Annotated in this window: 39 protein-coding genes and 1 pseudogene; 20 read left to right on the top strand and 20 right to left on the bottom strand. The window is 40.5% G+C overall.

Features of this window, described 5'->3' with window-relative positions:
* Nucleotides 1-94, top strand: a 94-nt coding sequence (locus tag FTU83_RS10440; protein ID WP_151778716.1) for a transposase domain-containing protein, incomplete at its 5' end; no start/stop codon positions are given.
* A 27-nt stretch (nucleotides 95-121) separates the two neighbouring features.
* On the opposite strand, the gene FTU83_RS10435 is transcribed toward FTU83_RS10440, so the two are convergent.
* The 7 genes from FTU83_RS10435 to ahcY all read right to left on the bottom strand — a co-directional run bounded on the left by FTU83_RS10435 (nucleotide 122) and on the right by ahcY (nucleotide 10,471).
* A complete protein-coding gene (locus FTU83_RS10435; protein WP_180106410.1) occupies nucleotides 122-325 on the bottom strand; it encodes a hypothetical protein in 204 nt (67 codons plus the stop codon).
* A 160-nt stretch (nucleotides 326-485) separates the two neighbouring features.
* Nucleotides 486-1,727 carry a multifunctional CCA addition/repair protein gene (locus FTU83_RS10430; RefSeq protein WP_180106415.1) on the bottom strand — a complete coding sequence of 414 codons (1,242 nt, stop codon included), beginning with the start codon at nucleotides 1,725-1,727 and terminating at the stop codon, nucleotides 486-488.
* Between the two features lie 81 nt (nucleotides 1,728-1,808).
* On the bottom strand, nucleotides 1,809-4,088 hold the full coding sequence (locus tag FTU83_RS10425; RefSeq protein ID WP_180106417.1) for an NADP-dependent malic enzyme: 2,280 nt from the start codon (nucleotides 4,086-4,088) through the stop codon (nucleotides 1,809-1,811).
* A gap of 140 nt (nucleotides 4,089-4,228) precedes the next feature.
* Nucleotides 4,229-7,105 (bottom strand): EAL domain-containing protein, encoded by a 2,877-nt coding sequence (locus tag FTU83_RS10420; protein WP_180008366.1) that lies wholly within the window; start codon nucleotides 7,103-7,105, stop codon nucleotides 4,229-4,231.
* 183 nt (nucleotides 7,106-7,288) lie between these two features.
* Nucleotides 7,289-8,002, bottom strand: coding sequence for a 16S rRNA (uracil(1498)-N(3))-methyltransferase (locus FTU83_RS10415; protein ID WP_180106419.1), 714 nt, complete (start codon nucleotides 8,000-8,002; stop codon nucleotides 7,289-7,291).
* A 32-nt stretch (nucleotides 8,003-8,034) separates the two neighbouring features.
* Nucleotides 8,035-8,871 (bottom strand): methylenetetrahydrofolate reductase [NAD(P)H], encoded by an 837-nt coding sequence (gene metF / locus FTU83_RS10410; RefSeq protein WP_168378282.1) that lies wholly within the window; start codon nucleotides 8,869-8,871, stop codon nucleotides 8,035-8,037.
* Between the two features lie 217 nt (nucleotides 8,872-9,088).
* Complete coding sequence (ahcY, locus tag FTU83_RS10405; protein ID WP_078192086.1) at nucleotides 9,089-10,471, bottom strand: adenosylhomocysteinase; 1,383 nt, start codon at nucleotides 10,469-10,471, stop codon at nucleotides 9,089-9,091.
* Nucleotides 10,472-10,742: 271 nt separating this feature from the next.
* Between ahcY and FTU83_RS10400 the strand changes: the two genes are divergently transcribed.
* On the top strand, nucleotides 10,743-11,690 hold the full coding sequence (locus FTU83_RS10400; protein WP_180106420.1) for a DUF4424 family protein: 948 nt from the start codon (nucleotides 10,743-10,745) through the stop codon (nucleotides 11,688-11,690).
* 65 nt (nucleotides 11,691-11,755) lie between these two features.
* On the top strand, nucleotides 11,756-12,280 hold the full coding sequence (locus tag FTU83_RS10395) for a peptidase C39 (protein WP_180008354.1): 525 nt from the start codon (nucleotides 11,756-11,758) through the stop codon (nucleotides 12,278-12,280).
* Between the two features lie 64 nt (nucleotides 12,281-12,344).
* Here FTU83_RS10395 and FTU83_RS10390 read toward each other — a convergent pair whose 3' ends face one another.
* The 6 genes from FTU83_RS10390 to radA all read right to left on the bottom strand — a co-directional run bounded on the left by FTU83_RS10390 (nucleotide 12,345) and on the right by radA (nucleotide 18,110).
* Nucleotides 12,345-12,857, bottom strand: a complete 513-nt coding sequence (locus FTU83_RS10390; RefSeq protein WP_180008352.1) for a tetratricopeptide repeat protein — start codon at nucleotides 12,855-12,857, stop codon at nucleotides 12,345-12,347.
* Between the two features lie 102 nt (nucleotides 12,858-12,959).
* Nucleotides 12,960-13,298 (bottom strand): DUF3325 domain-containing protein, encoded by a 339-nt coding sequence (locus tag FTU83_RS10385; RefSeq protein ID WP_180008350.1) that lies wholly within the window; start codon nucleotides 13,296-13,298, stop codon nucleotides 12,960-12,962.
* Nucleotides 13,295-15,046: a PepSY domain-containing protein gene (locus tag FTU83_RS10380; protein ID WP_180106422.1), complete on the bottom strand. Its 1,752-nt coding sequence runs from the start codon at nucleotides 15,044-15,046 to the stop codon at nucleotides 13,295-13,297. The genes FTU83_RS10385 and FTU83_RS10380 overlap by 4 nt, the downstream gene beginning before the upstream one ends.
* 1 nt (nucleotide 15,047) lies before the next feature.
* Entirely contained in the window at nucleotides 15,048-15,395 is a 348-nt protein-coding gene (locus FTU83_RS10375) for a hypothetical protein (protein WP_180003354.1), read from the bottom strand.
* A 201-nt stretch (nucleotides 15,396-15,596) separates the two neighbouring features.
* Complete coding sequence (locus FTU83_RS10370; protein ID WP_180106424.1) at nucleotides 15,597-16,598, bottom strand: Tim44 domain-containing protein; 1,002 nt, start codon at nucleotides 16,596-16,598, stop codon at nucleotides 15,597-15,599.
* Nucleotides 16,599-16,721: 123 nt separating this feature from the next.
* The gene (gene radA / locus FTU83_RS10365) at nucleotides 16,722-18,110 is read right to left on the bottom strand and encodes a DNA repair protein RadA (RefSeq protein ID WP_180003350.1); all 1,389 of its coding nucleotides are present in this window, start codon (nucleotides 18,108-18,110) and stop codon (nucleotides 16,722-16,724) included.
* A 185-nt stretch (nucleotides 18,111-18,295) separates the two neighbouring features.
* Here radA and FTU83_RS10360 point away from each other — a divergent pair.
* Nucleotides 18,296-18,652 (top strand): annotated as a pseudogene (locus tag FTU83_RS10360) (hypothetical protein); the annotation flags it as partial.
* Nucleotides 18,653-18,895: 243 nt separating this feature from the next.
* Here FTU83_RS10360 and FTU83_RS10355 read toward each other — a convergent pair.
* Nucleotides 18,896-20,251, bottom strand: coding sequence for a sodium:alanine symporter family protein (locus tag FTU83_RS10355; RefSeq protein ID WP_180065027.1), 1,356 nt, complete (start codon nucleotides 20,249-20,251; stop codon nucleotides 18,896-18,898).
* A 330-nt stretch (nucleotides 20,252-20,581) separates the two neighbouring features.
* On the opposite strand from FTU83_RS10355, the gene FTU83_RS10350 reads away from it, so the two are divergent.
* The 7 genes from FTU83_RS10350 to FTU83_RS10320 all read left to right on the top strand — a co-directional run bounded on the left by FTU83_RS10350 (nucleotide 20,582) and on the right by FTU83_RS10320 (nucleotide 27,233).
* Nucleotides 20,582-21,985, top strand: coding sequence for an amino acid permease (locus tag FTU83_RS10350; RefSeq protein ID WP_180009988.1), 1,404 nt, complete (start codon nucleotides 20,582-20,584; stop codon nucleotides 21,983-21,985).
* Between the two features lie 344 nt (nucleotides 21,986-22,329).
* On the top strand, nucleotides 22,330-22,539 hold the full coding sequence (locus FTU83_RS10345) for a lipoprotein (RefSeq protein WP_372491094.1): 210 nt from the start codon (nucleotides 22,330-22,332) through the stop codon (nucleotides 22,537-22,539).
* Between the two features lie 24 nt (nucleotides 22,540-22,563).
* Entirely contained in the window at nucleotides 22,564-23,808 is a 1,245-nt protein-coding gene (gene lysA, locus FTU83_RS10340) for a diaminopimelate decarboxylase (protein WP_180003346.1), read from the top strand.
* Nucleotides 23,809-23,821: 13 nt separating this feature from the next.
* The gene (gene dapF / locus FTU83_RS10335; RefSeq protein ID WP_111883917.1) at nucleotides 23,822-24,667 is read left to right on the top strand and encodes a diaminopimelate epimerase; all 846 of its coding nucleotides are present in this window, start codon (nucleotides 23,822-23,824) and stop codon (nucleotides 24,665-24,667) included.
* Nucleotides 24,668-24,751: 84 nt separating this feature from the next.
* On the top strand, nucleotides 24,752-25,585 hold the full coding sequence (locus tag FTU83_RS10330) for an enhanced serine sensitivity protein SseB C-terminal domain-containing protein (RefSeq protein ID WP_168378269.1): 834 nt from the start codon (nucleotides 24,752-24,754) through the stop codon (nucleotides 25,583-25,585).
* Nucleotides 25,586-25,656: 71 nt separating this feature from the next.
* Nucleotides 25,657-26,580: a tyrosine recombinase XerC gene (locus FTU83_RS10325; protein ID WP_180008330.1), complete on the top strand. Its 924-nt coding sequence runs from the start codon at nucleotides 25,657-25,659 to the stop codon at nucleotides 26,578-26,580.
* Nucleotides 26,581-26,861: 281 nt separating this feature from the next.
* Nucleotides 26,862-27,233: a hypothetical protein gene (locus FTU83_RS10320; RefSeq protein ID WP_218945805.1), complete on the top strand. Its 372-nt coding sequence runs from the start codon at nucleotides 26,862-26,864 to the stop codon at nucleotides 27,231-27,233.
* A gap of 512 nt (nucleotides 27,234-27,745) precedes the next feature.
* On the opposite strand, the gene FTU83_RS10315 is transcribed toward FTU83_RS10320, so the two are convergent.
* Nucleotides 27,746-28,240, bottom strand: a complete 495-nt coding sequence (locus FTU83_RS10315; protein ID WP_180106426.1) for an Lrp/AsnC family transcriptional regulator — start codon at nucleotides 28,238-28,240, stop codon at nucleotides 27,746-27,748.
* Between the two features lie 113 nt (nucleotides 28,241-28,353).
* Here FTU83_RS10315 and FTU83_RS10310 point away from each other — a divergent pair, with 113 nt between their 5' ends.
* The 7 genes from FTU83_RS10310 to FTU83_RS10280 all read left to right on the top strand — a co-directional run bounded on the left by FTU83_RS10310 (nucleotide 28,354) and on the right by FTU83_RS10280 (nucleotide 36,755).
* Complete coding sequence (locus FTU83_RS10310; protein ID WP_180023307.1) at nucleotides 28,354-28,959, top strand: LysE family translocator; 606 nt, start codon at nucleotides 28,354-28,356, stop codon at nucleotides 28,957-28,959.
* 527 nt (nucleotides 28,960-29,486) lie between these two features.
* Nucleotides 29,487-30,239, top strand: a complete 753-nt coding sequence (locus FTU83_RS10305) for an electron transfer flavoprotein subunit beta/FixA family protein (protein ID WP_180106428.1) — start codon at nucleotides 29,487-29,489, stop codon at nucleotides 30,237-30,239.
* A gap of 18 nt (nucleotides 30,240-30,257) precedes the next feature.
* Nucleotides 30,258-31,190: an FAD-binding protein gene (locus tag FTU83_RS10300; protein ID WP_111883923.1), complete on the top strand. Its 933-nt coding sequence runs from the start codon at nucleotides 30,258-30,260 to the stop codon at nucleotides 31,188-31,190.
* 455 nt (nucleotides 31,191-31,645) lie between these two features.
* Nucleotides 31,646-32,278 carry a hypothetical protein gene (locus FTU83_RS10295; protein ID WP_180106430.1) on the top strand — a complete coding sequence of 211 codons (633 nt, stop codon included), beginning with the start codon at nucleotides 31,646-31,648 and terminating at the stop codon, nucleotides 32,276-32,278.
* A 290-nt stretch (nucleotides 32,279-32,568) separates the two neighbouring features.
* A complete protein-coding gene (gene gyrA, locus FTU83_RS10290) occupies nucleotides 32,569-35,553 on the top strand; it encodes a DNA gyrase subunit A (RefSeq protein ID WP_180106431.1) in 2,985 nt (994 codons plus the stop codon).
* Between the two features lie 225 nt (nucleotides 35,554-35,778).
* Entirely contained in the window at nucleotides 35,779-36,114 is a 336-nt protein-coding gene (locus tag FTU83_RS10285; RefSeq protein WP_180106433.1) for a hypothetical protein, read from the top strand.
* A gap of 197 nt (nucleotides 36,115-36,311) precedes the next feature.
* Nucleotides 36,312-36,755, top strand: a complete 444-nt coding sequence (locus FTU83_RS10280; protein ID WP_180106435.1) for a DUF3887 domain-containing protein — start codon at nucleotides 36,312-36,314, stop codon at nucleotides 36,753-36,755.
* Nucleotides 36,756-36,821: 66 nt separating this feature from the next.
* Here the strand turns inward: FTU83_RS10280 and gltP are convergent, their stop codons facing one another.
* Nucleotides 36,822-38,117, bottom strand: coding sequence for a glutamate/aspartate:proton symporter GltP (gene gltP, locus FTU83_RS10275; protein WP_078190399.1), 1,296 nt, complete (start codon nucleotides 38,115-38,117; stop codon nucleotides 36,822-36,824).
* Between the two features lie 460 nt (nucleotides 38,118-38,577).
* Here gltP and FTU83_RS10270 point away from each other — a divergent pair, with 460 nt between their 5' ends.
* Nucleotides 38,578-39,126: a hypothetical protein gene (locus FTU83_RS10270; protein ID WP_180049046.1), complete on the top strand. Its 549-nt coding sequence runs from the start codon at nucleotides 38,578-38,580 to the stop codon at nucleotides 39,124-39,126.
* Between the two features lie 119 nt (nucleotides 39,127-39,245).
* Here the strand turns inward: FTU83_RS10270 and FTU83_RS10265 are convergent, their stop codons facing one another.
* The 4 genes from FTU83_RS10265 to FTU83_RS10250 are packed head-to-tail and all read right to left on the bottom strand — an operon-like array spanning nucleotide 39,246 to nucleotide 44,163.
* Nucleotides 39,246-40,364: an ABC transporter permease gene (locus FTU83_RS10265; RefSeq protein WP_180106437.1), complete on the bottom strand. Its 1,119-nt coding sequence runs from the start codon at nucleotides 40,362-40,364 to the stop codon at nucleotides 39,246-39,248.
* On the bottom strand, nucleotides 40,361-41,491 hold the full coding sequence (locus tag FTU83_RS10260; RefSeq protein WP_180003320.1) for an ABC transporter permease: 1,131 nt from the start codon (nucleotides 41,489-41,491) through the stop codon (nucleotides 40,361-40,363). The genes FTU83_RS10265 and FTU83_RS10260 overlap by 4 nt, the downstream gene beginning before the upstream one ends.
* Nucleotides 41,491-42,654, bottom strand: a complete 1,164-nt coding sequence (locus FTU83_RS10255; protein ID WP_111883932.1) for an HlyD family secretion protein — start codon at nucleotides 42,652-42,654, stop codon at nucleotides 41,491-41,493. The genes FTU83_RS10260 and FTU83_RS10255 overlap by 1 nt, the downstream gene beginning before the upstream one ends.
* A 21-nt stretch (nucleotides 42,655-42,675) precedes the next feature.
* Nucleotides 42,676-44,163 (bottom strand): TolC family protein, encoded by a 1,488-nt coding sequence (locus FTU83_RS10250; protein ID WP_180106439.1) that lies wholly within the window; start codon nucleotides 44,161-44,163, stop codon nucleotides 42,676-42,678.
* Between the two features lie 348 nt (nucleotides 44,164-44,511).
* Between FTU83_RS10250 and serC the strand changes: the two genes are divergently transcribed.
* Complete coding sequence (gene serC / locus FTU83_RS10245; protein WP_078192058.1) at nucleotides 44,512-45,591, top strand: 3-phosphoserine/phosphohydroxythreonine transaminase; 1,080 nt, start codon at nucleotides 44,512-44,514, stop codon at nucleotides 45,589-45,591.
* Nucleotides 45,592-46,026: the final 435 nt, after the last annotated feature.

Here is a 46,026-nt window from a genome sequence, read left to right as displayed (position 1 = left end):
CTATTTAAGTGATGTGCTGAAAAGGTTGCCGACACACAAAGTGACCCAAATTGAAGAATTGCTGCCGCACTGCTGGAAACCTAAATTGAATTAAAAAATAGGTATGGGATTCAGCGGACGCTTACAACATAACTCCCAAAACTATATAAAAAGGAATAGAGCTTATAAATGAACGCTTAATTATTAAGGAGCCTAGGGCTAACATTCCAAAAAATATCATGATGAGCTGTGGCAAACTTTTTAAAAGGGTTTGGGTAAAGCCCATCCCTACTAGGAGTCCGCAAAAGACAATAGCAATCAATATATTGGAAAGTTGTTTCTTCATTATTTTATTCTTTTTACCAGTCTTAAATTGGGTTGAGTATCAGTATTTAATTTTCAGAGATGACACTAGATTATTTCAATTTTTCATTTATTTCAAAATACTTCGGCAGGCTTAACAGCAATGATGAAAGTCAATCCTCTCATTTCTGAGAGGATTTATTTTAAGCTGTAGGCGTGTTATGGCCGAGTTCATGCTTGAATTGTCCGATAGCTTCAATTCGTTTCTGAATCAACATTTCACCAATATCAGGGCCTTTCACATCTGAAGGTAAGTCAGAAGCCTTAATATTACGAACCACCTGCATGGCATCTAAAACGTATTGAGCTTGCGGATAGGCACGATCCTCTAAACCTAAGCGACCACGTGAATCACATTCACAGGCTTGTACAAAGGCCTCTACGCGTTCAGGACGGCGTAGCACATCCATACGTTGTAACAGGCGCCACAAGGTACCCGGTTTTAAACTCAAGGCTTGATGGCATTTTAAATGCTCTTTACACACTGAGATGGCCAATTGTTTGGTATTGGTGGGAACTCGCATACGGTCACAGATTTCGGTAACAGGTTTTACCCCACGCTCTTCATGCATGATATGGCGCGGTAACTCATCTACTGGAGTGAGTGCTTTACCCAAGTCGTGTACCAGTACAGCAAAACGAACATCCAAAGAATAATTTGCACGACACGCTTGTTGTAGCGACATCATGGTATGAATACCACAATCAATTTCAGGATGATATTCAGGACGTTGTGGAATACCGTATAACGCATCAATTTCAGGGAACAAGACTTTTAAAGCGCCACAGGCTCTTAATACCTCAAAATATTCATCTGCGTGGTCTTCCATTAAGGCACGAGACGTTTCCTTCCATACACGTTCAGGTGTGAGAGCTTCAAGCTCACCCGATTGAGTAAGCTCTTGCATCAGTTCCAGTGTTTCATCAGCCACTTTAAAACCTAAAGCTTTATAACGTGCCGCAAAACGTGCAATACGCAAAACCCTTAATGGATCTTCGACGAAGGCATTAGACACATGACGAAGGACACGCTGTTCTAGATCACGTTGACCGCCATAGGGGTCATAGACATTACCTGCATCATCCATCGCTATCGCATTGATCGTGAGGTCGCGTCGAATGAGATCTTGCTCGAGTGTGACATTGACGTCGGTATAAAATTCAAAGCCATGATACCCATGTCCAGACTTACGTTCTGTACGGGCTAAGGCATATTCGTCTTTGGTCTCTGGATGAAGAAAAACAGGGAAATCTTTACCCACAGGTTGATAACCTTGAGCAAGTAATTGTTCCGGCGTTGCACCGACAACGACATAATCTTTTTCGTGATAGGGGTGCCCGAGCAAGTGATCTCGAACTGCACCGCCTACTAAATAAACTTGCATGAAAAAACCTCTATTCTTAGAGCAATCATGCTACAGAACAGAGGTTTTCTCAAGTCACAAAGTGTGTTCAAGTCAACTAAATTAGAGTGCTAATTTTTCGTTTTCTTGAATCTCTGCAACTGTTAATGCAGTCATATTCACTAAACGGCGAGTTGTCGCTGTTGGTGTTAAAATATGAACAGGTTTTGCAGCACCCAAAAGGATTGGGCCAATCGTCACGTTACTACCTGATGTTGATTTCAACAAGTTGAACGAAATGTTCGCTGCATCCAGATTAGGCATAATCAGCAAGTTCGCAGAACCTTTAAAACGTGAGTTCGGGTATGCGAAATGACGAATATTTTCATCTAATGCGGCATCACCATGCATTTCACCTTCAACTTCAAGTTCTGGTGCAATTTCTGACAAAATATCATAAACCTTCCGCATTTTTTGTGCGCTAGGATCATTTTGGTCAGAACCGAAACTTGAGTGAGAAAGCAATGCTACACGCGGCGTAATACCAAAACGGCGTACTTCTTCAGCCGCTAAAATAGTCATTTCAGCAAGTTGTTCAGCTGTTGGATTACGGTTAATGTAAGTATCAGCAATAAACAAGTTACGGTCTTCAAGCATCAATGCATTCAGCGTAAAGAAGTTATTGCGGCCTTCTTTTAGTCCAATCACATTGCTGACAAAGTCTAAGTGAATGTCATAGCTAGAATAAGTACCACATAACATACCATCAGCTACACCATGACGAACCAACATTGCCGCGATAAGTGTTGAACGACGACGTGCTTCACGCTGAGCATATTCAGGCGTTACACCTTTACGCTGCATGATGCTGTAGTAATCATCTGCAAACTTATCGTAATCAGGGTTTTTCTCTTGATCGACGATAGTGATGTTCACGCCGTCTTCAAGGCGAAGGCCTAATTTCTTGATGTTTGCTTCAATGACTGCTGGGCGACCGACAAGAATTGGTTTTGCTAAACTTTCATCAACTGCAATTTGTACTGCGCGAAGTACACGTAAATCTTCACCTTCAGCATATGCAATACGTTTTGGATCAGTTTTCGCTTGCGCAAAAATTGGTTTCATCATGAATGCAGAGTTATAAACAAACTCAGACAAACGTTGACGATACGCAGAGAAGTCTTGAATTGGACGAGTTGCAACACCTGAATCCATCGCTGCTTGCGCAATTGCAGGTGCAATCTCAAGAATCAAACGTTGATCTAATGGGCGGGGAATGAGGTAATCACGACCAAATGAAGCAGATTTTTCACCATACGATGCAGCATCAGCTTCGACATGTGCCATGCGAGCAATCGCATGTACACAAGCAATCTTCATCTCTTCATTAATTGTTGTAGCACCAACATCGAGTGCACCACGGAAGATATAAGGGAAGCAAAGCGCATTGTTCACTTGGTTTGGATAGTCTGAACGACCAGTTGCCATAATCACGTCTGGACGTGCTTCATGTGCATGTTCAGGAAGAATTTCAGGGTCTGGGTTAGCAAGGGCAAAGATGATCGGATCTTTCGCCATGACTTTAACCATTTCTTTGGTCAAAATACCTGCTGCAGAAAGACCAAGGAACATGTCCGCACCTTCCATTACATCAGCAAGCTGAGAGCCTTCGATGTCTTGAACGTATGCTTTTTTAGACTCATCCAAGCCTTCACGTTTAGTGGTCAATAAACCGCGTGAATCTGCCACAACGATGTTTTCTTTTTTCACGCCAAGTGCGCAAAGTAAGTTCAAACATGAAAGGGCAGCAGCACCTGCGCCAGAAGCGACAATTTTGATTTCTTCAATTTTTTTGCCATTGAGTTGAAGTGCATTCAGTAATGCAGAACCCACAATGATCGATGTACCGTGTTGGTCATCATGGAACACAGGAATATTCATGCGTTCACGAAGTTTTTGCTCGATGTAGAAACACTCTGGGGCCTTGATGTCTTCAAGGTTGATACCACCGAAAGTTGGTTCTAATGCTGCAACGATATCTACGATTTTGTCTGGATCGTTTTCAGCAATTTCAATGTCAAAAACATCAACACCAGCGAATTTTTTGAATAGAACGCCTTTACCTTCCATAACAGGTTTTGACGCTAAAGGACCAATGTTACCTAAGCCCAGTACGGCTGTACCGTTACTGACTACAGCAACAAGATTACCGCGCGCTGTGTAAAGTGCAGCAGTAGATGGGTCGCGTTCAATTTCTAAACAAGGTGCAGCGACACCTGGCGAGTATGCGAGGGCTAAATCGTGTTGGTTGACCAATTGTTTGCTTGGTGTAACGCTGATTTTCCCCGGAGTTGGAAATTCGTGATAATACAAAGCCTGCTGTTTTAAAGATTGATCGTCCATCTGTATCTCGATTGTGTTTTGTTTATCCAATATAAAGCTGCAATGCTTGCTTTATCCGCTTGAATATAACATTAGTTGCACAGTTGGGACAGTCGAAGTCGCGTCTTTTTCAGACAATCTTATAGCTCAGGCATAGTGACTTATATTAAGTAAGTATAAGCAGGCGAAGAGATATTATTTTCAAGGAACACGGTTGCCTCTTCTTGTGGCAGTGGCTTAGAGAAAAAATAGCCTTGAGCAATGTCACATTCTAAGTCTTGTAGATACTGTAACTGCTGTTCAGTTTCAATCCCTTCAGCGACTACCGTCATGCCCATCGCTTTACCCATGGCAATCATGGCACTAACGATGGCCAATTGTTTATTTTCACCAATTTTAGAGATAAAACTGCGATCTATTTTTAAAATATCAATTGGAAAATCAGCCAGATAGGATAGAGATGAGTAGCCCGTACCAAAGTCATCAAGTGAAATATTGATTTTACGTTTTTTTATTTCGTTTAATAGTTCACGTACTGAATCTAGATTTTCGACCAAAGAGGATTCAGTAATTTCCAGTTCCAGACTGGCACCATCAATTTGATTGGCATCTATCGCTTCATCTAAATCATTTAATAATTGTCCACGGCGCAGTTGCTGTGCAACAATATTGACGGATACACAAATATTTTGATAACCCAAATTATTCCAAAAGCGAATTTGCTGCGCGGTTTTTTGCAGGACAAAACGCCCGATATCGGAAATTAAACTGGTTTGTTCTGCTAAAGGAATAAATAAGCCCGGTGGTATTAAGCCTTTTTCAGGATGATTCCAGCGCACCAAGGCTTCAAAACCGTAAATATTTTTATCACGGAAATTGATCTTCGGTTGGTAATACACCACCAGCTCATTATTTTGAATGGCTTTACGCAAGTCGCGTTCCAAGAAGATCCCTTGCTCTAATAATGCGGTATTTTCATTGGAATAATAACGTGTAGTATTGCCTCCCAAATTTTTAGCTTCGCTCAGCGCTTGTTCTGCACAGTTATTTAGATAATCTAGCTGACGGCCATGCTCAGGATAGAACGCTACACCCATCGATAAGGTGATGACATGTTCTTGGCCAAAAATATTAAATGGAATGCTAAAGGCTTTATTGATGCGTTCACAATGCTCTTGCACAGAAGGGCGGATATGTGAAATTTCATACACAATCGCAAAATCATCGCCATTTAAATGCGCAACAAATAATGCTTCGGCATTGGTCAGACGCAAACGCTGTGCGACTTGGCGTAACAGTTCGTCACCACCATTGTTGCTGAGATATTCATTTAATGGACGGAAACGGTCGATGTTTAAACGTATGACGGCCAACTGTTTAATCGAATCTTGTTGCGAAACTAAATACTGATGCAGTTGATAGTTGTAATAAAAACGGTTCGGCAAATCCGTTAAGGTGTCATAATTTTCTAAATAAGATAAACGTTGTTCTTGCAATTTACGTTCGGTCAGGTCTGAGACAATTCCAATGTAATGGGTGACGCGATTTTGATCATCCGTAATCGCATTAATATGCATCCATAGTGTCAGTTCTTTACCTGAAAGAAATTTTTCGTGCAATTCACCATCATACTCACCAATTTTCAGCACTTGTTTAATTATCGAATAGTGCATACTACGTTGAATTGATTTGTAATTTGCAGTGATATCAAAAAGATGTTTACCAATAATTTGGTCGTAGTTAAAGCCGGTTAATTGTTCGTAAAACGGATTGACTTCGATATAGCACAGCTCTTCATTTAAAATGAAAATCCCTTCAGCAGCTTGTTCGAGTACACTGGCTGCAAGTTTTAAACGTTCTTGAGACGTCCGTTCTTGATGGATATCACGACGAATACCGACCATGCGCAAGGGCTTGCGGTTATCTGGATCGCGTTGAATGACTCGCCCTATATCATGTACCCAACTCCATTTTCCTTGACTGTTTTGAATCCGATAGGTGGCCTCATAACGGTCTTTAAATCCACGAAGATGTTGAATCATTGCTGATTTAAAATGAGGAATATCATCAGGATGAATCACATGCTGTAATTGTTGCTGATGCTCTTTCGAATGTCTAAGGGTTTTTTCTTGCTTATAGTTGGTGACCACGATTTTACGATCTTTGATATTCCAATCCCAAGGGCGTAAACCGGCGATTTCATGTGCAAGGACTAAATTGGCTTGTTGGTTTTCTAAATCCTTGTTCATTTGCTCAATGTCGAAGGTCCGCTCTTTGACTTTCTGTTCAAGTATTTGGTTACCTAGCTGTAGTTGTAATTCGATGTCACGTGATTTGTTGACTTCGTCTTGGAGCTGCTGACACAGTTCATCAGTCCATTTGACTTGTTGCTTGGCACTATCGACCAGTAGGTTATTTTTAGCATGTAAAGTCGATACACGACGATGAATTCGATATGACGTCATGGCGCACATTAGAATCACAATGAGCCCAAAATTAATACTCAGGCTAAATAAGTGATTTGAACCATCTAAGAAAAAGAACTGTGCAATCAGATAAGGCACGATAGACGGGATAAATGCCAAACAAAAATAATTGAGTTTTTGCGTTAAATAGGTCAAACCAAAGGTTTGTGTCACGATCAAGAGTAGGGCGGAGAGCGTTAAGGCCTGAATCGGTTCAAAGCTTTGATTGGTCGCAGGTAAATAGTAAAAAATTAAAAAGATACCGCTCGCAATCAGCGTGCCGACTGAAAAACACTGAAACTGTAGCCAACGATGCGCAATCATCAGTGAATATTGTTCAGGTTTAAAATAAACGGTGCTAATCAGCCAACATAAACTGACAAAAACTTCGGTAAAAATAAACCAAATATTGAAATATAAAGATGGCGATTTATAAAAAATTTGATATATCGAAAAAATATATAAGCAAATAATCAGAATACTGACTAAAAAATAGCGGCTATGGCGAATCGTGTTCGCAATTTGAGCAGTATGATTGTACTGCTTGATATATTCATCTTGTTTATACGTCATGAATATAAAAACCCTGCCTTAACCAAATTTAGATCGTTGTATTTGTATTGTTCCTGAGAGTATTTGTTTATTCTTAGTAACAAATCATTTGTTTTTATTGACTCTAGGGTAATTGCGTTACAAATAAAAAGCAATATCGAGGATGTCATCATTGATGCTTTCAGATGAACTATCGAGTAAAAATTAAATAAATTTATAATTTAAAATTGAAAGTGCAACTACAGGTGCAGTTTCTGTGCGAAGGACACGTTCACCGATACACCAGTTCACAAAACCTTTCTCATTTGCTGCGCTGATCTCGGCTTCGCTCAAGCCACCTTCAGGGCCTATCAGTAAGGCAAATTGTGGGTCAGCATCAGCTAATACATCAACTTCATCTTTATTGGGTGCGAGTACCAACTTGGTAGTCGGAAGATTACTCTCCAGCCATTTTTCAAGGGAAAGGGGCGCAAGTACTTTAGGGACAATGTTGAGACCACATTGTTCACATGCAGCAATGGCAATACCTTGCCAATGGTCGAGTTTCTTTTGATCACGATCGTACTTCAAACGCATTTCACAACGTTCGGATGTGAGTAGTTGAATTTCAGAAACACCGAGTTCAACCGCTTTTTGAATCGCATAATCCATGCGGTCGCCTTTGCTCATCACTTGACCCAAGAGTGCCGTAAAATGTGGTGTGCGATTGCTTGGATTGAATTGCAAAACTTGGACGGCAGCCGACTTTTTAGCGACTTCAACCAATTCAACATGGTATTCGCCACCTTGCCCATTGAACAAAGTGGCAGTTTCGCCCACGTGAGCACGTAAAACTTTTACCCAGTGATGAAACACTGTTTCCGTTAATTCAACAGTCGTATCAACAGTTAAATCAGCTTCAATATAAAAACGTGGCATTAAAGTTTTACTCTCAAATAGGTCGAAATGTCTTATGCAAGACCGAGGTCTTTCACAAGTTGGCGTGTAGGGTCAGTGGTGTTCATGGTATAGAAGTGCAAGCTTGGCGCACCACCAGCAATCAGGCGTTCGCAAAGTTTTACAATCACTTCATGACCAAAGGCTTTGATCGATGCTGTGTCGTCGCCATAAGTCGCAAGCTGTTTACGAATCCAGCGAGGAATTTCTGCACCTGTACCATCTGCAAAGCGGATTAAGTTGCTTGCATTGGTAATCGGCATAATGCCTGGAGCGACAGGAATGTTCACGCCTTCTTTTTGAATGCGCTCTACAAAGTAGAAATAGGCATCTGGATTAAAGAAGAACTGGGTGAGTGCTGCATTAGCGCCAGCATTGGCTTTGTCGCAGAAACGTTTGATGTCGAGATCAAAGCTGTCCGCTTGTGGGTGCATTTCTGGGTAAGCAGCCACTTCGATTTTGAAGTGATCACCAGTATGTTCACGGATGAAACGCACAAGATCTGTTGCATAAGGCAATTCGCCCAAGCCCACTTGACCAGACGGCAAGTCACCGCGCAGCGCAACAATACGGTCAATGCCTTGTGACTTATACAAATCCAGCAATTCGGCAATACGTTCTTTGCTGTCACCAATACAAGAAAGGTGAGGGGCAACAGGTGTGCCTTTACCGTTGAAGTCGTTCAATGTAGACAAAGTACGTTCACGGGTAGAACCGCCTGCACCGTATGTTACAGAGAAAAATTCAGGATTTAATAATTGTAGTTCTTGGTGTACAACTTTAAGTTTTTCCGCGCCCGCATCAGTTTTGGTCGGGAAGAACTCAAAGGAAATAGGAATCTGTTTTGACATGTTCAAATCCTTTTTTTATAAATACTTTTATTTAAAAAAATCCCCTCATCCTAACCTTCTCCCAGAGGGAGAAGGGACTTCCATTATGAAAGTAATAGTTATTTGGAGTTAACAACAAATTTGCTTTCACAATGAAGAGTTCCCTCTCTTGCGCTGAGCTTCAAAGCAGTGCTTGAAGCACGCTCAGGAGAGGGTTAGGGAGAGGTATTTATAAAACTTAGTATTTATAAGCCTCAGCTTTGAACGGGCCTTCAACTTGAACACCGAGGTAATCCGCTTGTTCTTGAGTCAAAGTCGTCAATACGCCACCGAAACCTGCAACCATTGCAGCAGCAACTTCTTCGTCTAATTTCTTAGGAATAAGTTCTACGCGGATCGCAGCTTGTTTTTGATCTTCAGGAAGATCAGCAAATTTTTCAGCGAATAGGTGCATTTGACCCAATACTTGGTTGGCAAAAGAACCGTCCATAATACGTGAAGGGTGACCGGTTGCATTACCAAGGTTCACCAAACGGCCTTCTGAAAGAAGAATAAGGTAATCATTTTCATTTTCTGAACGATACACTTGGTGAACTTGTGGCTTAACTTCAACCCACTTATAACCACGTAAGTAGTTTGTGTCGATTTCAGTATCGAAATGACCGATGTTACAAACTACAGCGCCAGCTTTTAATGAATCAAGCATTGCAGCGTCACATACGTGGTAGTTACCAGTTGTTGTTACGATCAAGTCAGTATTTTGAAGAAGATCAAGGTTGATGTCTTCTTTCTTACCCGTTTGAATGCCATTTTTATACGGAGCAACAACTTCGAAACCGTCCATGCATGCTTGCATTGCACAGATAGGGTCAACTTCAGTGACACGTACAATCATGCCTTCTTGACGAAGTGATTGAGCAGAACCTTTACCTACGTCACCATAACCGATTACAAGCGCACGACGACCAGATAAAAGCATATCTGTACCACGTTTGATTGCATCGTTAAGTGAGTGACGGCAGCCGTATTTGTTGTCGTTTTTAGACTTAGTGACAGAGTCATTTACGTTAATCGCTGGAACTTTTAAAGTACCGTCGCGGTGCATTTCGTAAAGACGTTGAACACCTGTAGTGGTTTCTTCAGTAATACCGTGGATTTTTGCAATCACTTCTGGGTATTTTTCGTGAACAAGTGCAGTTAAGTCACCGCCATCGTCCAGAATCATGTTGGCATCCCAAGGTGTACCGTTCACATTGATTTGCTGTTCAAGACACCACATGTATTCTTCTTCAGTTTCGCCTTTCCAAGCAAATACAGGAATACCTGCAGCAGCGATTGCAGCAGCAGCGTGGTCTTGAGTAGAGAAGATGTTGCATGAAGTCCAGCGAACTTCTGCACCTAATTCAACTAGAGTTTCAATTAAAACTGCAGTTTGAATGGTCATGTGGATACAGCCAAGGATTTTCGCGCCAGCAAGCGGTTTAGCCGCTGCATAGCGTTTGCGAAGACCCATTAGGGCTGGCATTTCTGCTTCTGCGAGTTTGATTTCTTTACGGCCGTAGTCAGCTAGTGAAATATCGGCAACTTTGTAATCTGTAAATGAAGCATTAACCGCGTTCATCACGATCTCCTTAATAAAAACAATTGATCATTCAGTTCGCGGATGCCGTTGTTGATTGGAACGAGTGTCCAACCGAATCGTCGAGCCTAGCGATCTTATATTTAGTGCCTATAAGAAAGTCGCAGCATCCCTCGACTAGGGCAGTATTGTACTTGGAATTACGTTTTGTTCCAATCTGAAATTGGTTAATATCTGACTTATAGATTTCTTGATCTATAAAATTACGCTGTGAGTATTTAAATTTAATAAATCGCTTGGGAGTATAAGAAGAATGATTAAACCCTTAATGGCTTTATTGATGTTTTGGCCAGTGCTTGCCGTATCCAATGATTCAACAGGCTATGTGGCAACAGGCGGTGTGCAATACCTGAAAAATAAAGATATTCAAATGTTCAGTGAAGACCTGTTTATTAGTAAAAAAATCATCAAGGTCGATTACCAGTTCAAAAATTTAAGCAATAAAGATGTGACTGAAACGGTCTTATTTCCGTTGCCAAAAGTTGAAAACTTCTTTGAATCTGATTTTGCCAATACTGAAAAATTGCTAAAAAGTTTTAAAGTTCAGGTGAATGGAAAAACGATTCAGCCTGAAATGCACGTACGCACTTTTATTCAAAAAGATGAGAAAACAGCGCCGATTGATATGACTGAGAGTTTTAAGCAATGCGGATTTACGGAAAAAGACATGCTGAATCCGTGGAGCAGGCAAGATGTTGAATATAAAACTTTTGAGGCAAAGCTTAGAAACTGTAAAAATGCAGCGCTGCAAAAAGTATTACCCAAAGATTTGAGTGAAGAAATTTCATGGTCATCTCAGGTGATTTATAGCTGGAAGCAAACGTTTAAAGCCAATGCGCTCACACGTGTACAGCATCAATATGCACCGCTAGTGGGTGGGTCTGTGGCTTTATATCCTGATGAATATAATAAAAGTTATTGTATGGATCAAAACTTTAAGGCAGGACTCAGAAAGGCTAAATCACAGCATGCACCATTTCAAGCGCTGGGCTATATCTTAAAAACTGGTGCCAATTGGGCAAAGCCTATTCAAGATTTTAAACTGACTATCGAGCGTGATGCAGGAGAGTTGGTTTCTTTTTGCTGGGCAGGTAAAGTGAAGAAAATCAGCGCTACGCAGTTTCAAATGGTTGAAAAGAATTTTGTGCCCAAACAAGATTTGGACATTATTTTTGTGCATGTGAAATCAGGTCTGGATTAAAACTTGCAGGCAAAACTGCTGCGATTTGTTTATCATCGTCCATAAGCAATTTTGAGTTTTGATATATGTCGATGGAAATACCTGATGAGTTGGCAAATTTAGAAGCCAATGGCGGCATTTATGCAGTGTGGATGTTGCTGCAGCACTTAGGTATAGATGCAGACATTCAGCAGCTCATCGAAGTTTGCGCTTATGAAGCTGGCCATGGCACAACAACCATTGGTTTGGCTGTAGGACTGAAAAAGTTTGGCTTTCTAGTAAAGTTTTACACAGAGCATGATCCTGAGCTGCAAGACAGTGAAAAACGCAGCTATGCAGAAGCGGATCAATTGGAACTGCCTATATTACCTGCAATTGGCTATGCACAAATCCAGCAGGCTTTTGAACAAAATCAGTTTGTGATTGTCTATTACGACACCCTAGAAGGCGTGGGGAATCATTCCTTGGTGTATGACATTGATGAGACAGAGATCAGTTTCTTTGACAGCTTTGATGCCATGCCAGCAGACGTATTTGAACAGCAGCGTGGTGCGGAAGGCATTTGCCGACAAGTCATTATTGTGGATGTAAATGATTATGTGGCGAGCTGAGCCATATTGTTGAATGAAAAAAGCCCATCATGAGATGGGCTTTATTTTTTAGACAATAATTGGATTATTGCTCAGCCATATTGGCTTTTTCATTCCAAAAATCTGCTTTTTCTTCATCGGCGTCGATGCCTAATCCATTGGCATAAATAAAAGCCAAATCACGCATGGCCTGAACTTCACCTAATTTTGCAGATTGTTCAACCAGTTCAATGGATTTAGCGACATCTTTTTCCACCACATCGCCGCGACGGTAAAAATTGGCCAATTCTAAAATAGCAGCAGGATGGTCATGCTTCGCCGCTTGTTCTAACCAGCGGTGCGCATGTTCAAAATAGGTTTTAGATTCTTCCGGATCTTCTTCGAGCATATCTTTGGCATAGACTGCATAGCCTTCACCCAGCCAATACATTGCTTCTACATGACCTAACTGAGCTGCTTTGAGTGCCCATTCTTCTGCAAGTTCAACATGCTCATCATTTTCACTTTGCATATAAATTTCAGCCAGTTCAAATTGAGCATCTTTATTGCCTGCCATGGCACGGTTATATAAAGCAGGAGAGATCGAAAGTTCAGACATGTGTAATCCAAAAGAGCAGAATAGGCATAGCCTAATCGGTTGGCATGAAAAAAGCCAATCCGAAGATTGGCTTTCAATGTTTAGAGAAGCTTGTCTAATGAATTAAAATTTCAATAACACAGCTGACAATACAAATACGACAACCAATGCACCAATAATTTTCCAAAAATATTCAGCGATATAACTAATACATAGCCCGACAAATAAAGCCGCAATAGTCAGCGCGCCAAACCAATAACTGATGTTATTGCTCGGCGTGCCAAGAGAGAGGCAAATTATCAAGGCGATGATCAATAGCGCCCAGCCGACTAGCGTGGCTAACCGTGTTTGGCCCACACTTAGTTCTTTGCTGTAGAACTGCTTTTGATGTTTTGACATGCTGCTTGCCAAGGCAAAAAAACCTAAGCTACTCAGTGTCCAAATCAGGAGAAAGAACATCATGCTTCAACCTCCTTTGTGCCACGTGCTTTTTTAACAGGCAGCCCTTTATGCTTTTTCACTTTATAAAATGAATAGGCAAACAAGATAGCCAAAAGCCACATTGCAAGATCAAAGGATGCAATCATCCATTGGCCATTTGCCATGGTATTCCAAAGCGGTTGACCACCAGTCATGAAGTTTACAATCGGCAGTAAGGCAAAAATTGCTGTGGCAAAAGCTAAAAGTTCTAGCCACGCTTGACGATGCGTACGGAACATCGCATAAATAAGCGTTAGTAGCCAAACAATAAAGAAACTACGAATTTCTAATTCCGAACGGTTTTCAAGCTGTGCGGGAATAAAACGGTTGGCATAGAAAAATGCTGCACAGGCAATGGGTAAACCAATAATCGCTGCAATATTGGTCACTTCAACCGTGCGGTAGCCAAATGATTTAAAGCCTTGTTTTTGTTGTTGCGGTGCACGTTTTACACACCACAGAATGAGACCTGTAGCGACCATCAGGGTGCCTACAATCCCTGAAATAAACAGCAGCCAACGTAGTGCTAAATCTACACCGCGTGCTTCATGTAGCGTGGTCACTACATTGTAAATACCCATCGGTACAGAAGGGTGCTTTAACTTGGCACTTTCGTCAGTTAAGTCTTTGCCTGTTACGCCATCAAATTGTTTACTTGCATAGACATTTCGATATGCAACACTTTCACCATGTAAGGCGCGTAGCTCAATTTTAGCTTGGTCTGTATTCGGTGCAATGATGCTAACGGTACTAATAGGATTGGTTTTCCATTCAGTCTGAACCGCAGTCACGATTGGCGCTAAGTTGGTCAACGGCGCAGCAACGACAGGTTGTTCTTCACGTTTAGAGCGACGATCTCCTCGACCTTCACCACGGCCCTCAGCACGATTTTCGCCTTGGTTTTGCGCAGAATTGGCACGGGCTTGCTGTGGGCGTTCGCCACGTTCTTCGCGTCCTTGGGCAGATTCACGTCCTTCAGGTTTATTTTCTTGAACTAGGGCACGATTTTGTTCTTGTAAAAATTGTCCCCGGTTTTCATAAATACGCTCAATCCCCCAAGGCATGATCGTAAATAACAGCAGCAACAGGCCACTAAAGGTGATCATGATGTGGAAGGGAAGCGCAAATACTGCGGTTGCATTATGTGCATCGAGCCAAGAACGTTGTCCTTTACCTGAACGGAAGGTAAAGAAATCTTTAAAGATTTTTTTATGAGTAATCACACCACTAATGATGGCAACTAACATCAACAGTGTCGCTATCCCGACAAACCATCGCGTCCACATACGTGGCATACCATAAAGTTCGAAATGGAAACGATAGAGAAAATTACCACCACACGTATCGCGCGGCTCAAGCACTTCACCTGTAGCACTATCAATGTAGATTTGTTTACCACCACGGCGTGCGCGAGGGTCTTCACCTTGTTCACGAACGGTAATTAATGTGGCATTTTGACGCGTATTTGGCAGCAAAATATTCCAAGCACCTGCATTCGGATGATTTTGCTGTAAATAATTCAGTGCGACTTCAGTTTGTTGGACTTGTGAACTGGCTGGAACAGATTGATGCAGCTCAGGTGTCATCCAAACATTGATTTCATTTTTAAAGAAGCTCAGGGTTCCGGTCAGGAAAATAGCATACAGCAACCAACCTAAGATTAGGCTAGCCCATGTATGCAGCCAAGACATGGACTGGCGAGGCCCCTCTACTTTTGCATCAACACGCATTTTAGCTTCCCATCATCATGTAAATGGCATACAAACACACCGCAGGGATCACAATGCCTAAAGTTGCTTTGAGGGTTTTATTCACCATAAAGACCCAAATAAATGCACAGCTCCACAGGATAAATGAAATTAAAGTTGCACTCATGGCTGCACTTCCACGGTCTTCGCTAAATACATCTGCAATTACGATGGCAGATAGCATTGCGACAACATATCCGCCCACTAAAGCGAGGGCAAAGCGATAGAAAATCATCAAGCGATAGGTCAATAGAGAGGGGGTGTCTTTACGCGTTTTAGGCAGCGCAGATGTGAGGGGTGTCACGAGTGCCTCAGGTGGTGAGCTATTCATAAAATACTTAAGCGCTTGGAAATTGTATTAAAGTTAATCTAAATGATAACAATTATTATTAATAATTAGAATAATGTATTCACAAAATTATTGATTTTTCAGCATGCTGAGTAGAAATGGATTTAAATGAGGAGAATTAAAGGCGAAAAAATAGCGACCGGAGTCGCTATTTTAGAATGCAAGAATGCTTAATTGTCTACATTATTGCTCTTGTTGAATGCCTGCAACTAACCAGTCTTGATCAGAACCCGCAGGTTTAACAAAATGCCATACTTCAGCAAATGGCTGTTGCAGGCTATTTAAGTCTTCACTTACAGTACCTGTAAAACGAACACTTACAACGTATTGACCATTTTCGTTAGCAGAATCGACCACCATAGCATTTAAGTTAGAAAACTCAGCAACGTCTTCATCTTTATTCGCCATAATGTCGTTATACATAGACTGGTAAAGGTCAGGTGTTAAGTAACGCTGAATTTCAGAAATGTTGCTTGCAGTATTCATCGATTGAATGTGGTTAAAACGCTGACGTGCAACACGTAAAAATGTTGCTGGCTCTGTACCATCAGGCAATTGATTGCCGCTGTTGGTATAGGCAGCACCAAAAGGCGCGTTCGTTGCAGCAGCTGCACCAAATGGAGCATTTGAAGCTGCTGAATTACCGCCTACAGAATTACCAAAAATATTCGTATTGTCATTGCCTGCACGAGGTGCAGCATTTTGTTGGCCAAACGGTGCATTGTTTGCACCGCTGTTTGGCGCATACGGATTGTTAGTGGCTAGTTTTTTTTTTGCGCCCATCTTACGGAAAATGAAGAAGGCAACAGCAGCGGCAAGTAAAATCCAGATCCAGCCTGGAATACCACCTTTCTCTTCCTGTTGTTGAGCTTGCGCTTCAGAAGCTGCTTGACCGTTATTGTCATCGGCCATCGCATTTGCAGCGACTGCACCAATTGCAGCACCAGCCACACCAGCTGCAACCATTCCGCCCACATTCGAGCCAGATTTAGCTGGAGCGCCAGCAGTTGCAGGCTGTTGAACAGGAGCAGATTGACGAGGTTGCTGATAAGACTGAGTTGGAGCAGCTTGACGGCTCATACCATGGCTTTTACCACCACCGGCACGTTTCGCTTCTGCAATCGGCGCTACCAAAAGGGCTGCTGTTAAAAGAGCAGTCATCAAACCACGCTGTCGAACTTCCATCAAATTTTCCTATATCTATATAAAGTTAAAATAGCCATCTAGTTATGCCGCCATTTGTACTGAATTTCAATAGAACATCGGTAAAAAATTGAAAATTCATTCAAAATAAACGATTCAACGTGACTAAGACTCATCGGTAAGTGTAATTGCCTGACTCAACGCCTCATGTAAACGTGCGACAGAAATAATTTCTACACCTGAAATCGGTTTTTGCGGTGCATTCCCACGCGGTAAAATAATGGTTTTAAACCCATGCTTAATGGCTTCTTTGAGTCGTTCTTGTCCATTGGGTACAGGGCGGATTTCGCCTGAAAGGCCGACTTCACCAAATACTGCCAAATGCTGTGGCAGGGCTTTAGCTCTTAAGCTAGAGGCGCAGGCTAAAAGTACCGCAAGGTCAGAACCGGTTTCAGTGATTTTTAAACCACCGACGACATTGACATAGACATCTTGTCCAGCGGTTTGTACGCCACCATGACGGTGCATAACGGCTAAAAGCATGTTTAAACGGTTTTGTTCTAAACCTAAGGCCACGCGTCGAGGTTGTCCGTGCGCATCATCTACCAAAGCCTGAACTTCAACTAAAAGTGGACGTGTACCTTCACGGCTAATCATGACGATAGAGCCCGGAATGGCTTCATCATAACGACTCAGGAAAATAGCGGATGGGTTTGATACCTCGCGCAGACCTTTATCGGTCATGCCAAATACACCAAGCTCGTTGACTGCACCAAAACGGTTTTTCACCGCACGAATCATACGGAAGCGCGAGTCAGACTGACCTTCAAAATACAAAACACAATCGACCATGTGCTCAAGCACGCGAGGGCCGGCCAAAGAACCTTCTTTTGTTACGTGACCGACAATAAACAGTGCAGTGCCACTATTTTTGGCAAAGCGGGTCAGGAGTGCAGCCGATTCACGAATTTGGGAAACACCGCCCGGCGCAGACTGGAGTGTTTCGGTGTATAGGGTTTGGATCGAATCTAAAATGGCCACGGCAGGGCGTTCATGTGCCAATACTTCGCAAATACGCTCGACACAGGTTTCTGCCATGACTTTAAGTTGATCGGTCGGCAAATCTAGGCGCTGGGCACGTAGCGCCACCTGAGACAAAGATTCCTCACCTGTGACATATAAGGCAGAACTTTTACTCGCCGCCATATAGGTTGCGGTTTGTAGCAAAATAGTGGATTTACCAATGCCGGGGTCACCACCAATCAGCACAACTGAACCTGTGACCAGTCCACCACCGAGTACACGGTCAAATTCACCAATACCTGTTGCCATTCGGGTTTCATGCGAAACAGAAACTTGATTTAAGGTGGTCACAGCAGCGGCTTGACCTGCATAGCCACCGCCCATTTTAGGCTGTGCACGGTGTGTAACGGCGGGTGCAATATTGACTTCGACTAATGAATTCCATTCACCACATTCGGTACATTGACCGGCCCATTTGGGATGATCAGCACCACATTGTTCACATCGATAGACACTTTTTGCTTTCGCCATAATATTTACTGTGCACAAACTCAAATTGAGTCACAGCATAGCGGTGAATACATCGAAAAACCAAGTTTTTATCGCATGAAATGACTGTTGAAGGTCAATTGATGTCGTTTTATTTTCAATAGCTGCACTTTTATATAGTAAGCACTTTATAATAGCGCATTATATTTTTTGAAATGGGTCACCACATGACTGAACTATTACGACATATCGATGCCATTGCACGTGAAAAAAATCGTGATGTGTTATTTGTGCATTTTGAAGAATATGATCATCAACATCCTGAGAAAAATACGGTACGTAATGACGTTATGCACTGGTTTGACCTGCAAAATCTCGAGTATTTCCCTTGTATGGGGCTAGAAGGTGAGTCTTTGATCGATAGCTATACAGGTGATTTATACCTTGACGTACCTTTTGATGAAAGCAGCCCTGCATATAAAACTCTCAGTGAATATCTTGAAGATGAACAAGGGAACATGAAAATTCAGGGGGTATTGTTCTTTTCTTTATCCTTGGAAATTGCCTTAGAAATCGAAGCGGATCTGATGGAAGCCAGTGCTGTAGATTCTGAATATGCTGAAAATGAGTTTGGTGACCAATTTGGCGAAGGCTTTATTGAAGATGCTGAGTCAGATCAAAAGGATGAATCCAATGAAAGCAACACGAAAAACGACAAATTTGATGATGGTCAAATCGGTACGATTCAATAAGTAAATATCGATTATCAGTCCGAATAAAAAAGCCACGTGAATTCACGTGGCTTTTTGTTTAGTAGCGTGAAAGGATTAGTACAGTTCACCTGATTTACGACGTGCAATAAAATCTTTCGATTCTTTGGCAATAACACCAGAAAGTAACAACAGCGCAATTAAGTTTGGTACAGCCATCAAACCGTTAAAGGTATCGGCAAATAACCACACAAGATCAAGAGTCGCCACACAGCCTACAAAGACTGAAGCGATGTAAATCAAACGGTAAATCAAGACAAACTTTTCACCAAGTAAGTAAGTACAGCATTTTTCACCATAGTAACTCCAACCTAAAATGGTTGAGTATGCAAAGAAAATAATCCCGAAGGTGACGATCAAGCCGCCAAAACCCGGTAATAATTTATCAAATACGCTGATAGTTAAAACTGCACCAGTTTGGTCGCCAAAACTGTTGCCTGCCATAATAAAGCCCATGACCAAAACAATCCCGGTGATAGAACACACGATAATCGTATCGATAAATGTACCTGTCATTGAAACTAAACCTTGACGTGCAGGGTGATCCGTTTTCGCAGCAGCCGCGGCAATAGGTGCAGAACCCATACCTGCTTCGTTAGAGAAAACACCACGGGCAACACCATAACGAATAGCCGCACCAATCGCACCACCTGCCGCAGCTTCGCCAGTAAATGCATAGGTAAAGATTAATTTGAGAGAAGGAATGACCAATTCAAGATTATTTAAAATGATGATTAGTCCACCCAATACATAACCGACAGCCATAATAGGTACGATATAAGAGGATGCTTTAGAGATGGATTTAATTCCGCCGAGAATTACTAAAGCAGACAGAATAGTAATAACAATACCTGTAATCCACGTTTCAAGTCCGAGACTATTTTCAACAGCGAGGGCAACCGTATTGGACTGTACTGAACTGCCAATGCCGAAAGAGGCTAAAGTACCAAAGAGGGCAAAAATGACAGCGAGCCATTTCCACTTCAGTCCACGTTCAATGTAGTACATTGGACCGCCGCTCATTTCGCCATTTTCATTTTTTACGCGATATTTGACTGCGAGTACGCCTTCACCATATTTGGTTGCCATACCAAAGAGGGCTGTCATCCACATCCAAAATACTGCACCGGGGCCACCAAGGACGCAGGCTGTTGCAACGCCTGCGATATTACCTGTACCGATGGTTGCAGATAAAGCAGTCATAAGTGAGGCAAAATGTGAAATATCGCCTTCATGTGATTTGGCATGTTCATGCCTTCCAAACACTTGTTTAAATGCTAAAGGCAACATGCGGAATTGCCAGAATAGTAAACGGAAGGTGAGGAATACACCTGTTCCGACAATGAGGACCAACATGTATGGGCCCCAGACCCAACCGCTGAGTGTATTCATGAGTGTGTGTAGATCTTGCATAGTATCTTTCTTCTTATCGGTCCTGAGTGAATGCTACATTTTTGATATCTGTAGCAATTGATATGCCATTGTTAGAAACTTCCATGATTTTTGGCATAAATTTTTTATCGTTGGGAAAATATTTTTTGCATAGAATTGAAGTTTTTACAAGTAAATTGTTGTTTTGTTTGTCGCTTTGAATTTGGGATAGAGGTTAAGATTTTTATATATAAGAAAAATAAATTAACTTTGTCACTTAATCCGAAAATATAGATGATGAAAAATAATTTTGTATTTTCTGAAACTTTTACGTTAATTTGTCGCAATTGGAACGCGAAGTTGAATTAAATAATGTCAAATGAGAGTCATGGATCGCACGCCGATAGCGGCGATTTGAAACGAAGCCTGTCCAACCGACACCTGCAATTGATTGCGATTGGTGGTGCTATTGGTACAGGTTTATTTATGGGGTCAGGAAAGACCATCAGTTTAGCTGGTCCGTCCATCCTTATTATCTATATGATTATTGGTTTTATGGTTTTCCTCGTCATGCGTGCATTAGGCGAGTTATTACTATCAAATCTTGAATATAAATCTTTTATCGATTTTGCAACCGACTTAATCGGCCCGTGGGCAGGTTATTTTGTGGGTTGGACCTATTGGCTGTGCTGGATCACTATAGGGATTGCTGATTTATCGGCCATCATTTATTACCTGCAATTCTTTAATGGAGGTAACCCGTTCTCGCCCGAAGAAGGGGTGATGATCAGTGTTGCCGCCATTGTGTTTATCATGGGTTTAAACCTTGTTACGGTTAAACTTTTTGGTGAATTAGAGTTTTGGTTTGCACTGATTAAGATTATTGCAATCGTGGTGCTCATTGGTGTCGGTCTTTGGATGATCTTTACCGGTTTTACCTCATCGACAGGTGAAATCGCATCATTCACACATTTATGGTCACATGGTGGTCTATTCCCAACAGGAGTAACTGGCTTCTTGGCAGGTTTCCAAATCGCCATTTTTGCCTTTGTCGGCGTAGAACTCGTGGGTACTACGGCAGCAGAAACCAAAGATCCAGAACACAACTTGCCTAAAGCTGTGAACTCGATTCCGATTCGTATCATTATTTTCTATGTGCTGGCACTTGTGATTGTGATGTCCGTTACGCCATGGAATGCCATTGACCCAAGCATTTCACCATTCGTGAACTTGTTTAGCCAAGCCGGTATTGCTGCTGCTGCGATTATTATGAACTTGGTTGTGTTGTCATCAGTTATGTCATCGATGAATAGTGGTGTGTTCTCGACTTCACGTATGTTGTTTGGTTTATCTCGTGAAGAGCAAGGTCCAAAAGCGTTTGGCCGTCTAAACTCACGTGCAGTTCCGGCAAATGCGTTGTATTTCTCGGCAGTTTGTTTACTGTTGGGTGCGGCATTACAGTATTTCGTACCGAACACGGTTGAAGCCTTCACTTTAGCAACTACACTTTCTACGATTTTATTTATCTGCGTATGGCTCATGATTATCTGGAGCTATATCGTTTACTATAAAACTCGTCCTGAGCTGCATGCGAAATCAACCTTTAAATTACCAGGTGGCTTATATACTTGCTGGCTTGTGATTATCTTCTTCATCGGCATGATTTATGTCTTGTCGCTAGAAGCAGATACCATGAAAGCGCTCATGGTGAGCCCAATTTGGTTCATCATTTTGATTATTGGCTATTTCGGTTTTTATAAGAAAAAGCACCATTAATTTACATTTTTGATCTGATGTAAAAACATAAAAAGCTGCTCCTGAGGAGGCAGCTTTTTTATTTGGATATGGACTTATTTTAAGTTAAAACAGACTGTTTATTAGCGTTTCGATTTGTATTAAACAGCATTCAAATTGATATGCTATTTCAGTGAAATCAATAGCCTGATCGAGCTAGAAATAAAGACAAATAAGGATTGAAAACAGCACCATCAAATTTTGCTTAAATTTAGTGCAGAATGGCAAAAAGCTCACTTGGAATTACAGGGCTTTTCTTTTATCCGCGGGTTGATCACGTTATACTCGGAAAAATCTTTTCATTAGGTACGTTTATGTATCGTTTTATGAATTATAAAATTATTGTATTAGCAAGTGCTGTGCTGCTGACCGCTTGTGGTCAGTCTGGTGCATTGCATTTACCTTCAGATGCAAATGCAGATAAGCGCGCAAAATATCTGATTTATCCAGATACGCCTGCACAGCAAAAGCAGGAAAAACAAGCGGCTCCTGTTGCAACTGAATCGGAATCTTCAAATTCTAACCCTACACCTTAATGCTTTTATAGAAAGGATACTTTCATGAGTTTCACCCGTACGAATGGGGTATTGCATGCAGAGCAATGTTCTTTACAACAGCTTGCACAGCAATATGGCACACCGCTTTATGTTTATTCAAAAGCTACTTTTGAAAAGCATTATTCAGATATGGATCGTGCATTTAGCTTTATCGACCATCAAATTTGTTTTGCGGTAAAGTCAAACTCTAATCTTGCGGTGTTAAACGTACTTGCCAAGCAGGGCGCTGGTTTTGATATCGTGACGGGTGGTGAACTCGCACGTGTGTTAAAAGCCGGTGGTGAAGCTTCTAAAATTGTATTCTCAGGTTTGGGTAAAACTGAAGCCGATATCCAAAAAGCATTGGACGTGGGTATTGCATGTTTTAACGTTGAATCTCATGCAGAGCTAGATCGAATCCAAAAAGTTGCTGCGGCAATGGGTAAGAAAGCACCGATTTCATTGCGTGTAAATCCAGATGTGGATGCTAAAACCCATCCTTATATCTCTACGGGTTTAAAAGAAAATAAATTCGGCATTCCTTCAGACAGTGTTTTTGAAACTTATGCGTATGCGGCATCATTGCCAAATCTTGAGATTATCGGGATTGATTGTCATATCGGCTCACAGTTGACTGAAACTCAGCCTTTTGTTGATGCACTTGATCGTGTCATTGTGATGATCAATCAATTGAAAGAGATGGGGATTCACCTAAAACACATCGATATCGGTGGTGGTTTAGGTGTGACTTACAAAGACGAAGTTCCACCAACTGTTGAAGAATATGCTCAGGCAATGCGTCCGGCTTTAGAAAAATTAGGCCTTAAGGTGTATATGGAACCGGGGCGTAGTATTTCTGCAAATGCAGGTGTGTTGTTAACTAAAGTTGATTTACTCAAACCGACCAATCATCGTAATTTTGCCATTATTGATGCTGCTATGAACGACTTAATCCGACCTGCTTTATATGAAGCATGGATGGATATTCAGGAAGTAACGCCTCGTACTGATACAGAAAAGAAAGACTGGGATGTTGTTGGTGCGATTTGTGAAACCGGAGATTTCCTCGGAAAGCAACGTCATTTGGCGATTCAAGAAAATGATGTGCTTGCAGTATTGGGTGCGGGTGCTTATGGTTTTGTCATGAGCTCAAACTACAATAGCCGCGGACGTGCTGCTGAAGTGATGGTTGATGGTGATCAGTCTCATTTGATTCGTGAGCGTGAAACCATCGAATCCTTATGGGAACGTGAACGTTTATTGCCTTAAGGAGAAATTCGAGATGTTATTAGAATTTACCAAAATGCATGGCCTTGGCAATGACTTTATGGTGGTCGATCTGATTAGCCAACGAGCTTATTTAGATACAGTGACGATTCAGCGTTTGGCTGACCGTCATTTTGGTATTGGTTTTGATCAGCTTTTGATTGTAGAGCCACCTGATTTGCCTAATGTCGATTTTAAATATCGTATTTTTAATGCAGATGGTTCGGAAGTTGAACAATGCGGTAATGGCGTACGTTGTTTTGCGCGCTTTGTGCATGAACGTAAGTTGACCAGCAAAACCAAAATCAAAGTACAAACCAAGTCAGGTATCGTAGAGCCTGAATTAGGTGCGAATGGTTGGGTGCGCGTCAACATGGGTTATCCACGCTTTTTGCCGCATGAAATTCCATTTATTGCGGAAGAGCCTGAAAACTTATACGACATTGCATTGGCGAATAATGAACAACTCACCATTGATGTGGTGAGTATGGGTAATCCGCATGCAGTGACGATCGTTCCTGATGTTATTACCGCAGACGTTGCTAAAATTGGTCCACAAGTCGAATCGCATGAGCGTTTTCCACAGCGTGTAAATGCAGGTTTTATGCAAATTGTGGACGAGAAACATGCACGCTTACGTGTATTTGAACGTGGTGTCGGTGAAACTATGGCCTGTGGTACAGGTGCTTGTGCAGCGGCAGTATCAGGTATGCGTCGTGGTTTATTAGCTAATTCGGTCGAAATAGAGTTGGCAGGTGGTAAGCTGCAAATTGAGTGGCAAGAAGGTGGTGTGGTTTGGATGACTGGACCAACTGCAACAGTTTACGAAGGACGCTTAGATTTAAGTTACTTCCAAGGTTAAAATCAAAGCCCTGATTCATTCAGGGCTTTTTTCATAAAATAAAAAGTGAATAAAAAATTATAATTCAATTGGATTGGAATCAACATGGAACAAATAAACGAAGAAATAAAAGAAGAAATCTTAGAACAACTTTTTCATAAAGCCTTACATGAACCCGCGTATCGACCCGAATTTTTAGCTCAGTTATTGGCAGCCAATGTGTATTGTGTGGGAACAACAGGGGGACGTGATTCACGTATTGCCGAAGATTTGATCTTGGATGAAGGCGACCGTATTCAATTGAAATCATGGGAAGATGAAACATATGATTGCGTCATTCCATTTTTTACGTCCTTGGAAAAAATGCGTTTAGCAATATCTGAAGAGGAGTCGTATATCCGGCTACCAACCAAGGCATTATTTGAAATGACTTTAGGAGCAAGGCTTGTATTGAATCCACAATCACCTGATGCGACGAAGGACTTTGTACCAGAAGAAATTCAACATTTGCTGAACGGGCAGTATATTCAGCCCTCAGAAAACTATGAAGTTACGGAAGATACGGAAGTTTTAATTGGTCAGCCGGCGGAATATCCGCAGTTTATGATTGATCAATTAAGCATTTTTTTCGGCACAGAGCGTGTGGTAAAAGCTGCTTATTTAGCGCAAATGCTGAATCAAGCTCGAGATGATTCACCGACTTTGTTGATCGGATTAGATTTAGAAGCAGGATTATCTGAACAACAAATTCAAGAATTGCACAGTAAAATTGGTCGTATCACACAGGATAGTTTAAAAGAGCAATGCCCAGTGGATCTGATCCATGTCAATCCGCACAGTGTGGATGGTGTAGAAGGGTATTTGCTTAATGAAACGCAAGCTTTTTACCAACGTGTTGATGGTAAGCCTAAGGGGTTCTTTGCTAGACTCTTTTCATAAAATAGATATGTAAAATCGCTTTAGTGAACGTACTGCAACGCTAAAGCACATGTTGAAATGGGAGAAGACAGATGACGATGGATCAGAGTCAACTACTGACTATGTGGTTGAAGGAACGTGAAATTCAAAATCAGTCTAAACATACATTGCAAGCGTATGAGCGTGATGTCAGTGATTTTCTCCAATTTTGTACAATACGCAACTTGCCACTGCATGATGTTGAAAAGTCAGATCTGCGTGAATTTGTTGCTCATAAAGTGGAACAGTTTCAGCTCAGTCCAAGTAGTTTACAGCGCATGTTATCTTCGATTCGCCAATTTATGAAATGGGCAGAACAAGGGGATTATCTTAGTTTCAACCCCGCAGATGATTTTCAGCTCAAACGCCAATCACGTCCTTTACCTGGATTGGTCGATATTGAAACCATTAAACAAATCATGGAACAGCCTGAGCCAGAAAGTGAAACTCAACGGCAACTTTGGATACGTGATAAAGCGATTTTGGAGTTGCTATATTCAAGTGGTTTACGTTTGGCTGAAGTGCAGGGCTTAACCATTCGAGATATTGATTTTAATCGCCAACTGTTACGTATTACGGGTAAAGGCAATAAAACACGCATTGTACCTTTTGGTTCTAAAGCAAAAGAGGCTGTGATGCATTGGTTGCAATTATATCCTGCATGGCATGGTGATTTTGTCCCAGAAGCCCAAGTTTTTATCACCCAAAAAGGTAATCCACTCGGGGTAAGGCAAATTGAAAATCGAGTTAAATTTCAAGCTCAACGTGCAGGTGTAAATGTCGATTTACATCCACACTTATTGCGTCATTGCTTCGCTAGCCATATGTTGTCCAATAGTGGTGACTTGCGTGCTGTACAAGAAATGTTGGGGCATAGTAATTTAACCACTACACAAATTTATACCCATGTGGATTTTGATCGATTGGCACAAGTTTATGATCAAGCCCATCCACGGGCGCAGCATAAAGATTCGTAACAATTGCAAATACGACTTTAGCTCGTAATGGTCTAAATATTGCTTAAATTTATAGGCTAGATTTCATATTTTGCATCCTAAAGTGGTCTGCTTCATGAAAGTTAAATAAGGATGTGAAAAAATATTGGTAAAATTGACCGACATTTTGAACTATTGTCGCATTATAAAAATTCAAATTATCGGGTATAAAAATTGTCCATTATTGAATTGACGTAAGTGCTGAAGTGAAATTCGCCATTTACTAAATTGCTGTACCGTTAAAAAAATATATAGGCCATACCATGATTTCAGATATTCAAGAAAAATATGACCAGTTAAATGGTCAGCAAAAAGAAATTTTTGCAGGATACGGCTTACGCCAAATCAAACACTTTGTTGAAATTGGTTTGCCTGAAATAGAAGCTGTATTACCAGAAGGTTCACAGCTTCAAGGGATTAATGCCGATGGTAAAGTTCAGGCGTTTAATGCTGCGACGGGCCAATACTTTATTTGGATTTCGGATAAACAATGGCAGCTTACCAATAAAGCAACTGCTAAATTTGACAGTAAAGAAGATGCCCTCACCATTTGGCGTATTTTTGATTTGGCAAAGTATGAACTTATTGACCTAAGCCACATCCATCGTGACTTTTTGGAAAATCAGCCAGCCTAAACCATTGGTCAAATAAACAACTCATGGGCTATCTTCATTGGTTTTGGATGTTTAGCCCTTATATCACCCGCACCATGACATGTTGTGATGTTTATGAGCAGAGCGTTAAAGTGTCTACCTCGTTTGGTTTTAAGCTTTCAAATAAACATTTGAGATAAGCTAGTGGACGTCTTTGCAAAACTTATGATGCTAAACAAAATCTTTAAATGCAAACCCATTTCGCTGTTCAGTAATTCAATTCGTTTAATTTTGATAGCGAGAGCCTGTCAATCCAATCAATGGTTTTCCTACTTGAGCAATTGAGCTCAAAGACCTCCTAGATATTTCCCATTTAATTGCTGCAAATGTGCCGCAAATTATTATTTTTCTTTGCTTAAAATATAATGAAATACCGCATAGCTAGGTATTTGCATTCGAGGCTGTGAATAACTGCGTTACTACGTGGTCATTCTTGTAGTATCAGCCTCGTCGTTTCTAATGCTTGAGTTGCTCGTTGGCAGACCAATTTCTGTTTATAAATCTTCTAACGGTAACTGGAAGCTTTGTTTGATGATTTGGCTAGGTAAATCAGTCTTTACACTAGTGATGCCATTTTTCTTGGTTAAGTGAGTAGACTGAAATTTACGGTAACTTTCTAGGTCAGGAACTACAACTTTGAGCATTGCATCGCACTCACCCAAAATAATGTAGCACTCCATGACTTGAGGAAGTTCTTTCATCGCTTCGATAAAAGTATCGATGGTTTCAGCATCTTGCCCATTCAACCAAATACGAGAGAACAAAATTAATTGAAAGCCAATCTTTTGTGGATCGACCACGGTGGTGTAATTCTGAATCACACCTGCTTCTTCGAGTAATTTGACCCGACGTAAACAAGAAGAAGGCGAGAGTCCAATTTCCTTGGCTAAGTCATTATTTTGGATGCGGCCATTATTTTGAAGTGCGCGAATGATATTTTTATCAATACGATCTAGTTTAACTAGAATTGACTTAGAAGATGTCTTCATAAAATAGAATATAATTCTAAAAATAATATCTATTATAGAATATTTGATATCCTATTTTAAAGCGATTCAAACATACTAATTTCACTTTCAGGACATAGAAAGGGAAAATTGAAATGTCTGTATTTGCTTTGTTTGCCTTAACGGTAATTCCCCTTATTTTCACACCAGGACCCGATATGCTTTTTATCCTGTCACAAGTGATGGGTAAGGATGCAAAAGCAGGCATGATGGCAACAGTGGGGGTGTGCTCAGGTTATTTGGTTCACTCGATTTTAGTGGCATTGGGTATTGCTGCGATTATCGTGTCATTTCCACTACTCTTTGAAACAATCCGCTGGTTGGGGATTGCTTATCTTTTATATTTGGCAACGCATTTGCTGCGTTCAGTATTTAGCAGTAAAAAATTAAGTATTGAGAAAAAGTCAGCGTCCAACCCGATTAAAAAAGGCTTTTTTACGGCTTTACTGAACCCGAAAGGAATGTTGATATATTTTGCAATTTTGCCGCAATTTATCGATAAATCAGCGAATACCGTGAGTCAAGGTTTGATTTTGTCCTTCATTTTTATTGGGCTGATTTTTGTGGTGTATTGTAGTTTAAGTGTGGTCTTTGCACGTATTACACAAAAAACTCAAATTGATGAACGCAAACAAAAGTGGATCGATGGTACATCAGGTGGTTTATTGGCTCTCGCTGCGACATGGTTAATTGCCAATTAAAAACAGCAAATGTAAATAGAAATAAATGCTTTAACTAAAACCTTCGTGAAAGCGGAGGTTTTTTTATATGTGCTGAATATCGACACATATTAAGAACAAGAAAGAGAGAAAAACCCACCAATTAGCTTCGGAAAAGTGAAATTAGCGCTAAATTCATTATGCTTCTATCTTAAATGACAAGTTTAGATATGTTGCCGAATGTGTAGAGGGAAAGCTCTATTTCAGAAAGATTGATCGAAAATTGATATTAAATCAGATCTTTTGATGAGCTAAATCAAGTAAAAAAATAATAAAAATCAATGCTTAAAAAATAACTGAATAATGCGTTTTTTTGGATAACTGAAGCATTCTTTAAAAAATGTGAACGATAAGTTCAAGGAAATTACGCTTTTTTACAGGTCTTTCGATAATTGTGACTTGACCGAAATGCCGTACACATTGCAAGATAGGGCACCTAAAAAATTTAAAGTGAAGAGTTAATATAACTTTTCTCAACATTTACATTTGCTAAAACAGCCGAGGATTACATGAAGGCTCTTGTTGCTGTAAAACGTGTGGTTGATGCCAACGTTAAAGTTCGCGTTAAGCCGGACAACAGTGGTGTTGACTTAACGAACGTTAAAATGTCAATTAACCCATTCTGTGAAATCGCAGTGGAAGAAGCGGTTCGTTTAAAAGAAAAAGGAACTGTTTCAGAAATCGTTGTTGTTTCTATTGGTCCTAAAGAAGCTCAAGAACAAATCCGTTCTTCTATGGCGCTTGGTGCAGACCGCGGTATCCTTGTTGAAGCTGACGACAGCCAGTTAGGTGCACTTGAAGTTGCAAAAATCCTAAAAGGTGTTGTAGACGCTGAACAACCTCAATTGATCCTTCTTGGTAAACAAGCAATTGATGACGACTCTAACCAAGTTGGTCAGATGCTTGGTGCGCTTTTAGGTGCTGGCCAAGGTACTTTCGCTTCAGAAGTTAAAGTTGAAGGCGATAAAGTACAAGTGACTCGTGAAATCGACGGTGGTTTACAAACTGTTGAACTTGCACTTCCTGCAATCATCACAACTGACTTACGTTTGAATGAGCCACGTTATGCTGCTCTTCCAAACATCATGAAAGCGCGTAAAAAACCGCTTGATATTAAGTCACCTGCTGATTATGGCGTTTCACCTGCGACTAAGCTTAAAACTGTTAAAGTTGAAGCTCCTGCAGAACGTAAAGCGGGCGTACAAGTGAAGTCTGTAGACGAGCTTGTAGATAAATTGAAAAACGAAGCGAAAGTGATCTAATACAGAAGGATAAAAATCATGAGTATTTTAGTTATCGCTGAGCACGACAACAAAGCACTAAATGGTGCAACTCTTAACGTTGTTGCTGCAGCGCAAAAAATCGGTGGTGATATCACTGTATTAGTAGCTGGTTCAGGCGCTCAAGCAGTTGCAGACCAAGCAGCTAAAGTTGCGGGTGTAAGCAAAGTATTACTTGCTGACGACGCTGCTTATGCTAATCAATTGGCTGAAAACGTTGCTAAATTAGTTGCTTCTATCGGTGCGGGTTACACTCACATCCTTGCTGCTTCTACGACAACGGGCAAAAACGTACTTCCACGTGCTGCTGCGCTACTTGACGTAAGCATGATCACTGACATCATTGCTGTTGAAGGTCCTAAAACTTTCAAACGTCCAATCTATGCAGGCAACGCGATTGCAACTGTAGAGTCTGGCGAGTCTGTTGTAGTTGCGACTGTTCGTGGTACTGCATTTGATGCTGTTGCAAGCGAAGGCGGCTCTGCTGCAGTTGAAGCTGTTGCATCTACTGGTGATGCTGGTATTTCTAAGTTCGTTTCTGAAGAAATCGTGAAATCTGAACGTCCAGAATTAACAGCTGCGCGTATTGTTGTTTCAGGCGGTCGTGGTGTTGGTTCAGGTGAAAACTATCACACTGTTCTTGATCCATTAGCGGACAAGCTTGGTGCTGCGCAAGGCGCATCTCGTGCAGCAGTTGATGCTGGTTTCGTACCAAACGATATGCAAGTGGGTCAAACAGGTAAAATCGTTGCTCCTGACTTGTACATCGCTGTAGGTATCTCTGGTGCGATTCAGCACTTGGCAGGTATGAAAGAATCTAAAGTGATCGTTGCGATCAACAAAGACGAAGAAGCGCCAATTAACTCAGTAGCTGACTACTGGTTAGTAGGTGACTTGAACACTGTAGTTCCAGAATTAGTATCTAAAATCTAATTTCTGAACACAGTTCAAGGCGCTCCTAAGCTTATGGTTTAGGGGCGTTTTTATTGTTTGACGAATTAGTAGGTCTTCTTGGTTATGTTTAATCGATTAATTATACGTAAATGTACATATATAAATTGCAGTTAGATGTTTCATGCTTATGGGGGTAGTGGATTCTTAGTTTAGTACTTCAATATTCATACGATGTGATTTCTTATTATTGGTATTAGACACTACTGTAGCGTAAGCTAAACGTATGTTGAAACTTAAATGGTAAGTAAGCAGGAGCAATCGCTTGGTAATAGGATGGAAATTAATAAATTATAAAAAATACAAAGATTTAAAATAAAATAATAAAAATTTATCTTTCAAGTTTGAATCTTAAACTTAAAGCAAGCTTAAAGGATTGTATATTTTGTGTTAACATTGCTTTTTTATTGAACTTGCCCTTTAGGCGGAGTCTCCCTTTGAAATTTGATTTTCAGTTACCAGTCAGTGTATTGGTGCTGATGATCTGCTGTTTACTTTTTCCTGTTTTACAAAGTATCTCTTTTCCTTTATTTGATGGAATGACTGTTACAGCAGTTGAATCGGTCCAAGCATTGTTATTGCTGTTTTTTGCGATTTTTACTTTTTTCTATATTCGACCACTTGAAATGCAAGATGGAAAGAAACAATTTTGGTTGTGGGCTGTCGCATGGTGGTTGTTGCTATTTGGTCGTAGCATTAGCTGGGGGCGTGACTATTTTCCTGATGTGCCTAAACCTTATTTTCGTTTAATTTCGGTATTCATGATTGCACCTGTCGTCTTTATGCTGTTTTCGCCTTATTTACGCCAAGAAATCGCACGTAACTTAAAAACCTTGGCTTTACCAATTTGGCCATTGGGCTTGGTGATATTGGGCTTATTTATTTCTGATGCAGTTGAGCATAGTCGAAGTCTCAGTTTTTTATTTTTGTACGATTTGGCTTATAAAGATTTCATCGAAGAAGTTTATGAATTTCCGCTTATTTTAGGTTTGTTTCTAACAGCACACCCATGGATGCAGCAGGATCATGTACCTCAAGAATTAGAGGTCATGCAATATCATAAAGAGTGATTTTTATCACATTTATGCGTCTAAATTTGAAGCTTCAAAAAGAATTTTTTTGAACAATAAACAACCTCTATTCGTAGAGGTTTTTTTCATAGCAAATAAAATCAAAATGCTTAAAATAAATACAAAAAATCATGGTTCTAGTGCAAGATGATTGGCACAAAAATCAGGGTTTTTATGCTATACTGTCCGACTTGATTTTTGATATTGGTTCAGTGTTTTTTGAACTAATTTTTACAGATTTACGATATATAAATGCGGGCAGAATTCTGCTTGTATAACAAGGAGTATGCATGAGCGTATCGGAAATTAGACCGATTGCCATTGAGGATGAACTGAAGAGCTCATATCTCGATTATGCAATGAGCGTGATTGTGTCACGTGCGTTGCCAGATGTCCGAGATGGTCTCAAACCTGTTCACCGTCGTGTGCTTTTTGCAATGCACGAATTGGGCAATGACTACAACAAAGCTTACAAAAAGTCTGCCCGTGTAGTCGGTGACGTCATCGGTAAATATCACCCACATGGTGACTTAGCTGTATACGAAACTATTGTTCGTATGGCTCAAGATTTCAGCTTACGCTATCAATTGGTTGATGGTCAGGGTAACTTCGGTTCTGTCGATGGTGACAGTGCAGCAGCAATGCGTTATACCGAAGTTCGTATGCGTAAATTGACCCACGAACTTTTAGCGGATCTTGAGAAAGATACCGTAGAGTGGGAAGACAACTACGACGGTTCTGAGCGTATTCCACAAGTCATGCCAACACGTGTGCCTAACTTGTTGATTAACGGTGTAGCTGGTATTGCTGTAGGTATGGCAACCAATATGGCTCCGCATAACATGACAGAAGTCATTAATGCATGTCTTGCTTATGCCAACGATCCGCACATCAGCATTGAAGGATTAATGGAACACATTTCTGGTCCAGACTTCCCTACAGGCGGTATCATTTACGGTAAATCTGGCATTGTCGATGCGTACCGTACTGGTAAAGGCCGTTTGCATATCCGTGGTAAATATCACATTGAAGAAGACCAAAAATCGGGCCGTAGCACGATTGTCTTCACTGAAATTCCTTATCAAGTTAACAAAGCAAAAACCATTGAACGTATTGCTGAGTTGGTCAAAGAGAAAAAACTTGAAGGTATTTCTGAACTTCGTGATGAATCAGATAAAGAAGGGATGCGTATTGCAATTGACTTGAAGCGTGGTGAAAACGCTGAAGTGATTGTAAATAACCTATTCCAAAATACCCAATTAGAAAATTCATTCAGTATTAACATGGTCTGCCTCGATAATGGTCAGCCTAAGTTAATGAACTTGAAAGATATTATTGCAGCGTTTATCCGTCACCGTCAGGAAGTGGTTACACGCCGTACCATGTTCGAATTGCGTAAAGCACGTGAACGTGGACATATCTTAGAAGGTTTGACGGTTGCACTTGCAAACATCGATGCGATCATTGAAACCATCAAAACATCTGCAAACCCAAGCGAAGCACGCGAACGTTTACAAGCGGGCGAGTGGGCAGGCGGTGGTGTCGTTGCATTGCTTGAAAAAGCAGGCGCGGTATCTGTCCGTCCAGATGAAATTGAAGGCGAAGATCCAGCACGTCCATTTGGTTTAACAGGTGATATTTATCGTCTGTCTCCAACTCAAGTAGGTGCGATCTTAGAACTTCGTTTACATCGTTTAACTGGTCTAGAACAAGACAAGTTACAAGCTGAATATACAGAAATTCTTGGTCAAATTGCTGAATACACTGCAATTTTGAACGATTTCAACTTATTGATGAACGTGATTAAAGAAGAATTAGCTTTAATCCTTCAACAATATGGCGATGCACGTCGTACCGATATCGTGGAATCACGTATCGACTTCTCTCGTGAAGATTTAATCCCTGAAGAGCAAATGGTACTTACTGTTTCTAAATCAGGCTATGCAAAAACTCAACCATTGTCAGACTACGCTGCACAGCGTCGTGGTGGACGTGGTAAGTCTGCAACTTCAATGAAAGAAGACGATTACATCCAGCATTTGATCGTGACTTCAAACCACGCAACAGTGCTTTGCTTTACCAATGTGGGTAAAGTTTATCGTTTGAAAGTGTATGAAGTACCTCAAGCATCTCGTGGTGCGAAAGGTCGTCCGATGGTGAACTTATTGCCATTAGATGAAAACGAGACCATCACCGCTATTTTACCAGTGGTCGATGCGCCGAAGAAATTTAAAGAACGTTTGGCTGACTTTAAAGCATTTGTAAAAGCCAATAGTGCACAGCTACAAACCAATGAAGTGATTAATAGTCATTTTGCTGGTTTAGAAGCTGCACTTGCTGAGACTGAAGACGGTGCAGATGACTTGTCTGATGCATTACGTGTTCAATTGAAACAGTTGGGCTTAGAGCTTTCTACCACTGATCTTGATGATGAAATCATCAATGACTTTGCACAGCAAGCAGAAGCCGTTCGTAAAAACTTCTACGTATTTATGGCAACAGAATACGGTACGATTAAACGTGTTGAGTTAGAACAATTCTCGAATGTTCGTTCAAACGGTCTACGCGCGATTGAACTCAATGGTGATGACACCTTAATCGGTGTTGCCATTACCGACGGCGAACAACAAATCATGTTGTTCTCAAACGAAGGTAAAGCCATTCGTTTTGCAGAAACTGACGTGCGTTCAATGGGTCGTTCTGCCAAAGGTGTTCGTGGTATGCGCGTGACCATTGGTGCAGCAGCTCAAGCTGAAGACGCTGAAGATGCGGATGTAGAGTCTGATGATGAAGATACCTCTGATTCAGCTCTCATTAGCCGTATAGTGTCATTGGTAGTTGTTCCGGAAACTGGTGAAGTACTTTGTGCTTCAGCTAATGGTTATGGTAAACGTACACCAGTAGATGACTTCCCAACTAAGAAACGTGGCGGTAAAGGTGTTATTGCAATTAAAACATCTGAACGTAACGGTGAACTTGTTGGTGCGGTAGCGATTGATGCGTCTAAAGAGCTAATGTTAATTTCAGATGGTGGTACGTTGGTTCGTACACGTGCGTCTGAAGTGGCACAAACAGGTCGTAATGCTCAAGGTGTTCGTTTGATCCGTTTAGGTGAAAGCGAAATCTTAGTCGGTGTTGTGGCGATCGAAGCAGTTGAAGAAGACGAAACTTTTGAAGAAGTGGAAGCAATCGAAACTGAGCAACTTGTAGATGACTCAACGATTATTGATCAAAATGACAATGAATCAGATTTCAATGAGCCTGAAGAAGACTAATTGAAGATTGAGAAAAGAGGGCGCTACGGCGTCCTTTTTGATAGATGAATAGTATTAACAAAAATTTATATAAACAAGAATAGTGACTTAAATGTATTTCAAAAAATTAATTAGAACCAAAGGAATAGTCATTTGTTTTGCATTAATGGGATGTAGTGAACCGACGTCTGTAGAGTTTAATGAAGGTATAAAAAAGAATCATCTATTCCTTATAAGCTGACACCTTTGCAACTTAAACACATTGAGCAATTGTATGTTGCTATACGTGATAAAGATTTAGATCAAATCCAGAAAATAACAGATGAGAAGTTTTATCAAGCTTTGTTAGAAGATCCAACATTATTGCCAGAAATATCTTCATATATTCCATATTTTGAAAAAGTTTTAGATTATAAAATGTTGGAATATAAAAGTATTAAAAATAGTGTGCATGGTGAACTAATTGAAGCAAACCTTAAGTATGAATACGAGCAGCAAACTGTATTTTACACCGTATTATTTAAACAAGATGATCCTTTGGCTAAAATTATCGGTAGTCATCTAAAGTTGGTACTTAAATAAACCCTTAGAATTTTCAGTGGTACTTTATTTAAATACATAAAAAGTGAAGCTCATTTACCTTGCGTAAGTGAACAGAGTTTAATTTAATGTACTGTCAACAAGTTGGAAAGAGAAAAGTTAAAGAGATATCTTAATTTTAATATCAACTTTGAAGTTTTATATATACTCAAAAGCTTAAATTAGGAATAAGTGTGGTTATGAAGGCAAATTTTTTGTTACTAGGTTGTGTCATAGCGTTGTCAGGTTGTGACCAAATTGGCCAAAAAGCATTAAATGCAATACCAGACCCAAGTGCTGAACAGACTGAAGTTGCCCAAGCTGCCTATGATCAATTACGTGAAGGCAATTTTGATAAGCTGTACACTTACTTTGAACCAGAACTCAAAGCGAAGTTTGAACAGAATGAAAAAGAGCTGCGTAAATTTGCACGAGGTATTCCGAAACAAGATTACTCACGCAAAAATATAGTGGCTAAGCACATTGAAAAATCGACTGAAAAACCGTCTTTATATACGGTCACTTATGAGTACGGTTATACCAATAAAAACCTAGTACAGTATGATGTAAGTTTTGATAAACCCGCAGGAAGTAACAAAATTCGAGATTTTAATATTTCAGTTTTTGGTGAAAAAAATAAATAAAATTAGGTAAAAAATAAAAAAAGCTGTAAAAAAGGACGCCTAAGCGTCCTTTTTTATGACATAAAATTAAGCGGCATCTTTTAGATTAGCAGCATAATTTTTTTGTTTTTCAGTATCAAATTGGCCTTCCCATTTACTGATCACCAGTACCGCAAGAGCGTTACCAATTACATTCAGTACAGTACGTGCCATATCTAAAATACGGTCAATACCCGCAATAAATGCCAGACCTTCAAGAGGAATACCGACACTGCCAAGAGTCGCCAGCAAGACCACGAAAGAAACGCCAGGTACACCTGCAATCCCTTTAGAGGTAATCATCAAGGTCAGTACTAGAATCACTTGTTGGGTGATTGTCAGATCAATCCCGTAAAGCTGAGCAATAAAGATAGCCGCAATACTTTGATATAGGGTCGAACCATCGAGGTTAAATGAATAGCCAATTGGAATTACGAAACTGGTAATCGGTTTCGGAGCACCATAAGCTTCCATCTTTTCCATAATACGGGGGAGGACAGTTTCAGAACTTGCAGTTGAATACGCGAGAATCAATTCATCTTTTAAGATCTTGATAATGGCCCAAACACTGAAGCCACAGAATTTAGCAACTGCACCTAATACAATGAAAATAAAGAAGAAGATTGCACCATAAACTAAAACTGCAAGTTTAAGCAGTGGCACAAGTGAGCTGAAGCCGAAATTCGCAACAGTTGCAGCAATCAAGCCGAATACACCAATAGGTGCAAACATCATGATCATGTGCGTAACTTTAAACATCGTTTCAGAAACAGCGGTCAACACTTTAATTAAAGGTTGTTTTACTTCTTGATCAAGCGCACCTAAACCTACACCAAACATCACAGAGAAAAAGATGATTGGGAGCATTTGACCACTCGTCAAAGCTGCAAAAAAGTTAGATGGAATAAGTGAAAGTATTGTTTGAATCAAACCATGAGAATGTTCACTGACTTCATGTGTTGTTTCTTGATACTTTGAAATATCGACTTGCGTCAATGCAGACATATCAATGCCGGCACCAGGTTGGAATACGTTGGCTGCAACTAAACCGACTAAAATAGCAACGGTGGTAATGATTTCAAAATAAATAATTGTTTTGAAACCAAGTTTACCTAAGTTACTACCGTGACTTGTATTGGCAATACCTAAAATAAGCATCGACACAACAAGCGGAATAACGATCATCTTAATGAGGTTAATAAAAATTGAGCCCAAAGGAGTCAAAAAGTTATTAACTAAAGCATCACGATATTCAGGAGAATAGTGTAGGAAAGCACCAACAAGTATACCTAGAATGAGAGCAATCACGATTTGCCAGGCAAGGCTCACCTTAATCTTTTTCATACATCAGCTCTTATGTCAGATTTGGGAGAAAAAAGCCCACAGTCATCCACGAACAAATGTTGCAGATAGACTGAATCCGCCATGACAAAAAGTTCTGAATAATTTGGGAGATAAATACGATAATATTTTGCAGTTTATATGAGAATACAGCCAACGATTTTGATCAAAACCAAACTGTTTGATCGATAAATTATCATTTTTAGTCGTATAAACGATTTTATTGTTAAATTTAATTTATAAAACGAATAAAATTGAGTTATTAATAAACACTTCACAAAATCTCTGATTTACCTAGAAAGATCGAAAAAACTAAATGTGAGCCTGTATTTTTCATTTTTATATAGAAGTTTGCTTTATACTTGTGAAGCAGATAAATCAGTGAAAATTCTATAAATCACACAGATTATCCGAAATAAATTTTAACTTTATATATTTTAATAATAAGCAGAGGGCTTGTACGGTGTTGAAAAAATTAGTCGTCATCATCGCTTTAATCTTACCTATAACGGCTTGTGAAAAAATTGGCGATTTCTTGATTGCAAAATTCGAATCAAGCCTACCAAGTGAGACAAGCTCCCAGCGTACTAAGTCAGAAAAATTATTCGCAGCACTACACCAACCCCATCAAGACAGCTTTTTGGCATTGGTTGAAGAAAATGTTCGTGATGCGATGCTAGCAGATCCAGAGCTGTTTTCACGTATGAAAAAGCTGATTCCTGCAGGTCAACCTAGCGCTGAAGCGCAAGTGATTCAGCGAATGGCAAATACTCGGCTGGGAGAAGGTAAGACCACAACAATTGTGTATAAATATGATTATCCGCAAAAAGAACTGTATATGAGTGTGGTCTTTGCAGGTCATGATGGGGACGATAAAGTGAAAGGATTCTGGCTTGAAAACGCTGCAGAAAAAGAATCAGATGATTTGGTTACTGAGATCACCTCAGATGCAGATGATTTTGATATTCAAGTGGATGAAGCATCGACTGTCACGCCAAATGCATACAGCTAATAGATGACAGCAAGAATTTAAATTTGAGACATGATTAGATACAAAGCGTTCGAGTCTATGATGAATAGGTTTGAACGCATTTCGCTTGAGACCAGACATGTCTTACAGCACAAACAGTTTTATCTTTTGGCAAACTTTAAACGCCAGACAGCAAGACATAAAAAAATCAGTCCAATACTTGTGAGGTAAAGCAATTTAGGGATGACAATTGCTGTAGGTACACCCATCTGATTGAGTTGAAGAAACATTTGAATGCCTTGAGTTGACGGCAACACCTGAGCAAGTATTTGCATCCATTCAGGCATAGCTGCATGCGGCCATGCCGTTCCCGAAAGTAGAAATAGCGGAATAGAACTAAAAACGATGACATGTCCTGCACGTTCTGGCAGGTCAAGAAAGGTGGCTAGAAAGAGTGTCATCGCAATAATACAACTGAGGAAGATGGGCACAGCAATGAACATGCCCCAAAAATTTCCACCCCGTGGATAGTCGTTCAGCCAAAAGGTAAAACCAAATAAATAGAAGCATCCCAACGTTCCTATGGTCAAAATACACAAGAAGATGCCAGCCAATTGTGTATAGCTCGGACGCCAAGTGGTGTTTTGTCGATAGGTCGCAATCAGCATGCACAGACCCAATAAAATCGTCTGATGAATAATTAAGGGTGCAACCGCTGGGAAAATATAGCTGCCGTAGCCTGAAAGTGGATTAAACAATGGAATCTTATGGATAGATAAAGCTGGGCTAAAATCGGATATGTTCTGGAATTTTTCTGCATATTCGCCGAGAGCATTTTCCATCGAACTGGCTAAACCTAAGCCAATTTTTTGCGTCTTTAGAAAGTTTGCAGCACTGAGATATAAACCAATTCCACCGGTTTCACCACGGCGAATGCTATTTGAAAGATTACTCGGCAACAGTAAAATCCCGTCAGCTTGCTGACTTCGGAGCATATTTTCAGCTTCCGCAAAATTACCAGTCACAGCTAGAATTTCTACATTGGGACTATTGGCTACAGCACCAATAATCGTATTGGTGAGTATGCTTTGTTCCTCATCCACCACAATAATGGGGAGCGATTCTGCGTGTTCCGCTTGATAAGCAATGGGATAAAAAAAACTGTAAAGAAAAACAGAAAGCACTAAGGTGGTAAAAATCGAACTGTGCTTCACAATATCTTTAAAGGTTTGAATATAGTGTCTGAGCAAAGTTGATAGAAATGACACGATTTTATTCATATGCTTTGCTCCTTCAGTACTTTCCGTAAAAAGAAGCTGGCAAGAACCAAATAGAACAGACAGTAAATGATCAGGGTGACAAGCGGTGTGATTGAAATGGAGATTGGGCTACCAATGACCCATTGTTCTGTTTGTAATTTGGCATAAGGCGTATAGGGAATAATATTGGCCCAGAATTTTGTAAACATCGGCGCGTTATTCAGCGGCAATGTCACCCCTGCAAAACTCAGTGATGAGCCACCATATACCGCAATAAAACCAAAAGATTTGGTGAGATCACGTGTCGCCAAAACTACAGTAGAACTGATAAAGGCATAGGCTGTATAAAAAAACAATTGCCCGAGCAAAATGAGCAGTAATGAACCCTGAACAAACCACCCTCGAAACACGATTAGCCAGAACATCCATGCCCATGTCCAAGCGGTAAAAATGAAAACATAACTGAGATTTTTAGCGATTAAAGCTTGAAAGACAGAAGTCGGTTTCACCCATTGATTTACAGTGCCATATTTGATTTCTTGACCGACTGAAAATGCGACACAGCAACACAGTAATAAATGCAGAATCGCAGGAATCATGTACGGCTCTAAATAGAACTCATAATTTAAACCTGGATTATATAAAGGTGAAATTTTGACATTGGGTGTCGGTGCATCGAGGTAGGGAATTGTATTTTCTAAATACTGATGACCACTAAAATCGGCCATGGCTTGCAATGTACTTAGCAGCATGGCTGATGAAATACTATTGCCGACACTAAAATAGCTTTGGTTATAGGCAATGCTGACTTCTGCATCTTTTGCTTGAACCAGTCGTTGCTCTGCACCAGCAGGAATATGAATATAGCCCCAAATTTGAGTCTGATTTAAAAGCTTTTCAGCATCATCCATACTGGGTGTAATGGTGGCTACTTTTAAGGTATGGTTCAGCTGCGCAAAATGAGTAATGTTACGGCTTAAACTGCTTTGATCTTGGTCTATGATCGCGATGGGTAAATGATCTGGTTTGCCTTGAGCAAACATATTGGTAAAGAGCAAAATCACAAGGGCAGGGGCAAGTGTGACCATACACAAGTCCCATTTATGCTGCATCAAATAGCGAAACTCACGCAGAATGCCCCTAAACATTATTTACGCTCTTCAATTTTAAACAAAACGCTCATACCCACTTTTAAGTCAGCAATCGGCTGAGCGGGTTTCAGTTGGACTTTAAAACTACGAATGTCATAGCCGCCCGTTTGTCGCGTGGTTTTGATTGTTGCAAATTCACCTTCGGCTTCGATGTGATCAATTTTAAACTCGGCAGATTTGTTTAGCGCCGGTATAAATCCTTGCATGGTCTTGAGTTGATACACTTGAGCATACTGGTCTTCACGGACATTTAAGCTAATCCATAAGCTATCATCTTGAATCAGGCTTACAACGGGCACACCCATCGCAACTAATTCTGAAACTTTGCCATAGGTTTTTGAAATGGTGCCATTGGACGGTGCAAACAATTTGGTTTCAGCCTCAAGTGCATTTGCTTCGGCCAACGCGGCTTGCGCAATCTTGACTTGGGCATCTGCCGAGCTTTGTTGTTGCGGTGTACTGCCACGTTTTGCACGCGCATATTGTTGATAAGACGCTTCTGTCATTTGTGCAGCAGAGACTGCGGCAGCTTGCATTTCATCACGGCGTTGACGTGAAATGACACCTTCTTTATAGAGGTTTTGACCACGTTGGTAGGTGGTTTGCGCCAATTGTTGCTGTGCTTTTAGACTTTGCCAATTGGCATATAAACTATCAATATTTTCTTGTTGAGAGCCACGTTCAGCTGTGGATTGCAGTGCTTGCGCAGATTGAAGTGCAGCTAAAGCCTGTTGTTTCTTTGCATCGACTTCGGGGCTGGTTAAACGAACCAGTGCTTGACCTGCTTGTACTTTTTCACCATCATGCACATATATTTCTTCAATACGACTAGGTACTTTGGTACTAATGTGGATGGTTTCAGCCTCAACTCGACCTTGTAATTCAACCTGCTTGGGCTGATAACTTTTCCATAAGCCAAATGCAATCAATGCCAAAAGCAGAACTAAGACAATGCCAATCACGAGCTTGATCAAAGCAGATTTATTGCGACTTTGCACTGAGCTTTTTTTCGTCTCTGCATCAGTATTGGTATTCACTTTCTTTGGAGTATCCTCAGCAGTATTTGCTGTAGACGAAACGTTTGAACTCGAGACATTGGATTGGGATGTTTCAGCATTCGCAGAGGCATCTTCTTGGTGATCAGTTGGTTCCTGATTCATATTGTTTCCCCTCGGCTAAACTTAGCGAATATAGTCGGTGTGTGATTGATTGATATAGCTTTGGAACTGGTCAATGCTCCCGTGACTTTGTAGCAGTGTTGCGAGTGACATCACGTATTTATAGGCATTAAGCGCCATTTCACTTTGTAGCCCGTTCAATGCATTTTGTGCATCAATGACTTGTGTGGCCGTACCCATATCTTCTTTAAATGAAAGCTGTTGAATTCTTAAATTTTCTTGAGCAGCTTTTAGGTTTTGCTGCAACAACAGGTGACTTTGTTGAGCGCTGGTGACTTCATTAAATGAGCTATAAATCAGGCTTTCAATTTCTTGTTTGGTACGCTCAGTCATTAACTCAGATGCATAGCGTTGAAGTTCAGCAGCTTGTACGGATTTGTTTTTATCAATACCTGAAAATAAGTTGTAGCGAGCGGCAACACCAACGATCCAGTTTTGTTTATCGTCGAGACTATATTCACCAAAGGCAAAGACGTTGGGTTTTTTTGCTGCGCTTTGGGCTTTCACATTAGCACCAGCCAATTGACTGTCCAATTGCATTTTACGCACCAAACTAGACTGATCCTGATAACTTTTTAGTAAGGCGGTTATATTTTGATTGTGTTGCTGATTGATAAATAATGGCGTTGTAAGATCAGTAATTTGGCTGCTTTGCATTAAGTTGTTTAACTTAAATAAGCTAGAGCGGAGATTCGCTTCAGTATTTTGAAAAGTTCTGAGAGCATTATTCTTCGCCACTTCAAATTGCATACGCTGGCCTTTGCTAATAAAACCCTGTTGTTCCATTTTGAGCGCATTGGCATAGTGTTGTTGCATCGCATTTAAATTGAAGCGGCTGCTTTCGACTAATTTTTTTTGTAATTGAGCATTGAAGTAGGCTTGGATTAATTCAAAACGTTGCACATCTTGTTGTTGTTCACTGCTTATCGCGCTGCGTTTGGCTTGGATATTGGCAATTTCCTTGGCGCTAGACGTTAACCCACCGGTATACAGCGGCATCATTACGGAAACGGTAGGGCGGATCACTTGATCATCTAAGACCACTTGGGAAGAATCTGGAATTAATCCGACACCATCACGGATTGGCTGTTGCAGACTGTCTTTTAATGGGTCTGCCAAATCACTCGGTAAGCTTTCATCAATTTTATTATTAATGCCATTACTCAGCGTTTGTTCTAAGTTGTTTTTTAAGGCACCGAGAGGAATATCGAGTTCATTATGAAAGGCATAGGCACGGACGTTTAAATCCACACGAGGTAAACCAAGCCCTTTAATGGCCTGAGCTTGAAGTTCGGCAGATTGTTGTAGTGCTTGGTTGGCCTGAGTACTATACGAACTAGTGAGTAGACTTTGTTCTGCTTGGCTATAACTGATACTTTGCGCAAGTACCGTGGGGCTAAAAAAGCCACTGAAACAACCAAGGCCAAGCAGTAAACCTGAACGAAATGTATGTTTAATTTTTATAGAATAATCTGTTCGAGGTAGAGGCATAAAAACACACTCACAGCTAGGATGGGTTCATTATAGTCATTGTGATGAAGTTGGGTAAATTCACTAAGTTGTTGTATTGTTTCATATACATATGTAAATAAATTTTATCTTTGCAGCGCACATCATTTTTCGCACATCAAGACCTTAAATTAGCATCAATTCAAGGGATAAAAAATATCAGTAAATCTAATAATTTGAATTAAGAAGAATTAATTTTGATCTTTATTGAAATTTTGACTTCAAATGTCAGACAGCATTGGAATATTTTCAGCTTTAACTACTGCAAGCACGCGTCAGATATGGTTAAATGCCATCATTTTATTGTGTTTCACTTTGAAAGGAAAACTCATGCGCGCGTACAACTTCTGTGCTGGTCCTGCTGCATTACCCACTGCCGTTTTAGAAAAAGCTCAAGCTGAAATGCTTGACTGGCAAGGCAAAGGCCTTTCGATCATGGAAATGAGCCACCGTAGTAAAGACTATGTCGCTGTGGCAGAGAAAGCAGAAGCTGATCTTCGTAAGCTGATGAATATTCCAGACAACTATAAAGTGTTATTCCTTCAAGGTGGCGCATCACTTCAATTCTCTGCGATCCCATTAAACCTATTGGGTAAAAACAGCAAAGCAGACTATATCCACACTGGTATTTGGTCTGAAAAAGCGTTGAAAGAAGCACAGCGTTATGGCGACATTAATGTTGTTGAAGCGGGTACCACCATTGACGGTAAACTTGCGATTACTGATCAAAGCACCTGGAACTTATCTGATGATGCGGCTTATGTGCATTATGCAGATAATGAAACTATTGGTGGTCTTCAGTTTGCCAACATTCCTGAAACGGACAAACCATTGGTTGCCGATTTTTCATCGAGCATTTTATCTGCACCATTAGACGTATCTAAGTTCGGTTTAATCTATGCAGGTGCTCAGAAAAATATTGGTCCTGCTGGTTTAACTTTGGTGATTATTCGTGATGATTTATTGGATCAAGCGAAAGCAGATATTCCAAGTATCTTGAAATATTCAGCTCAAGCGAAAAATGGTTCAATGGTGAATACACCTTCAACTTATGCATGGTACTTATCTGGCCTCGTTTTTGAATGGTTACTTGAGCAGGGCGGTGTAGACGCAATTTATAAAGCGAATATGGCAAAAGCTGAATTACTTTATGGTTATATTGATTCAAGCGATTTCTATGCAAATCCAATTGCAAAAGAATTCCGTTCAATCATGAACGTACCATTTACTTTGGCGAATCCAGAATTGGAAAAACAATTCTTGAAAGAAGCTGAAGAAAACCACTTGCTGAATTTAGCTGGTCACCGTTCAGTGGGTGGTATGCGTGCAAGTATTTATAATGCTGTTCCGCTAGAAGGCGTTCAAGCACTGGTTAACTTTATGGATGACTTTGCAAAACGCAACGCATAATCCTAAAGGCATAAAAAAACCGGCAAATGCCGGTTTTTTTATTGAATAGATTAAAAAATAAAAGTATGTAACACGTATGCACAAATCAGCATACCTAACATAAAAAATAAGCAGGACATTGGCTCGATTTGATATCGAGATTCCATGTGATGGTCAACTTGTGATAAGTTTTCTTCTTGCACGACTTTCATAGATATTCTTTCCGATCTATTTATCGTTAATTACTATTTCTTAAACGCATTTTTAACATAATTATTTGATTAAATAAAGTACTATCTGCCATAAACTTACTAAACTATTTAGTTCATTAGGACTTACGCATTGACGGATTCAAAAAAGTATTAAAATACTTTATAAAGTATCTGTGATCAGACGAATTAAAAATGCTTCTACAGCAACTTGTACTCTACCCATTTATATGGGCTTTCTCATGAC

The sequence above is a fragment of the Acinetobacter sp. YH12152 genome (genome assembly GCF_013418285.1).
Classification (GTDB): domain Bacteria; phylum Pseudomonadota; class Gammaproteobacteria; order Pseudomonadales; family Moraxellaceae; genus Acinetobacter; species Acinetobacter amyesii.
Note: the sequence above shows the minus strand (reverse complement) of the source record. Positions and strands in the feature narration are given on the sequence as shown.

Coding starts and splice junctions, on each gene's coding strand:
- FTU83_RS10375 (WP_180003354.1), bottom strand. CDS start 15,395: ATGAATAGCTCACCACCTGAGGCACTCGTGACACCCCTCACATCTGCG.
- FTU83_RS10390 (WP_180008352.1), bottom strand. CDS start 12,857: ATGTCTGAACTTTCGATCTCTCCTGCTTTATATAACCGTGCCATGGCA.
- lysA (WP_180003346.1), top strand. CDS start 22,564: ATGAGTTTCACCCGTACGAATGGGGTATTGCATGCAGAGCAATGTTCT.
- FTU83_RS10385 (WP_180008350.1), bottom strand. CDS start 13,298: ATGATGTTCTTTCTCCTGATTTGGACACTGAGTAGCTTAGGTTTTTTT.
- FTU83_RS10415 (WP_180106419.1), bottom strand. CDS start 8,002: ATGCCACGTTTTTATATTGAAGCTGATTTAACTGTTGATACGACTGTT.
- FTU83_RS10260 (WP_180003320.1), bottom strand. CDS start 41,491: ATGTTTAGGGGCATTCTGCGTGAGTTTCGCTATTTGATGCAGCATAAA.
- dapF (WP_111883917.1), top strand. CDS start 23,822: ATGTTATTAGAATTTACCAAAATGCATGGCCTTGGCAATGACTTTATG.
- FTU83_RS10310 (WP_180023307.1), top strand. CDS start 28,354: ATGTCTGTATTTGCTTTGTTTGCCTTAACGGTAATTCCCCTTATTTTC.
- FTU83_RS10425 (WP_180106417.1), bottom strand. CDS start 4,088: ATGGACGATCAATCTTTAAAACAGCAGGCTTTGTATTATCACGAATTT.
- radA (WP_180003350.1), bottom strand. CDS start 18,110: ATGGCGAAAGCAAAAAGTGTCTATCGATGTGAACAATGTGGTGCTGAT.
- FTU83_RS10400 (WP_180106420.1), top strand. CDS start 10,743: ATGATTAAACCCTTAATGGCTTTATTGATGTTTTGGCCAGTGCTTGCC.
- FTU83_RS10315 (WP_180106426.1), bottom strand. CDS start 28,240: ATGAAGACATCTTCTAAGTCAATTCTAGTTAAACTAGATCGTATTGAT.
- FTU83_RS10350 (WP_180009988.1), top strand. CDS start 20,582: ATGTCAAATGAGAGTCATGGATCGCACGCCGATAGCGGCGATTTGAAA.
- FTU83_RS10430 (WP_180106415.1), bottom strand. CDS start 1,727: ATGCAAGTTTATTTAGTAGGCGGTGCAGTTCGAGATCACTTGCTCGGG.
- FTU83_RS10265 (WP_180106437.1), bottom strand. CDS start 40,364: ATGAATAAAATCGTGTCATTTCTATCAACTTTGCTCAGACACTATATT.
- FTU83_RS10420 (WP_180008366.1), bottom strand. CDS start 7,105: ATGACGTATAAACAAGATGAATATATCAAGCAGTACAATCATACTGCT.
- FTU83_RS10320 (WP_218945805.1), top strand. CDS start 26,862: ATGATTTCAGATATTCAAGAAAAATATGACCAGTTAAATGGTCAGCAA.
- serC (WP_078192058.1), top strand. CDS start 44,512: ATGCGCGCGTACAACTTCTGTGCTGGTCCTGCTGCATTACCCACTGCC.
- ahcY (WP_078192086.1), bottom strand. CDS start 10,471: ATGAACGCGGTTAATGCTTCATTTACAGATTACAAAGTTGCCGATATT.
- FTU83_RS10305 (WP_180106428.1), top strand. CDS start 29,487: ATGAAGGCTCTTGTTGCTGTAAAACGTGTGGTTGATGCCAACGTTAAA.
- FTU83_RS10395 (WP_180008354.1), top strand. CDS start 11,756: ATGTCGATGGAAATACCTGATGAGTTGGCAAATTTAGAAGCCAATGGC.
- FTU83_RS10435 (WP_180106410.1), bottom strand. CDS start 325: ATGAAGAAACAACTTTCCAATATATTGATTGCTATTGTCTTTTGCGGA.
- FTU83_RS10370 (WP_180106424.1), bottom strand. CDS start 16,598: ATGGAAGTTCGACAGCGTGGTTTGATGACTGCTCTTTTAACAGCAGCC.
- FTU83_RS10330 (WP_168378269.1), top strand. CDS start 24,752: ATGGAACAAATAAACGAAGAAATAAAAGAAGAAATCTTAGAACAACTT.
- FTU83_RS10280 (WP_180106435.1), top strand. CDS start 36,312: ATGAAGGCAAATTTTTTGTTACTAGGTTGTGTCATAGCGTTGTCAGGT.
- FTU83_RS10255 (WP_111883932.1), bottom strand. CDS start 42,654: ATGAATCAGGAACCAACTGATCACCAAGAAGATGCCTCTGCGAATGCT.
- gyrA (WP_180106431.1), top strand. CDS start 32,569: ATGAGCGTATCGGAAATTAGACCGATTGCCATTGAGGATGAACTGAAG.
- metF (WP_168378282.1), bottom strand. CDS start 8,871: ATGTCAAAACAGATTCCTATTTCCTTTGAGTTCTTCCCGACCAAAACT.
- FTU83_RS10325 (WP_180008330.1), top strand. CDS start 25,657: ATGACGATGGATCAGAGTCAACTACTGACTATGTGGTTGAAGGAACGT.
- FTU83_RS10380 (WP_180106422.1), bottom strand. CDS start 15,046: ATGCGTGTTGATGCAAAAGTAGAGGGGCCTCGCCAGTCCATGTCTTGG.
- FTU83_RS10300 (WP_111883923.1), top strand. CDS start 30,258: ATGAGTATTTTAGTTATCGCTGAGCACGACAACAAAGCACTAAATGGT.
- FTU83_RS10345 (WP_372491094.1), top strand. CDS start 22,330: ATGAATTATAAAATTATTGTATTAGCAAGTGCTGTGCTGCTGACCGCT.
- gltP (WP_078190399.1), bottom strand. CDS start 38,117: ATGAAAAAGATTAAGGTGAGCCTTGCCTGGCAAATCGTGATTGCTCTC.
- FTU83_RS10250 (WP_180106439.1), bottom strand. CDS start 44,163: ATGCCTCTACCTCGAACAGATTATTCTATAAAAATTAAACATACATTT.
- FTU83_RS10355 (WP_180065027.1), bottom strand. CDS start 20,251: ATGCAAGATCTACACACACTCATGAATACACTCAGCGGTTGGGTCTGG.